Genomic DNA, 46,585 nt, shown 5'->3' with positions numbered 1-46,585 from the left:
GCTTTGGAAGGTATTGCTCGATCTCAAGCACCGCGAGAGTCGTAAATCGGAATCATGACGCGGATACACTTAGTTTGACGCCATATCTTTATGATGAGGGTTATGCAGGGACATCATTGGCCGACATCCCATTTATATCCTGCAATATATCTGATGATGTGTGGATTGGGCACGGGGCTATTATCCTTCCTGGCGCCCAATCAATAGGTCGGGGCGCGATTGTTGGCGCTGGCGCCATCGTTACGAAGGACGTCGAGCCCTATACGATTGTGGCGGGTAATCCAGCGCGAGTCATACGACGCCGATTCAGTGAGGCCGTCGTTGAAAGGGTTGAAAGTCTCCGGTGGTGGGAGTGGGAGGCGGCAAGATTAGTGAAGTTTGCGACCGATCATCCAGAGCAGGTTTTTCATCTGAAGGATGATGTCTAGCGTTGCCTGCGGTCGTACTTTTGATTGCTCGATAGCATGCTAGTTTTGTAAACGGCCGTTTGTAGAAGAATTGAAATAGGGCCATACTAATGTTGCATTCTCGAAATTTTACAGATTCCCTGAGATCTATTAAGAGGGCGGTGTTGGACGGCCCTGCAATTCTGCGATTTTTCATATACGATCTAGTTGATTATGCATCGAATTCATCTGTTCTGAAAGGGGTGACGGATAGAGAGTCGCTCATCTCTGTTATTACGATTATGACTCATAATATCGAGAAGGGCCTATCGCTCCCATCTCCAAGGTTAGGCTTTGGTGCTCGTAATATCGGTCCGCTGCTAAGGAGATGTAACGAATATATTGCACTATACGGCGTTGATGACACAATCGCGCGTGCGCAAGGGGTGCTGGTTGCCTATTCGAAATTCCACAAGGCGGCCGATTATATAAACTACCCATACTCAGCGGAGATTAATCAGTTACTCAGCGTCAAATCGTCGGATGTCCGAGGTGGCCTCAAGTTGCTAATCCGGGAGGACGTTGTAAATATTGGCCGCGCCGTCCCCGCAGCGTTCTTCGAAAGCCGCTCTAGTGTCCGTGTGTTTGATCAAGCAATGGTCGCAGACGAACAGATCATTTCGGCCATCCGAGTCGCACAGAAGGCGCCAAGTGTCTGCAATCGACAATCTGGGTTCGTCTACGTAATCAAAGAGCGGGCAGATATAGATGCCGCGTTAGCGATTCAGGCCGGCGCCAACGGGTTTGCGGAAAACGTGCCAACGCTGCTCGTTATAACTACAAAGACGAAGAACTTTTTTGGCCCGGAAAGAAATCAACGATGGGTTGATGGGGGTTTGTTTGCGATGTCGTTAATCCTCGGGCTCCACCGGGAAGGATTGGCGACCTGCTGCTTGAACTGGTCAAAGCCGGGCGCGGTAGACCGAAAGTTGAAAGAGCGACTCCGCATTCCGCGCGATCGGTCCATTATTTTCCTGCTGGCAGTTGGACGTTATCCGGCACGTGTGTCCGTTGCTCAATCTGCAAAGCGGCCGCTTTCCGACATGTACGAGCTAAGGTGAGTTCGACGGAGGAGTGGGGGGCTGGAGGGGTGGAACCGTGGTTCGCTTTCTAACGGTGTTCGTGCCTTGAGTTGCAACGGTCCCGATCGCAGCTAAGGCGTACCCCTCCGGTGAAGGCCGCCTTGTTCAGGTAGGGGGATCGGCGATGCTCAGGTCATAAGACTGCTCATACGAGCGGTCATATGACTGGTCGTATGAGTGGATGAGCCAGATCACCCTTTTGACTGGCGAGCGCCGGCGCATCTTCAGCGAAGAGCAGAAGCTGGCGATCCTTGAGGAGTACGCGTCCGATCATGACCGCCTTCTGAGGGAGGTGTGGTCGGTTTAACTGGACGATGATGGACACGATGATGGTGTCCACGATCGGACGATGATGGATGAGGCGCCCCCCTCCGTTCCCTCGATCATTGTGAGAGCCCAGGGGATTGATAGCCGATCTTCTGCGCCGGCGGGGGGGTTCAGGCGCACCGCCTCCGGGGTCAGTCCCCCGTGCGCCGAGTGCGGCCTGACGTGGTTGTAGTCGATGCGCCAGCGCTCGATGACGGCGCGGGCTTCGGCCAGGGTGGCGAAGACCTCCTCGTTCAGGCACTCGTCGCGGAGCCGGCCGTTGAAGCTCTCGACGAAGCCGTTCTGCTGCGGCTTGCCCGGCGCGATGTAAGGCCAGCCGACGCCGGTACGGTTGGTCCATTCGAGGATCGCACGACTGGTCATCTCCGTCCCGTTGTCGCTCACGATCATGGCCGGACGTCCCCGCCGTGCGATCAGCCGATCCAGCTCCCGCGCCATGCGCTGGCCCCCGATCGAGGTGTCGACCACCAGAGCCAGGGCCTCACGCGTAAAGTCATCGACGATGCACAGGATGCGGAAGCGTCGCCCCCACGATAGACCGTCGGCTACGAAGTCCAGCGACCAGCGCTGGTTTGGGCCGTCCGGCAGGGCCATGGGCGCACGTGTTCCGGTAGCCCGCTTGCGGCCTCGTCGTCGTCGCACCGCCAGGCCTTCCTCCCGATAGAGCCGGAACAGCCGCTTCTTGTTCATGCTGACGCCCTCCCGCTCCAACAGGATGCCCAGGCGCCGATAGCCGAACCGGCGACGCTCGGCCGCCAGACTGCGCAGGCGCTCGCGCACCTCCGCGTCGCAACCGTCTTCGGATCGATCTGAACCAGCCCGCAGGCGCGCTTCTGGGAGAAGCCGCGCTCCGCCATCAGGCGAAGCACGGTCGCTCTGCGCGCTGCAGGGCTGTGCAGGGAGTTCGTCATGACCGCCGCTTGCGAAAAGCAGCCGTCCCAGTAGAACCCGTAACAGGTTAACCCAAATCGGGTTTTTTACAGGGGCGTTCGTGAAAGTAGCTTATGCATGTGCGGTTGGCGTCGTGACGCTCGCATTGCGCGCGGCAGCGAGAAATGATCGAGCGAGCAAAGGAGTCGGTCTCATCTGAGATGATTGATCCGACCTCGGTGGTCTTCACAGACGTGACCGCCGATATGTCGTCAGTTTGCGGGTGGGTGAACGGAAGGAACCGCTTCGGAGGCTATGCTGGCAAGCAGCGATTTGTCTGGGTTGATGGCGGAAGCATCCAGTTTGAGTCGGACGCTGATCCTGCAAAGTTCCCGGATCTCAAACCGGAGGCTGCCAATGCCGGCCTTTGCACGTTCAATGAGAGTTTTGATCAATGCAAAAGTAATGGACCGGCACTCGGTTCGACATCTGTATACTGCCACTCACCTCATCGTCAGTGAAATAACCTGCTACACAAGAAAAGGCCACAATTTACTGCAATATATGTTGTTATAGTCGCTCCATGACACACGTGGAGCGACTATGACGATCTTCAATCTAATCACGATGTTGGGTGAGCAAGTCTTCGGCATCGAGCCGATTATATGCGGTGACCAGCAGGACGCCGTCGCCTACTCGTGCGGTGTCCTGACCGAGCGGACCAAGGCTCACGCAGAGATGTATGCGAACCTCAACGTTCATTGGTCGCTGGAAGAAGGTGAGCGCTCTCTTGGCGATGCAACGGTCCCAGCCGGTCGAAAAGTTGGCACGTGGCAACTAGTATTTTCCGGTGGTCAGCCGAAGCTCGTTTGGGCCGATTACGTGGGCCGGAAACGGCTGAAGTCGAGTCAGGGGTGAGGACTTCTAAGCCTTGTGTCGCACCCCTTAAGCAAACATTTTTGCGACACGTAAGTGCGACACAAACTGCGACACATTCCCCAGGCCGGTGGCGGAGAGGGTGGGATTCGAACCCACGGTACCCTTCCAGGCACGCCGCATTTCGAGTGCGGTACATTCGACCACTCTGCCACCTCTCCGCGGCGCCGATGTCGCTTGGTCGAGCGAGGGGCTTCTCTAGTCGGAGCCGGCGCCGTTCGCAAGCGGTCTGTGAAAGAAATCCGACGCTATCGTTGGGCGGGCAGGGACAGGCCGGGCGCGGCCCCTGTCTGGGCGTCCACGCCCTTGAATCGAAACAGTTCGGCGGGTCGGCCGCCGGTCGTGGAGGACATCCGGCCGGTGGGTTCCACCAACCCCGTGCGCTCGACCCCGCGCCTGAAGTTCTGCTTGTGCAGGCTTAGGCCGGAGACAGCCTCGGCGCCAGCCTGGAGCTGCGACAGGGTGAAGACGCCGGGCGTCAGGTCGAACAGAACAGGGCGGTACTTCAGCTTGCTGCGCAGCCGGCCCAGCGCGGTGGCCAGGATGCGGCGGTGGTCCGAGGCCATCGGGCGGCCGGGCAGGGCCGGGGGCGCCGGTTGGCCGGCGTCGCGCCAGGCCTCGGGCGCCAGTCGGGCCTCGTAGAGCAGTTCATAGCGTTCCAGCACCCGCTCCTCGTCCCAGCGGTTTTCCGCCGTCAGGGCGAAGAGGCTTCGGACGCGGGTAAGGCGGGCCTCGTCCCGTCCGGCCCAGGCCTTCAGATGTTCGGCCAGGGCGGGGTCGGCGGGCTGGCGACGGTCTTCCCAGGGAAAATAGTCGAACACCGCGTCCCAGCGCGCGTCATGCACCTCGCCCTCGGCGGCGTCGGGCGTCAGGGCGAGATAGCCGACCGAAACCTCGCGCCTGCGTTCCGGCCCGGGCGTGGCGCGCGGCGAGGCGCGGCCCGCGTCGCCGAAGGTGTAGAGCTGTTCGACGAAGCCCAGTCGAAACCCGGTCTGGGCGGTCACGAAATCGCGCAAGGCGCGTTCGAACGTGCGGTCCCGCAACGGGTCGAAGGGGCCGAAGGGCAGGGCGCGCGCCCCATCCTCGGCCGGCGTGGTCAGGACGACCGCCTGGCGGGCCTTCAGCGTCATGACGACCGCCGACAGACCGATGCGAACGCCGTCCTCCGCCCCCGAGTTCATGGCGCTATTCCGTATGCCAGGCGTCGTCGGCTGGAATCAGGCCGACCGCGCCGGCCAGGACGCGGTAGCGTTCCAGATAGCGGGCTTGGGCGACCGGGGCGGGCTGGGGCTCGATCACCAGGCTGTAGCCGGCGGGCGGGCGGCCGAAAAAGCCCAGCGATTCCTTCTCTGTGAAGCCGGCCAACTGCGTCGCCTCGAAAAAGGCGCAGGCCTTGTCGGCCTTCTTGATCAGGGTCTTGATCGTCTGCGGCGTCTTGGGCGGCAGGCCGTAGCGCAGGTGGATGGCCGCCTCCAGCTTGGCTTCGAAATCCTTGTAGCCCGAGCCCAGGGCGGCCTTGAACGGCGAGATCATGTCGCCGATCACATATTCCGAGGCGTCGTGCAGCAGGGCGGCCAGGCGCCATTTCGGATCCAGGCCCGGCCTGATGTGGGCGGCGATCTCTTCGACCACGACGCTGTGCTGCGCGACCGAAAAGGCGTGTTCGCCGATCGTCTGGCCGTTCCAGCGCGCGACGCGGGCCAGGCCGTGGGCGATGTCCTCGATCTCGATGTCGAAGGGCGAAGGGTCCAGCAGGTCCAGGCGACGGCCCGACAACATACGCTGCCAGGCGCGAGGGGCGTTCTTCTTGGGGGGGCGCTCGGCCAAGGGCGTGTCCTGATCGCTTACGGGACGGTCAGGTGGCGCAAAGACGCGCCGGGATCAAGCGCCGCCGGCCGATCCGGCCGAACTATCCCCGCGCGGGCCGATTCAGCGGCCGACGTTCAGCGTGACCAGTTCGCGGGCGTCCTCGAACACCGCGCCGTCGCCGCGATCCTTGGAACGAACCACGGCGACGACGATGGGGCCGCCGGCGGGGCCGCGCGCCTCGAACCCGACCCGGCGCCATCCGGCGTCGGCGGGCTGGTCGTCGGACAGGATGTAGGTCATGCGCGTGGCCGCGCCGGGCGCGCGGGTGCGGACGCGCGTGGACTTGTCGTTGGAGTCCACGCTGACGGTCGAGGTTTCGGTGCGGGTGTTCTGGCCGTCCTTGGACTGGATGTTGATGCCGCCGATGCGGACGCTGGCGTTGTCGCCCTGGGTCTCGATCCGCAGGCCGGGCAGGCGGACCGAGGCGTCGTCGCCGCGGGTCTGGATGTTGACGCCCGGCGCCTGGACCGAGGCGGTCTCCTCGCCGTTGACGGCGGCGGCCGCGGCGGCCTGGGCCGTCGGCGTGGGGGCCAGACGAGCGGATGTCTGGGGCAGGTCGGCGCTGACGCGGGCCTCGAAATCGCGCAGCACGTCGTCCGGGGACCGGCCTTCCAGCCGGACCAGGTGCAGGACTACGTCCGACCCCTTCGGCCCGCCATAGACGCAGTTGGCGCCGCCCGCCGCCGCCAGACCCTTGCGGGTCAGGACGCCCAGGACCTCCGGGCATTGGAGGGTGTCGACCACCTTCAGCACGCCCGCCTCCGCGCCGTCGCTGGACTGGGTCGTGGTGATCCGCACCGAGTTCTCCCCGTCGCAGCCCGACAGGCCGGCCGCCAGAGCAAGGCAAATCAGGACATGACGCATGGTCGAACCTTTCTTGGCGCCTATTCTGCGCGCCGTGCGCGGCCGTTCCAGTGAAATCGCGGTAAGGCGGCTCAACCGCCGGGACGCGCGCCTTCGCGGCGGTTCAGGAAGGCCAGACGCTCGAACAGATGCACATCCTGTTCGTTCTTCAGCAGGGCGCCGTGCAGGGGCGGGATCAGGCGATTGGGCGTCTTCTCGCGCAGGGTCTCGGCGTCGATGTCCTCGACCAGCAGCAGCTTCAGCCAATCCAGCAGTTCGGATGTCGACGGCTTTTTCTTCAGGCCCGCCGTTTCGCGGATCTCATAGAAGGTCTTCAGCGCCTCGGAGACCAGGCGCGGCTTGATGCCGGGGAAGTGGACATCGACGATGGCCGAAAGGGTCTCGGCGTCCGGGAAGCGAATGAAGTGGAAGAAGCAGCGACGCAGGAAGGCGTCGGGCAGCTCCTTTTCGTTGTTGGAGGTGATGATGACGATGGGGCGCACCTCGGCGCGGATCGTCTCGTCGGTTTCCTGGACGTAGAATTCCATCCGATCCAGTTCCTGAAGAAGATCGTTCGGGAATTCGATGTCGGCCTTGTCGATCTCGTCGATCAGCAGGACAGGGCGGACCGGGGAGGTGAAGGCTTCCCACAGCTTGCCCTTCTTTAGATAGTTGCGGACGTCGTGGACTCTTTCCTCGCCCAGCTGGCTGTCGCGCAGGCGGCTGACGGCGTCGTATTCATAGAGGCCGTTGTGCGCCTTGGTCGTGGACTTGACGTGCCAGGTGATCAGCGGAGCGCCGAAAGCCTTGGCGATCTCATAGGCCAGCACCGTCTTGCCCGTGCCCGGTTCGCCCTTGATCAGCAGGGGACGCTCCAGGGCGACGGCGGCGTTGACGGCCACCTTCAGATCGTCGGTGGCGATATAACGGTCGGTGCCTTCGAAACGGCTCATGAAAAACCCACTCCGTGTTTCCACGGAGTGGGTAGCGTATCGCCATCGACGTGAACAGCGATCAGGTGATGCGCTTGGCCGAGACCGGGTCGCTGGCAGGGAAGGTTTCCTCCAGCCCTTCGTCGACCAGGGCTTCCTGGCGGCTTTCCGCCTTGTCGATCTTCTCAAGTTGATCGGGCTTGGCATCGTCGGTTTCGACGCGCTTGGCGTGCGGGGCGTCCGAAAGGGCGTCGCTGCGGGCTTTCTCGTGGTCCATTATCTTGTCCTCGGTGTTATCGGGCGGGGCTGTCCTGATCGCCGTCGGGGCCGTAGCCCAGGTCGGAGATGTCGTCGTCAGACAGGCGTTTGGCTTCCCAATGGGCGGCGCTGGCCTGGGCGCCGCGTTCGTTCTCCATCAGGCCGGAATAGACCAGTTCCACCTCGTCGGGGGCGGGGGCCGGTTCGCCGTCGGCGTCCAGCTGGCTGCGGGTCTCGCCATCCACGCCCAGCAGGGCGTCGGCCTCGCGCTCGATCCCATCCAGCGCCAACTGGTCGTCCAGGTCGATCTCGGCGTCGGGATCGAAATCCTCGTCGTCGGCGTCGCCTTCGGCCTGGGTGACGTCCAGAACCTGATCGGCTTCGTCCAGAAGGATGTCGCCTTCGCCCTCGTCGTCCAGATGGGTCTCGTCGAAGGTCTCCGACTGTTCCTGATCGTCCTGATAATCGTTGTCCGGCATGGTCGCCTCCTCTGTGAGGGGCAAACGCAGCGGCGCCGATAGGCGTTCCAGCCCCGGCGGCGGACAAGGGATGGTTAACCGATGGCGGGTAGGGTCGGGCCTCATCAAGCGTGTCCGCGGGACGCCGTCTGGAGTTCGGTCCTCAATGGCCCTGAAGCTGTCGCTGAAACCCGGCGAGAAATTCGTCCTGAATGGCGCGGTGGTCCAGAACGGCGACCGGCGCGGCGTGCTGATCCTGCAGAACCGCGCCAGCGTCCTGCGGGAAAAGGACATCATGCAGGCCGAGGACGTCACCACGCCGGCGCGCCGCATCTATTTCCCGATCATGATGATGTATCTGGACGAGAGCGGGGCGGCGAAATTCTACGACGAACTGGCGCTGAGGATCACCGAATTCATGGGCGCGACCCAGAACCCGGAGATCCTGGCCGAATGTGTCGCGGCGTCGCGTCACGTGCTGGCGCGCGAATACTACAAGGCCCTGATGTCGGCGCGTAAGATTGTCGAATACGAAGAGAGAGTGCTGAATGTCGCTTCAGGCCTACACAGCGGCGACGGCCAGGGCTGAGAGCCCGCGCGACCTGGAGTACCGGTTGTTCGGTCAGGTCACGCGCGCTCTGGTTCACGCCTCCACGCTCGATCCGTCCGAACTCGGCGCCCGTATCGACGCCCTGGATTGGAACCGCCGGCTGTGGTCGACCCTGGCGGGCGACTGCAGCGACCCGGCCAATGCGCTGTCCAATCCCGTGCGGGCCCAGATCATTTCGCTGAGTCTGTTCGTCAATCGCCACTCCTCGGCGGTGATGCGCGGAGAGGAGACGTTCCAGGACCTGATCGACATCAACCGCATGATGATGCAGGGCCTGTCGGGCGGCGCGCAGGCGGCCTGAAGCCGCCGACTTCACGAATGCGCGAAGCCTATTGGCGCAAAGCCTTGAGGCGTCTTAGATTCGACCTCCCTGTTCAACAGTCGAAAGGAGGTGATCCAGTGTCTCATTGTCATCCATCGCGAGCGACGGCCGCGACCCTGGGCCTCGGGAAGGTCCTGGTCTGATCCTTTCAGACTGAGTTGCGTCCGGGCCGTTTCGCGGTCAGGCAATGAAGGGTCGCCGCGGAAGCGCGGCGGCCCTTTTGCATAGGCGCCGGGGCGATCAGTGGATGATGCGAGCCAGCCAGTTGGCCGCGTGATGCGCGACCTCCATCACCGTGCGCCAGATCAGAAACAGATAAAGACCGCAGGCGCCGGTGAACATCGCGCCCAGCAGGATTGCGACCCCGTCGCGCTGCATCATGCCCAAGGCGAAGAACACCAGGGCGATGCCGGGCAAGGCGTCGCCGAACGGGATGGGCAGGGCCATCACCATGGCCAGCAGGACGCAGATCAGGCCGGTGACGACATCGGCCGCTTCCCCCGTCAGAAACGGAATGCGGGGCCGCGTCAGGTTTTCGACATAGCGCACCACCTTCATGATCTTCGACACGCCGGCGCGATAGGCCGGGCGGCTGATCGAGGCGTTCAGGGCCCAGCGCGGCAACCAGATGGAGTCGCGCTGGAAGGCCAGCTCCAGCGACATCAGGATGATCGGTACGGCGAACACCGCCTTGCCGCCCGGCGGCCAGGGCAGCAGCGCCAGCATGGACAGGATCAGGATCATGGCCCCGAACCCGCGCTCGCCGAAAGCGTCGACAAGTTCTTCCAGCCTCAGCTTGGGATCGGAGCTTTCGCCGATTTCCTCGATGACGTCGGAGAAGCGTCTCAGGTCTCTCTGATTGTCGTGCGGGGGCATCAGGAACGGCGCTCGGCTGGGGGTTCGAGCCATCTAGGCGAGCAACGGCTTAACCGCCACTTACAGATCGGCAACGCCGCCCAATAATCGCGAAATACGACTATTTTTCCGCGGGGCGCTCCAGGCCCGGCTCGGCCCCAACCTCAGCTTCCCAGCAGTTCCCGGCCGATCAGGAAGCGGCGGATCTCGTTGGTGCCGGCGCCGATGTCATACAGCTTGGCGTCGCGCACCAGCCGTTCGACCGGCCATTCCCTGGTGTAGCCGGCGCCGCCCAGGGCCTGGACGGCCTCCAGCGTCACCTTCACCGCGTTCTCCGAGGCCAGCAGGATGGCGCCCGCGGCGTCGTAGCGGGTGGTCAGGCCGGCGTCGCAGGCGCGGGCGACCGAATAGACATAGGCGCGGGCGCTGTTCAGGGCGACATACATATCGGCCACCTTGCCCTGCATCAGCTGGAACGAGCCGATCGGCTTGCCGAACTGCTTCCGGTCGCGGACGTAGGGCAGAACCACGTCCAGCGCGGCCTGCATGATGCCCAGGGGACCGGCCGAAAGCACGGCGCGTTCATAGTCCAGCCCGCTCATCAGCACGCCCGCGCCGCCGCCCAGCGGACCCATGACGTTCTCTTCCGGCACTTCGCAGTCCTCGAACACCAGTTCGGCGGTGTCCGAGCCGCGCATTCCCATCTTGTCCAGCTTCTTGGAGACGCTGAACCCCTTCATGCCCTTCTCGACCAGGAAGGCGGTGCAGCCGCGCGATCCGGCCTCGGGGTCGGTCTTGGCGTAGACGACCAGGGTGTCCGCGTGGGGGGCGTTGGTGATCCAGAACTTGGTCCCGTTCAGGACGTAGCGGTCGCCCTTCTTGTCGGCGCGGGTGCGCATCGACATCACGTCCGATCCCGATCCGGCCTCGGACATGGCCAGGGAGCCGACATGCTCGCCCGAGATCAGCTTGGGCAGATATTTCCGCTTCTGGTCTTCGGAGCCCCAGCGACGGATCTGGTTGACGCAGAGGTTGGAGTGGGCCCCGTAGCTGAGGCCGATGGAGGCGGAGGCGCGGCTGACCTCTTCCATCGCCACGACGTGCTCAAGATAGCCCAGGCCCAGGCCGCCGTACTCTTCCTCGACGGTGACGCCGTGCAGGCCCAGGTCGCCCATCTCGGGCCAGAGGTCGCGGCGGAATTCGTTCTTCTCGTCGATCTCCGCGGCCAAGGGGGCCAGGCGATCGGCGGCCCAGCGGGCCGTCGTGTCGCGAATGGCGTCGGCGTTTTCGCCAAGGCCGAATTCCATGGATTGGGGCGCGAAGGGGATGCTCATGCGCGAGGGGTTAGCATCGCGCACAGGTCCTCGCCAAGCGTCGTCAGTCGTGGCCGGGACGGCCCCAGCGACGGTAGAGGTTGTAGACCGACACCGCGATGCAGGCGACCGCGATCAGGGCCAGGACCCAGGCGACCGTCGCCGTATCGCCGCTGCGCGTCGTCGCGGCGCGCTGAAAGGCGGCGGCGGCGACGCCCAGCGACACCATGCCCAGCGCGCCCATGGCGAGGAATGTCACCAGTTCGCCCAGGCCCGCGCGCCGCGACGCCTTGGCCCGCGCCACGACCTCGCGCACGCCCAGGGCCTGGTCCGGCGGGGTGAAATCGGGATCGAGCGCCGTCAGAACGGGATCGGCGGAAGGCGAGGCCGCCGGCTTCGCAGCGAGGTCCGGCGCGGTCAGGACGACGCTGGACGTCTCCGCGAACGCGGCCTTGGAGGCTTCGGTCGGCGCTGCGGCCAGGGGATCGTGGACGTCGTTCGCCGCGACGATAGGCGCGTCGGCGCCGACGGCTTCGGCCGACTGGGCGGGGAAGGGGGCCACCGCCTCCTCCAATGCGCCGCCGACCGCCGGCAGGACGGCTTCGTCTGTCTCGAATGGAGACGGCAAGGGCGCGGCCAGCAGGGCGGCCAGGGTTACGGGCGCGCCGGGCGCGGCGTTGAACAGGGCGTGTTCGGCGCACCGGCGGCGGGTCGGCTTCTCCGCGGCGCCGTCGTCGGCCCAGGCGCTGAGGGCGGCGGCGGCCTGGCGGGGCGCTCCTGCGTTCAACCGGGCCACCACGTCGGAGACGGCGAACCGCTCGGCCCCGATAGAGAAGGCGAAACTGGCCAGGGCGTCGAACTGGTGCTGGTTCAGCGGAACCTTGACGTGTTCGCCGACGGCCTTGACCACCGGCAGCAGGTCGTACTGCATCAACAGTTCGGCCTCGGCTTCCGACACCGCCGCGCCCTCGCGCGCGGAGCGGGTGTGGCCATAGCCGATGACCCAGCGGCCGTCGCCACGCTGCGTCGCGCGGGGGCGGAACCCTTCGAAGCTCTTGATCAGAAGGACGCCCTCGCGGGAGACCCTGGTCGGTTTGGCTAGGACGTCGGACACGGTTGACCCAATTAAAGACAGACGCGGGGCGCTTGCGTCGTGCCCAGCAAGGGCCGCGCCGGGCACCTGGCGCGCGGGTCTAAAGCAGAACCAGTGTGGCCAGACCAAGGAAGATCAGAAAGCCGAAGAAGTCGGTGGTCGCCGTGACGAATACGGCGGACGAGACGGCCGGGTCGAACTTCAGCTTGGACAGGGTCAGGGGCGTCAGAACGCCGATGCAGGCCGCGACCAGAAGGTTCAGGATCATGGCGGCGCCGATAACCAGGCCGATCTTCCAGTTCTCGTCGCGAAACCAGAAACCGGCGGCCACGCCGATCAGGGGCGCCAGGATCAGCCCGTTGGCCATGCCGACCAGCAGTTCGCGCAAGAAGGTGCGGGTGGCGTTGGCCGAGTTCAGCTCGCGCGTGGCCAACGCCCGCACCGTGACCGTCAGGGCCTGGGTGCCGGCGTTGCCGCCGATGGCGGAGACGATGGGCATGAGCACCGCCAGGGCGACGATCTGCTGGATGGTGCCTTCGAACAGGCCGATGACGCTGGCCCCCAGGGCCGCCGTCGCCAGATTGATCGCCAGCCAAGGCACGCGGCCGCGCACGATCTCCGCGACCGAAGACCCCCGGTCCTCGTCGGCGACGCCGGCCAGGCGCAGGATGTCCTCGCGGTTTTCCTCCTGGATGATGTTGACGATGTCGTCGACGGTGATCTGGCCGACAAGGCGACCGCCCGCATCCACCACGGGCGCCGAGATCAGGTGGTATTTCTCGAAGATGTAGGCGACCTCTTCCTGGTCCTGGTCGACGGCGATCTCGTTCACCGGCTCCATCAGGTCTGTCAGCCTGGCGCTGCGCGCCGCGCGCAGAAGGGCGCTGATGGCCACGCCGCCGACCGGGCGGTTGACCGGATCGACCACATAGATGTCGAAGAACAGTTCGGGCAGGTCGTCGCCCTGTTTGCGGATGTGGTCGATGGTGTCGCCCACGCTCCAGAACTGGGGCGCGGCCATCACCTCGCGCTGCATCAAACGGCCGGCGGACTCCTCGGCGTAGCCCAGGCTGCTTTCGATGGCGGCCCGCTCGACCTCGGGCATGGCGGCCAGGACGCGCTCGCGCTGATCGTCCTCCAGGTCTTCCACGACGGCGGCGGCGTCGTCGGAATCCAGTTCCTGAAGCGCTTCGGCCAGGGTCCCGTGCGGCACTCGCTCCAGAACCTCCTCGCGGATGCCGTCGTCCAATTCGGGCAGGGTCTCGGCCAGCAGTTCCGGCGGCAGCCACAGCACGACGACGGCCCGGTGTTCGGCCGTCAGAAAGCCCATCAGGTCGGCCACGTCGGCCGGGTGCAGATCCTCCAGCAGCGAACGCAGCCGCATTCCGTCGCCATCGTCGGCGGCGTCCACGACCTTCTCGACGAAGGCGGGGGTGAGGACATAGTCTTCGTCCAGGGCTGCGTGGTCTTCGTTGTCAGGCGCTTCGGCTGGCGCGAAGGCGTGGTCCGTGGAGAAGACTCGAACTTCCACGGGTTGCCCCACAGCGACCTCAACGCTGCGCGTCTACCAATTCCGCCACGACCGCTCGCATCGGAGCGGCGGCGAATAGACGAAGCCGTCGGAAAAGGAAAGGGGCGAAGTGAGCGGCGTGTGGCGTGTAGTCAGTGGCGAGCGGGTCGGGCGATTTCAGCGACGGTGATCTGACGCCCGGCGTGGAAAGGCGGGGCGCATTCGCTCGCCACTCGCCGCTAATCACTCTTCACTGGCTAATCAGGCGGCCCCGGCCATGAAGTCATAGACGTCTGCCTGGCGGGTCACGGTGATGGCGATGCGATCCTCGCGGATCTCGATCTCTCCGCGCGCCACCGGATAGTTGTTGGCCAGGATCCACACCTCGTCGCCCTCGGCCACGTCCAGCGGAATCACCGCGCCGCGACCCATGCGCAGCAGTTGGGACATCGGCAGCACCGAACGCCCCAGCACGACTGAGATTTCGACATCGACGGCGTTGATCTGGGACACGGAGACTCTCGTTCGCGACGAGGCGTCCCTTGCGAAAACGCCTTGGCGCCCACATTGAAGCGTCATGCTTGCCGAGCCGTTAAGCCCGTCCATTCAGAAACTGCGTCTCGACGACGGCCGCCCCGTCGAATGGGCGGTGTCGCAGAGTTATGTCGACTACGCCGCCGCCGAGGCCTTCATGGAGGCGCGGGTCGCCGAGATCGCGGCGGGAGAAGCGGCCGAGATGGTCTGGCTGCTGGAACATCCGCCCCTTTACACCGCAGGCGTCTCGGCCAAGGACGAGGACCTGCTGGACGCCGACCGCTTCCCCGTTCATCGCACGGGGAGGGGCGGGCAGTTCACCTATCACGGGCCGGGCCAGAGGGTGGCCTATGTGATGCTGGACATGAACCGGCGAGGCAGGGACGTGCGCTGTTTCGTGCGGGGCCTGGAGCTGTGGCTGATCGGCGCCCTGGGCGATTTCGGCGTGGCGGCCGACGTTCGTCCCGGCCGCGTCGGCGTGTGGGTGGAGCGCAAGGGTCCGGGCTGGTCGCGCGAGGACAAGATCGCGGCCATCGGCGTCAAGGTGCGCAAGTGGGTCAGCTTCCACGGGATCAGCCTGAACGTCGAACCGAACCTGGAGCATTTCGGCGGCATCGTGCCGTGCGGCATCCAGGAACATGGCGTGACCAGCCTGGTCGATCTGGGCGTCCTGGCGACGCTGGACGAGGCCGATGCGGCGCTGCGGCGCAGTTTCGTGGGATTGTTCGGCCCCGTCGCGCCGGCCGAGGCGCCGCTCTGAACTCGCGCGCATCGTCGCATGTCGGGGGACAATGGGGCGAAATCCGGTCCACCGGGCTTGGCAAGCGCGGGACGCATGAGGTTTAACGCTGGCCGAGCGTTTACCTTCGAGAAGACTGCGAGGACTCCATGAACCGCATGATCGCCGCCGCATCGGCCGCCGTTCTGTCGCTGACCGTCGCCGCCGGCGCGGCCGTGGCCCAGGATTTCCGCGCGCTGGCCCAGCAGGATCTTCAGGCCGCCCACGACGCCCTGGCCGCGAACCATCCCGCCGCCGTGATTCCAGGCGCGCCCAGCCAGGCTTTCCGCAACTGGATCGACGCCGGTCTGGCCGAGGCGAAGGGCAAGGTCGGACAGGTCAACAGCGGCGACAGCCACGCCTATCTGATGCGCTACTACGCCAACGGCTTTCGCGATTCGAACATCGCCATCCGCCCGACATATGAAGGTCTTGGGCCGTTCTACGCCACCAGCTGGCCGGGCGTGACCACGGCCTGGCGCAACGGCGAATATGTCGTCTCCTACGCCAAGCCGGGCGTGCGAAACCTGCCTCCTGTCGGTTCGACCCTGGTCAAGTGCGGCGACAGGACCGCCGCCCAGTTGGCCGAAGAACGGCTGGATCGCTGGGAAGGCGACTTGACCACCGAGGCCGGCCGCGTCCGCACAGCCCCCTATCTGCTGTGGAACCGCAACAACCCCTTCACCGGCGGCGTGCCCTCGCTGTGCACCTTCAAGGTCGGCCGCCGCGACCGCGATTTCCAGATGCAGCCCCAGCCGGCCGACGCCGCCAGCCTGGAGGCCGCCTATCGCGCCACCGTCTACATGCCCGGCCCCAATCCGCTGTCGGTCGAGACGGTGGACGGCCGCCCGTGGATCAATGTCCACACCCTGGGCGACGATGCGGACTGGGACGCCTTCTTCGCCGCTGTCGAGGGTCAGTTGCCGGCTATTCGCGGAACGCAGGGTCTGGTCATCGACCTGCGCGGGGCGAACGGGGCGTCGCTGAACGCCACCGGGCGCGGCTATGGCTTGGCCAACCGCATCTGGACGCCCGAGTTCACCGTCAGCCGCCAGCCCGAGGCCGGCTCCATCACCTACCGCGCCACCCCCGCCAATCGTCAGTGGTTCGTCGACACCCTGGCCCGCATGCAGGCCGATCCGCGCTTCGTCGCGGAATCGGGTCCGGTGATCGAACAAACCCAGGCCATCGTCGCCGCCTTCGATTCCGCCCTGGCCGCAAATCAGGCCACCTTCACCCTGCCGGGGCGCCCGTCCGTGCCGGATACAGGCGCGCCCAATCCGGTCGCGGGGCCGGTGGTCGTCCTGGTGGACGGCGGTTGCACCAGCGGCTGCCTGGACACGCTGGACCTGTTGACGCGCCTGCCGAACGTGCGCCTGGCCGGTTCGGTCACGGCCGAGGATTCGATCTTCATCGAGCCGACCGTGCTGCGCCTGCCGTCGAACTACGCCGAACTGAGCTATGGCCATAAGGCCTGGACCACGCGCCAGCGCGGCAACGACGCGCCATTCGCCCCGGCGCAGGGCCTGGCCTATACCGGCGACGCGACCGACGAAGCCGCTGTTCGCGCCTGGGTCGGCGGGCTGTTCCAGTAGGCCGTCGCGGCGCGACGGCAGCCGAAGGGGGCGGGCAGGGGGTGGAACCTCGGCCCGCCCCTTCCCATTTGCAGGCCATGACCGATCTCGCCCCCCACGCCGACAGCCTGCGCTCGCCCTCCGGCTATGATCTGACGCCGCCCGACGCCCAGGAGCGGGCGCGTCTGGAGGCGGACCTGAACCCCGAAGAAAGGCGCGTCCTGCTGTCGCACGGCACCGAGGCGCCCTTTTGCGGAACCCTGTTGGGGGAGAAGCGCGCGGGCGTTTTCTGTTGCCGCGAATGCGGCTTGCCCCTGTTCCGCAGCCGCGCCAAGTTCGAAAGCGGCACGGGCTGGCCAAGTTTCACCGAGCCGGTGGACGCCGCCCACATCCATCAGGTCCGCGACACCAGCTATGGCATGGTCCGCATCGAGACCCGGTGCGCCCGGTGCGGCAGCCACCAGGGCCACGTCTTCCCCGACGGCCCGCCGCCGACGGGCGATCGCTACTGCATCAACTCCGTGGCGCTGTCTTTCATCGTGGAAGGGGACCCGTTGCCGGACCCGCTGGGGCGCGGCGATGGAAACGCCTGACCATCGCCTTATTCGCCGTGCTAGGATGATGTCGAAGGGAGAGGCGAAATGCTGATCGCAGGGTTCTTGGCCGGCATGGCCCTGATGGCGCCGGGAACGGACCCGGACGGCGTGGTGGCGACCGCGCCGGCCAACGCCCCGACCCTGGCCCAGGCCCTGACCGCCGCGCCGCAGGCCGCCGTCGCCGCCCCGACCGCCCAGGACGCCCAACCGCATGGGATGACCACCGAACAGCAGATTCAGAACTGGCTTTCCAACCGCACGCCGGGCGCCAGCTTCGAGGAAGCTCCCGCGCCCGACCCTCAGGACGATCGCCAGATGCACGGCATGGTCGAGGCGGGAATCGGCACCGGCGGCTACCGCTCCTACGGCGCGGCGGTCTCCATGCCGGTCGGGGAGAACGGGCGGCTGGACCTGGCCTATCGCGAAGGTCGCAACGAACCCTGGGGCTATGGCTACGGCTACCCCGGCCGATACGGGCTGGTCGGAGCCGACGTCTATGCGCCCTATGGCGTGCGCGGTCGCGGTCACGGCGGCGATACGACCAGCAAGTCGCTGTCGATGGGTTTCAGCTGGAGCAAGGATCGCGAGTCCGACCAGCGCGATCCATTCAGGAACCGGATGTCGGCCTTCGACTGAAACATCGGACGGTCCGAGCGATCAGCCCGGCGTGAATGCGAAAGGCCCGGCGAAAGCCGGGCCTTTTCAAGTCTCAGATGGTGCCGCCGGGGGGAATCGAACCCACGACCTCAGCCTTACCAAGGATGCGCTCTACCACTGAGCTACGGCGGCCCCGACTGAGGAAGCGGCCGTATAGCCAAACCCTACCGGGGAGGGAAGCGGCTTTTTGACGATCCGAAAGAAAGTTTGGACATGGCCGGCGATCGCGGCATTCTGCGGCTCATGACTCGCTCTCCGCACGACGCCGCTACGCCGCCAGACGCCGCCGCCGCGCCGCCGCGGGTCGAACCGCCGGCCAGGGCGGATGCGGCGCCCCCGACCGCCCCCGCCGAAACCGCCCCGTCGGAAGCGGCGCGGGCCAAGGCTGAGAAGGCTATTCGCCTGGCGGCCGCCCTTCGCGCCAATCTGCGACGTCGCAAGGCCCCGGCGCGCACCGCGGTCGCGCCCAAGGGCGGCAACTGAAAGTCATCGGCCCGCCGCCGGCCAGCCTTTGGCAAGCGTCCATCGGCTTGCTACAGAACCCTCTCCCCGAAGCGTTTCCTTCGGGCGCGCTTCAAGGACCACATGGACAGCATCGCCATTCACGGCGGCGCCCAGCTTTTCGGGGACATTCCCGTCAGCGGCGCCAAGAATTCCGCCATCAAGCTGATGGCCGCCTCGATCCTGACGGATCAGCCCCTGTTGCTGACCAATATGCCGCGTTTGGCGGACACGCGGTTCCTGGGCCAACTTCTGCGTCAGTTCGGAATCGAAGTGACCGAGCGGGACGGGGCGGACGGGCAGGAGAGCCTGTTTCACGCCAAGGCGCTGACCTCGACCTTCGCCCCCTATGATCTGGTTCGCCAGATGCGAGCGTCGTTCAATGTGCTGGGGCCGCTGCTGGCGCGCACCGGCGAGGCCAAGGTCTCGCTCCCCGGCGGCTGCACCATCGGCGCGCGTCCGGTCGATCTGCACCTGCTTGCGCTGACCGCGCTGGGCGCCGAGATCGAACTGGACGAAGGCTATGTCACCGCCCGCGCGCCCAAGGGACTGAAGGGCGCCGAGATCGAGTTTCCCTTCGTCTCGGTCGGCGCCACCGAACACGCCCTGCTGGCCGCCGTGCTGGCCGAGGGAACGACCGTGCTGCGCCACGCCGCGCGCGAGCCGGAGATCGGCGACCTGGCGCACTGTCTGACGGCGATGGGGGCCAGGATCGAGGGGATCGACACCGATGTCCTGACCATCACAGGCGTCTCTTCGCTGAACGGGGCGACCTGGTCGGTGATTCCCGACCGGATCGAGATGGGCTCCTACGCCGTCGCCGCCGCCATGGCCGGGGGCGAGGTGCGCCTGACCAAGGCCCGGGCCGAACTGATCGGCGCCCTGACCGACACGATGGTCGAAGCCGGTGTGGAGGTGTCGCCGACCGTCGACGGCGTCGTCATCAAGCGCGATCCGAAACAGCGGCTGAAGGCCGTGGATGTCGAGACGGCCATCTATCCGGGCTTCGCCACCGATCTGCAGGCCCAGTTCATGGCGCTGATGACCACGGCCGAGGGCGTCAGCACGGTGCGCGAGACCATTTTCGAGAACCGCTTCATGCATGTGCCGGAGTTGGCGCGGCTGGGCGCCGACATCTCGGTCCATGCAGGCGAGGCCCATGTCACGGGCGTGGAGGTTCTGCACGGCGCCCAGGTGATGGCCACGGACCTGCGGGCCTCGATGTGCCTGATCATCGCCGGCCTGATCGCAGAGGGCGAGACGACGGTCGGCCGCGTCTACCATCTGGATCGCGGTTTCGAGCGGTTGGAGGAAAAACTCGGCGCCTGTGGAGCCGACATCCGACGCATAAAGGGGACGGGTGATGAGCACTGAGATCGACGGCGTCGTTCCCGAAGTCAAGGCGTCGGTCGAACCGTTGCGCCTGCTGGCGGAGGACGCCGACGATCTGCAGATCATTTCCGCCGCGCTTCAGGACGCCATCCTGCGGCCGGTCGATATCGTGTGGGAGAAAAAGGCGCGCACCCTGACGATCGCCTTCAGCCGGTTCTGCTGGGAATGCGGCGGGGCGCGGGTGATGTGCGCCATGCAGTTTGGCGACGTCCTGACGGTCAAGAGCCGACGCCTGCCGCGCAGCCCCGACGCCTCGCTGGAGCTGCTGGCGCTGGACTTCCTGCCGACCGAGGCGCCTGGCGGCCGGGTGATCCTGATGTTCGCCGGGGGCGGCGACCTGCGGATCGACGTGGAATGCTTGGATGCGGTGGTCACGGACATCTCCGAGCGCTGGCCCGCGCGCACGGAGCCGACCCATCTGGACGAGCCCGAACTGGACGAAGGAAATGCGGCATGAGCGGTCCGCACAGGCTGGCCTCCGTCGAACTGGACGCCGCGACCCTGCCTGCGGCGACGGCCGAAATCGAGCACGAGCGGCGCGTCGCCATCTTCGATCTGGTGGAGAAAAACAGTTTCGAGCCTCTGGGCGCGCCGGGCGGGCCCTACAGACTGAAGCTGTCGCTTCAGGACAATCGGCTGGTGTTCGACATCGACGGCCAGGGCTTCACCCGCACCTACGCCATCAGCCTGACGCCGCTGAAGGGCGTGCTGAAAGACTATCTGCTGATCTGCGACAGCTATTACGAGGCGCTTCGCGGCTCTTCGCCCAGCCAGATCGAATCGGTCGACATGGGCCGGCGCGGCCTGCACAACGAAGGGGCCGAGCAGCTGGAATCGCGGCTGGAAGGCAAGATCGCGGTCGATCACGAAACCGCGCGGCGGCTGTTTACGCTGCTGTGCGCCCTCTACCGGCGCGGCTGACCTCGACTATCTCTGCGTTTTCGGGCATTAGGCCCGTCCATTCCGCCCCTCGCGCCCGCCCGGCGTGGGGTCGAACGCATATTCAACGGGCGTGAGAGGCCGCATGGCTAAGGAAGAACTGCTCGAGTTTCCCGGCACCGTCAGCGAACTGCTGCCGAACGCCACCTTCCGCGTGACGCTTGAGAACGACCACGAGATCATCGCCCACACCGCCGGCAAGATGCGCAAGAACCGCATCCGCGTGCTGGCCGGCGACAAGGTGCTGGTCGAAATGACCCCCTACGACCTGACCAAGGGTCGCATCACCTACCGCTTCAAGTAAGTGACGACAGGCAGGCCCGAACTGGTGCTGGCCTCGGCCAGCCCGCGCCGCATCGAACTGCTGGCGCAGGTCGGGATCGCGCCTGACCACATCGACCCCGCCGACATCGACGAGACCCCGCTGAAGGGCGAGACCCCGCCGCGCCTCGCCGAACGTCTGGCGACGTCCAAAGCCCGCGTGGTCGCCGACCGGCGGCCCGAGGCCGTGGTCATCGCCGCCGACACCGTCGTCTCCGTCGGAAGGCGCTTTCTGGAGAAGGCGGCCGACGAGGCGGAGGCGATCCGCTTCCTGAAACTGTTGTCCGGCCGCAATCACCGGGTCTTCACCGGCGTCGCCGTGGTGCGCGACGGCAGGCTGTCGTCGCGGGTGAACGAAACCCGCGTCACCTTCAAGCCGCTGTCGGACCATGAGATCGCGACCTATGTCTCTACCGGCGACTGGCGCGGCAAGGCCGGGGGATATGGCATCCAGGGACCGGCCGGCGCCTTCGTCCAGCGCATCGTCGGCAGTCATCCCTCGGTGATGGGCCTGCCGCTCTATGAAACCGTCCAACTGCTGCACGGCGTCGGTTGGCGGCCGTGAGCGGCGCGGTCGAGGTCTTCCTCGACGAAACGCCGGGCGAGACGCGCGGCGCGATCCTGCGCGACGGGCGATACACGCATCTTTTGATTCAGCGCGACGACGACCCGGCCCAGGCGCGGTTGGGCGCGCGCTCGATCGGCCGGATCGCCGAGGTCAATCCGGGCCTGCGCGGCGCCTTCGTCGATCTGGGCGACGCGCCGGCCTTCCTGCCCTTCAATCGAAACGATCGACTGAGCCAGGGTCAGAGGCTCGAGGTCGTCGTGACGGCGGAGCCGCGCGCCGCAAAGTGCGCCGTCGTCCGCCGTCTGGGACCAGGGGAGGGGGCGCCGCGTCTGCTGGAAGCCGCGTCGACCGTCGCGGCGCAGTTGCGCATGCTCGCGCCCGATACGGAATTGATCACGGGCTTGGCCGCCGTCGATGCGGTGATGGAGGCCGAGGAAGAGGCGCTGGCCAGAACCCACGTCTTTTCCGCGCACGGCGTCGATCTGTCGCTGGAGCGCACGCGCGCCTTGGTCGCCGTCGACATCGACCATGCACCCAGGCCGGGGCGGGATGCGAAACAGGGGCGGGCGGCGGCGAATCGCGAGGGGCTGAAACAGGCCGCGCGGCTGATCGGCCTTCGTCGGTGGGGCGGGCTTGTCGTGGTCGATCTGGCGGGGGACGGTCAGGACGCCGAAGCGCAGGCCAAGACCGCCCGGGCCGCCTTTGCACACGAACGCCAGGCCGTCTTCGGCTCCGTCAGCCGGTTCGGACTGCTGGAACTGTCCCTGCCCTGGCGCCGGACGCCGCTGGAGGAGGTGTTGCTGGACGCCGATGGCCGGCCTACGCTTCAGACGCGCACCCTGTCCTTGGTCCGCCGGTTGAGACGGCATATGATGTCGGACACCACGACGCCGCGGATCGTTGTACGTTGCGCGCCGGATGAGGCGGCCCTTGTCGCCCCCCTGGCGTCCCGCCTGGGACCGCGCGCCCTGGTTCTGGCCGATGTCGCCGCGCCCGCCGGACGCGGTCGCATCGAAGAGAGTTGAGCTATGGCGACCTGCCCCATCTGCCACAAGGCCGAGGCCGATCCGAAATACCGACCCTTCTGCTCGCGCCGGTGTTCGGAGGTGGATCTCCAGCGTTGGTTCAGCGGCGCCTACGCCATTCCCGCCGCCCTGGACGACAGCGCGGACGAGGATGTCGAAAACGGATTGGGCGCTGGACAGGCGCAAAAGCCTCCCCTATAGACCCGCCTCTCGCGACGCCGCGTCGGCGCCTGGATAGCTCAGTTGGTAGAGCAGCGGATTGAAAATCCGCGTGTCGGTGGTTCGAATCCGCCTCCAGGCACCATCTTTTATTTTCGACATTTATGACCGTTTCACTTGCACGGTTGCGGCCTTCGCAACCGCCTGCACGCGTCCATTGGTGCATGCCGAGGGACGATCTGTCACGATATGGGCGTTTCTCGAAAGAAACCGGCGTCAAATCGTGTTTTCGAACAAGTTTCTCCATCCGACGCGCAATCTTCATCAAAATGTCGCGCGGCGACGCTTCAATCGCGGCGTCGCGCGAAACTTTTCTCCCCGGCGCTAGTCGGGTGAAAAGCCGTCCTTGTCCCTTGACGCTCCGGTAAGGGTTCGTCAAAGGGGTTGAGACGCCTTCGCACGAAGGCGTTAATGCGGATCGTGAAAGAGGCTCTCTTTCTCAGTCAGTTTATCGGAGGCGGCGCGGGCGACCGCATCGGCCTCCACCGAAGATTTCAGCGGACTTCGATCCCGATGGGACGGGGTGCGCTGAAGGAAACATTTTCAGGTTGGGGAGCGGTCGCTGACTATGGCCGCACCTTTGGTTCCACGAGTCAGACCAAGCAGGAACTGGCGAACTATGCTGAACAGCAAAAAGACGAACATCCTTCTCGCTATGGCCGGCGCAGCCGCGCTGATGGCGAGCTCGCCGGTTCTGGCCCAGGCTCCGGCCGAGCCGACCCCGGCCGCCGCTTCGGCCGCCGCCCCGGCGACCCCCGAAACCGACCCGGCTTCCGTCAATGAAGCCGTCGGCGGCGGACACGGCGGCGGCATCACCCCCATCTCCATGTTCATGGAAGCCACGGTCGTCGTTAAGGTCGTCATGGCCGGCCTGCTGCTGGCTTCGATCTTCTCGTGGACCCTGCTGCTCATCAAGCTGTTCGAGTTCGGTTCGCTGAACCGCAAGACGGACAACTTCCTCGAAACCTTCCGCGGCGCCCGCACCGTCGCCGACATGCGCGCCGTCGCCACCTCGGAAGAGTTCGACGGCAACCCGCTGGCCGACATGGCCGCCGCCGCCACCGAGGAAATCGAACTGTCGCGTCAAGCCGGCCTGTCCGTCACGGGCGATCACCGCGACTCGGCCCTGGGCCGCGCCCAGGCCGCCGTTTCGGCTGTCCAAGCCGGTCTGGCCAAGCGCCTGTCGGGCGGCCAGCAGTTCCTGGCCTCGGTCGGTTCCACCGGCCCGTTCGTCGGTCTGTTCGGCACCGTCTACGGGATCATGAACTCCTTCATCGGCATCGCGGAATCCAACACGACCAACCTGGCCGTCGTCGCTCCGGGCATCGCCGAAGCCCTGCTGGCCACCGGCATCGGTCTGTTCGCGGCCATCCCGGCGGTTATCTTCTACAACTACTTCAACACCCGCATCTCGGCCTACGGCACCCGCGCGGACGGCTTCAACGCTGAACTGATCAACGGCATCTCGCGTCAACTCGACAAGGGGGCGTAAGACGGATGGCCGCCAAGCTTTCATCAGGCGGCGGTGGAAAGTACCACATCGAGGCCAACAGCGATATCAACGTTACGCCTTTCGTTGATATCATGCTGGTCCTGCTGATCATCTTCATGGTGGCCGCGCCTCTGGCCTCCGTGTCGGTGCCGGTGGAACTTCCTACTGCAGTCGCCAAGCCGGCGCCCAATCCGCCCAAGCCGGTTTATATTTCGATCCAGAACGACGGCGACGTCTTCGTCGGGGACTTCCGCTCCAGCACCGCTACGCTGGGCGAAGACCTGAAGGAGCAGATCGGAAGCCGCAATCCGGCCGACGAGCGCATCTTCATTCGTGGCGACCAAAACACCCGCTATGGCGATTTCATGCAGGTCATGAACGCCTTGCAGGATAACGGTTTCTACAGCGTCGCCCTGGTCGGCGAAGACCAGTCGCAGTAGGGCGAGGTGCAATGACAGACGTCACTTATCACCGCAGTCGGTATGACGCGCCGAAGAAGAAAGGCTTCATGGGGGTTCCGACCCCTGTGCTGCTGGTCTGCCTTCTGGTCGTCACCATCCTGTTCGCCCTGCTGATCTTTTTCCTGCAGCAGTCCAAGTTCAAGCTGAAGGAATTCAACTACGTCGACGAGTCCGTCGAGGTCGAGTTGGTCGAGCCGGTTCCGCCGCCTCCGCCGCCGCCGCCTCCGCCGCCTCCGCCGACGGATCAGCCGCCGCCGCCGAAGCTTCAGGTGCGCGTGCCGGCGCCGGTTCCCAACGTCGTCCCGCCTCCGCCGGTGAACATCACGCCGACGAAGAAAGAAGACCGGGTGGAATACACGGGCCCGCCCGTGAACATTCCCGGACCGCCGCCGCCGCCCGCGCCGCCGGCTCCGCCGCGTCCGTCGACGATCACGAACGTCCAGTGGGCGCGTCAGCCGCGCCCGACCGCAGACGATTTCCCGGCCCGCGCGCTGGAACGCGAGATCAGCGGATCGGCGACTGTGGAGTGCACTGCGCGCTCCAACGGTTCTCCGGCGAACTGCCGCGTGGTTTCGGAAGAACCCGCCGGCATGGGCTTCGGCCGCGCCGCCATTCGGGTGGTTCAGCGTGGACAACTGTCCCCGCGGACCGTCGATGGCGCGGCTCAGGATGCGACCTTCCGCGTCCGGGTGCCCTTCAACCTCGGTTGACCGCCGTCAAAGGCGAAGAATCGGAACGTCCCGGAGAGCCATCTCCGGGACGTTTTGTTTTCCGCCATGGGCGTCCGAAATCTCCCGTTGAAATCGTACGAAGTCGCTTGATCGCATCGGTCAGGCCCGGTAGAGAACGCGCCTCGCGATGCGCGGGCCGCCTTAGCTCAGTTGGTTAGAGCGCCGGTTTGTGGAACCGGAGGTCCTCAGTTCAAGCCTGAGAGGCGGTACCATCGCAAAGCGCGGCCAGGCTTGAAGCCGGCCGCCGCCGCGACCATCTCCTGATCGTCGGCGCCTTCGCCGATCCCCCACATCGACAGGAGAGCGCAGATGAAGATGCGCAAGCTGGGTCCGAACGGGCCCGAGGTCTCGGCCATCGGCCTGGGCTGCATGGGCATGAGCGCCTTCTACGGCGGCGCCGACGAGGCCCAGTCCATATCGGTCATTCACCGCGCGCTGGATCTAGGCGTCACCCTGTTCGACACGGCCGAAATGTATGGCCCGCACACCAACGAGGCGCTGGTCGGAAAGGCCCTGAAGGATCGCAGGGATCAGGCCTTCATCGCCACCAAGTTCGGCATCAACTACAACGCCGACCGCTCCCGTCTGTCGACCGACGGCAGCCCCGCAAATGTGCGCCGCGCCATCATGGGCAGCCTGAAGCGCCTGGGGGTGGATCACGTCGACCTCTACTATCTCCATCGCGTCGATCCCGACACGCCGATCGAAGACACGGTCGGCGCCATGGCCGAACTGGTCAAGGAGGGCAAGGTGCGCTTCCTGGGCCTGTCCGAGGCCGCGCCGCAGACGCTGCGCAAGGCCCATGCGACCCATCCGATCACCGCGCTGCAGACCGAGTATTCGCTGTGGAGCCGCGAGCCGGAGGATGAATTGTTCGCCGTGACCCGCGAACTGGGCGTGGGTTTCGTGCCCTACAGCCCGCTGGGGCGCGGCTTCCTGTCGGGCGAAATCAAGTCCGTGGACGACCTGGACGCCGACGACTTCCGGCGCAGCAATCCCCGCTTCGTGGGCGAGAACTTCCAGAAGAACCTGGACCTGGTCGAGGCGGTGAAGGCGATCGCCGCCGACAAGGGCGTCACCGCCGCCCAACTGGCCCTGGCGTGGGTGCTGGCCCAGGGCGACGACCTGATCCCCATTCCCGGCACCCGCCGGATCGCGACTCTGGAGCAGAATGTCGCCGCGACCGATCTGGTCCTGTCATCGGAAGATCTGGCCCGCATCGACGCCGTCTTCCCCAAGGGGGCGGCCAGCGGTCATCGCTATGCCGAGGCGGCGCGCGCGGCCCTCAATCGCTGAGGCGCAGCGTCCAAAATGAAACAGGCCCGGTCGGATCGCTCCGGCCGGGCCCTTCCTGTGTCTGGGAAACGAGAACTACTGGATGCGGGTCCAGGTCTGGGTCTTGCACAGCGGGGCGACGATGCAGCCGCGCAGGCGAAGCGTGTTGTCGTTCGTCATGGTGATGGTCCCACGATAAGTGCCGCCGTCGGCCGGATTATAGACCGAGCCGTTGCGCCATTCCGTCGGGCCGCCCGTGAAGCCGGTCAGCATGGGCAGGTTGCGCAGGGTGCGGTTCCGTTGCGCGGCGTCGCGGTTGTGCTGATCCCGGACGTTGGGGTCCGCGCGGATGTGATCCGACGTCACCAGTGTTCCGCACAGGGCTTGGCCGCAGCGCGCGATGCGCACCTGGCCGCCGTTGGTGGGGGTCTGCCACAGGCCGGTCGGGTCGCCGGCCAAGGCGGGCGTGGCGAGCGCTCCGGCCAGAGCGGCGGCGGACAGCAAAATCTTGATCTTCATGGTCGTTTCCTTCTTTCGGCCCTGTCTCGGTCGGTCGATGCCGATCCGTTGAGCAACAGGGTGATCCCGCTTTCGGTTGAAAACAAGGCTGAATGAGCAGGGATCGCCAATGAAAACCAGACCTTAGGTCAAGTTCGATCCGCCAGACCGGTCATTACGGAAATCTAATCCGCCGCGACGCATCCGCCGCCGCCGTCGTCCGCCTCTTGGTCATCGACGTGGTCGTCACGTCCGACAGGGGAAATCGACGTGCATCTGAAAACACTGACCGACGGCGGTCGCGCCGTCGTCCTGGCGCTGGCCGCCTTGACCGCCGGCGGGGGCGTCGCCGTGGCTCAGGATACGGGCCGGATGGAGCAGGTGATCCGCGCCTCGGTGGACGAGGGGGCGTTCACCGGCGCTGTCCTGGTCGCCCGTGGGGACGAGGTTCTGCTGGATCGCGGCTATGGTCTGGCCAACCGCGAATGGAATGCGGCGAACGACGGCGACACCAAGTTTCGTCTGGCGTCGGTCAGCAAACAGTTCACCGCCGTCGCCCTGATGTTGTTGAACGAGCGGGGCCTGGTCGATCTGGATGCGCCGGTGAAGGCCTATCTGGCCGATGCGCCAGCAACGTGGGATCAGGTCACGGTGCGACGCCTTCTGACGCACACGGCGGGCCTGCCGGACTTCACCCGCGCCCCCGAATACGAGACCCTGAAGCGACAGCCCACGACGGCCGCCGCCCTGATGAAGGGGTTCCGCGACCGGCCGCTGGATTTCCAGCCCGGCCAGGGCTGGGCCTATTCCAACGCCAACTATGTGGTGGCGACGGCGGTGATCGAGGCGGTCAGCGGCGCGTCCTACGCCGCCTTCGTCGTCGACAACCTGTTCGCGCCTCTGGGCATGGCCGATAGCGGCTATGACAGTCACGACGCCATCCTGCCGCGCCGGGCCTCGGGGTATTCGCCCGCCGACGAGGGGGTGCGCAACGCCGACTATGTGGACATGAGCGCGCCGCAGGGGGCGGGCGGCCTGTATTCGACAGCGCGCGATCTGCTGAAGTGGGAGCAGGGGCTGTTCGAAGGCCGCCTGTTGAACCCGGCGTCGCTGCGCGTCCTGACGACGCCCGAGCGGAACGGCTACGCCATGGGGCTGGCGGTCAAGACCGAAGGCGGCGACGTGATCGTCAGCCATTCGGGCGGGATCGAGGGCTTCAACACCTACATGGCGCGCGATTTGGACGACCGGCTGACGGTGATCGTGCTGGGGAACCTGAACGGGGCCGCGCCGGAGAAGATCGGGGTCTCGCTGATGACGCTGGCGCGCGGCGGATCGGTCGTGCTGCCTGGAGAGCATGTGGCGATTTCCGTCGCGCCTGATGTGCTGGCGGCCTATGCCGGCGCCTATCAACTGGCGCCCGGCGCGACACTGACGGTCAGCGTCGTCGATGGGCGGTTGATGGGGCAGGCGACGGGTCAGCAGGCGTTCGAACTGTTCGCCGAGGCGCCCGACGCCTTCTTCCTGAAGGCGTTCGACGCCCAGATCACCTTCACGCGCAGCCTTGGCGGCGCCGTCGAGGGACTGGTGCTGCATCAGGGAGGGCGCGAAACGCCCGCCAAGCGGCTGTAGAATTCAGCCGATCAGGGCCAGCCATTCGTCTTCCGTCAGCACCTGGACTCCGTGTTTTTCGGCGTCTTTCAGCTTCGACCCCGCGCCGGGGCCGGCGACCAGATAGTCGGTCTTTCTGGACACCGAACCCGAGACCTTGGCCCCCAGGCTCTCGGCGCGGGCCTTGGCCTCGTCGCGGGTGAAGCGTTCCAGGGCGCCGGTGAAGACCACCGTCTTGCCGGCGACGGGGGTGTCGGTCTTGGGTCGCTCGGCGTCGACGATTTCGGTCAACTCGGCCTCGAGCGCGGCGACGACGTCCAGATTGTGCGGCTCGTGGAAGAAGTGGGCCAGGGCCTCGGCGGCGACGGGGCCGACGCCGGTGACGCCGGCGATCTGGTTCAGCATCTCGGACGGGCCTTCCTGGCGCGCCACGCGGGCCAGTTCGACCAGGCCGGACCAGTCGTCGGCCATCGTCGCCAACGACCGCCGGGCCGGCGCGGCCAGGCCGGGGAAGGCCTGGGCGATCTTCATGTCCAGCGTGGCGTCGGGCCAGGGATCGGCGGCCGGCGGCGACGCCTCGGCCATCAGCGCCAGCACGCGCGGCGAAACGGCGTGGGCTCCGGCCAGGGCGCGCCAGGCCGCGGACGGAACGCCCGCTGCGGCCTGAACGCAGGCGGCCTTCAGCGCCGCCCAGCTTTGGAAAGCGCGAGCCAGGACGATGGAGGTCTGTTCGCCGATGTCGCGCACGCCCAGGCCGAACAGGAACCGATCCAGCGAAATGACGCGTCGGGCGTCGATGCCGGCGACCAGATTGCGGATGCTGGTCTCGCCATAGCCGTCCTCGGTCGCCAACTCGGCCAACTTGGCCTGATCGCGCGCCAGGCGGAAGATGTCGGCCGGCTCCTTGATCCAGCCGCGCGCATGAAATGCGACCAGTTGTTTCTCGCCCAGGCCTTCGATGTCGAAGGCGCGGCGGCCGACGAAATGTTTCAGCCGTTCCACGATCTGGGCGTCGCAGATCAGGCCGCCGGTGCAGCGACGCTTGACCTCGTCGCCCTCGCGCACGGCTTCCGAGCCGCAGACCGGGCAATGGTCGGGAAAGACGTAGGGCACGGCGTCGGCCGGTCGCAGATCGGCCACCACGCCCAGGATTTGCGGGATCACGTCGCCGGCGCGTTGCAGCCGCACGGTGTCGCCGATGCGGACATCGAGGCGCTGGATTTCGTCCTCGTTGTGCAGGGTGGCGTTGCGAACCACGACCCCGCCCACCGTCACCGGATGGAGCCGGGCCACGGGGGTCAGGGAGCCGGTGCGACCGACCTGGATGTCGATGCCTTCCAGCACCGTTGTCGCCTGCTGGGCGGGGAATTTGTGGGCGATGGCCCAGCGCGGACTGCGGGCGACGAAGCCTAGACGGCGCTGCCAGTCGATACGGTCGACCTTGTACACCACGCCGTCGATGTCATAGCCCAGGGTCGCGCGGTCGCGTTCCAATTCGCGATAGACTTCGATCAGCCCCTCGGCGCCCTGGACCCGGCGCGAGCGGTCGTTGACGGGAAAACCCCAGGCCTTGAGTTTTTGCAGGGCTTCCCACTGGGTTTCGGCGAAGTCGCTGGAGTGCTCGCCCCAGGCATAGGCGAAGAAGTTCAGGGGGCGTTTGGCCGTGATCCTGGCGTCCTTCTGGCGCAGGGAGCCGGCGGCGAAGTTTCGGGGATTGGCGTAGGTGCGGCGACCCTCGACTTGCGCCGCCGAATTGAAGGCGTCGAACGCGGCGTTCGGCGCATAGACTTCGCCGCGCACCTCGATTCTTCTCGGCCAGTCGTCGCCGGCCAGGGTCTGGCGCACGGCCTCTATGGTCTTGAGATTGGCGGTGACATCCTCGCCCGTGCGGCCGTCGCCGCGCGTGGCGCCGATGGTCAGCCTGCCGTCAATATAGAGCAGATTGGCCGACAGGCCGTCGATCTTGGGTTCCGCGACGAAGACGATGGGTTCGTCGGCCGGCAATTTCAGGAAGCGGGCGATCCGGGCCACGAAGTCCCGCACCTCGCCCTCGTCGAAGGCGTTGTCCAGCGACAACATGGGCACGCCGTGCCGCACCTCCGCGAACTGGCTGGAGGCGGCGGCGCCCACCTTTTTCGACGGCGAATCCGCGCGGACGAGGTCGGGAAAGGCGGCTTCCATGGCGGCGTTGCGCGCGCGCAGGGCGTCATAGTCCGCGTCCGAAATCTCAGGCGCGGCCTCGGCGTAGAGGGCGTCGTGACGGGCTATTTCCCCGGCCAGCCAGGCCAGCTCCTGGGCCGCCGCCTCGGGCGTCAGATCTTCGGGGGGGAGGGGGAAGGGATTCGTCGGCGCCATCCCCCTGCCTTACCACCAGTTAGACCCGGCGCGCATCGGCAAGACCGCGAACGGACGGCTGACGCCGCGCCGCGCGAGCGCTAGGGTCCAGGCGCTAATCTGGAGTTCGCATGATCCGTCCGACCGTATGCTCAATCCCGCTGGCCGTCGCTCTGCTGATCGGCTGCACGCCGATTTCGCCTGCGCCGCCCGCCCTTGCGCCCGCCGCGCCGACGGTCGCCGCCAGTCCTCTGCTGGACGATGTGCGCATTCTGTCGGGCGACGACATGCAGGGCCGCGACACCGGGTCGGAAGGGGGAGAGCGCGCCCGGGCCTATATCGTGTCGCGACTGGAGGCGATGGGCGTTCAGCCCGCCCCCTTCGGCCGTCTGCAGCCGTTCCAGGCGCCCGGCCGCACGCGCGAGGGAGTGAAACGGTTCAACGGCGTCAATATCGTCGGCCTGATCCCCGGCGCGCGGGTCGCGGACCGCTATATCGTCGTGACGGCCCATTACGACCACGTCGGGGTGAACGACGGCCAGATCTATCACGGGGCGGACGACAACGCCTCCGGCGTGGCGACGATGCTGGAGCTGGCGCGGAGGCTGAAGGCGAACCCGCCCGAGCACAGCGTGCTGATCGTCGCCCTGGACGGTGAGGAGCGAGGGCTTCTCGGCGCGCGGGAGTTCGTCAAGGCGCCGCCCGTGCCGCTGTCGGCGGTCAGCCTGAACCTGAACTTCGACATGACGGCGCGCGCCGAGACCGACGGCCATCTGTGGGTCACGGGAACCTACCAGCATCCCGACCTTCGGCCCATTCTGCAGCCGGTGACGGCGCAGGGCGCCGTGTCCTTCGCCTTCGGAAAGGACACACCTCGGGACACCGGGGAGAACAACTGGGTCGACGCCTCCGATCACGCCGCCTTCCATGCGGCGGGCGTGCCGTTCCTCTATATGGGCGTGGACTATCACCCCGATTACCATCGCCCCAGCGACACCTTCGAGCGGATCGACCCGATCGTCTTCACTCAGGCGACGGAACTGGCCATCGCCGGCTTTCACGCCCTGGACCGGGCGCTGGACCGATGAGATTCCGTCTCGGCGCCGCGCTGGCGTTCGCCCTGCTGGCCTTCGGCGCCTGCAAGCGCGGGGACGACCGATCCCCGCCCCGGATCGGTGCGGAAGCCGAGGCCTTCGGACATGAACTCAGCGACGATGTCTCGGGCGAATATCGGCCGGTTGCGGACGGCGGCCCCGTGAAGTCTCTGTTCATCGGCCAGACCTCGGCGTTCGAGGCTTGGGAGGCGGGGAACCGCGCCGCATCGCCCCTGATCCTGACCCTGACAGGGCGAAACGGCGAAATGCGGGTCGCGCCGAGGACCTATCTCGTCACCGATGACGGCGTTCGGATGGCGGGCGCCACGCCGGACGAGGATGTGACGCTTCGTGCGCGCATCGACCAAGACGCGCTGGCGACCGCACGCCGGAATCTTGGCGACTACACCGTCGTCATCTCGGGAACGCTTCAGGTGGGCGACAAACGCGAGCCTATCGCGCTGGCCGCCTGGGACGGCGACTGACTAAAGCAGGATGCGAACCAGCAGATAGACGCCGCCTGCGATCGGCGTCCACAAAAGGATGCTGATCCCGGCAAGAACGCCGACCGTGAGAGAACCGGGCCACCGCTGTTCCTGCGACGGTTCGCTATCGGCGCGCTTCGTCACGTCCCTGACCGTAGCGGCGTCGTTCGATGGCGGCGTCATGAACAACCTATGGTTGCATGTCGCCGAGCGGTCAAGTGTCGGTGCGGGGAGTATTTGGAGTTGTTGCAAAATCAACTAAGGGAATATTCGCTGACGGGGGCAATTCATGTCGATCATCGAAGCGACAACGGCTAGGCTCAAGGACGAGCGCAGTCCCGCGCGGGTGCGCCTGTGGAAAGACGCCGCGCTGATCCGGCTGTTCGACATCGTCTTGGCGGGCCTCGGGTTGTTGTTCTTCCTGCCCCTCATGATGCTCGCGGCAGGCGCGGTCTGTATCGAGACCCGTGGACCCGTGCTGTTTCGCCAGCAGCGGATAGGCCGGGCCGGGCGGGCTTTCGACTGCCTGAAGCTTCGCACCATGACCGCCGACGCCGAGGCGCGCCTGACCGGGCTGGCGAATGCGGAATGGCGGATGTCGCGAAAGTTCCGGCAGGATTCGCGGGTGACGCGGCTGGGCGGCCTGTTGCGGCGATCCAGCGTGGACGAACTGCCCCAACTGCTGAATGTGCTGAAGGGCGAGATGTCGCTGGTCGGCCCGCGACCGATCGTCTTCGACGAGGCGGCTCTCTATGGCCGGCAATTGGTCCACTACTGCGCAGTGCGGCCGGGACTGACGGGCCTGTGGCAGGTGTCGGGTCGGAACGACGTGGCCTATCCGCGGCGGGTCGCGATGGATGTCTGGCTGGTCAGGAACCAGAGTCTTGGCGTCTATTTCGGCATCCTGGCGCGCACGATCCCGGCGGTTCTCAGCCGGCGCGGCGTCTATTAGGGCAGGCGTTCCTCGAAGCCCGCATCCGTGCCGATGATGGCCAGGTCGGCCAGGTCCAGAAACAGGCCGTGTTCGACGACGCCGGTGATCAGTTTCAGGTCGTCGGCCAGCCGCACAGGGTCGTCGATCGCCTTGCAGGCCGCGTCATAGATCAGATTTCCGCCGTCGGTGCGGACCAGGCCGCGATCTGCCTGGCGGACCCGAGCCGGCTGGTTGATGTCATGGTCGACCAGGACATCGGCGATGCGGTTGGCGGTGGTCTTGTGCCCGAAGGCGACCACTTCGATCGGCAAGGGGAAGGCGCCCAGGACCGGCACCACCTTGGCCGCGTCGGCGATGACGATGCAGCGGCTGGAGGCCTCCCACACCAGTTTCTCGCGCAACAGGGCCGCGCCGCCGCCCTTGATCAGGGCCAGGCCAGGCCCGACCTCGTCGGCGCCGTCGACGGTCAGGTCGATGCGCGGCGTGTCCTCGAGCGTCGACAGGGGCAGGCCAAGCTCGCGCGCCAGATCGGCGGTCTTTTCCGAAGTCGGGACGCAGCGCAGGCCGGGCAGGTTGCGCGCGGCCAGCGCCTTGACGAACCAGGCGGCGGTCGAGCCGGTGCCCAGGCCGACGATCATGCCGGCCTCGACGTGCCGGGCGGCGGCTTCGCCGGCGTTCTTTTTCTGCAGGTCGCTCATTTCCGTTTTGCAGCCTTCGCCGCCTCCTTCTTGGCCTTGGCCGTCTTGCGAAAGGCGGCGGCCGCTCCGGGCTTGTTCGTCTGGCGGGCGCGGCCGAAGGCCAGGGCGTCGGCGGGCACGTCCTCGGTGATGACCGAGCCCGAGGCGATCAGGGCGCCGTCGCCGACGATGACCGGGGCGACCAGGCTGGCGTTCGAGCCGACGAAGGCACCGGCCCCGACCTGAGTCCGAGCCTTGTTGAAGCCGTCGTAGTTGCAGAAGATCGTGCCGGCGCCGATGTTGGCGCCCGCGCCGACCGCGCCGTCGCCCAGATAGGACAGGTGATTGGCCTTGGCGCCCTTGGCCATGGCCACGTTCTTCACTTCGACGAAGTTGCCGATCTTGACCCCCTCGGCCAGGTCCGCCCCGGGGCGCAGACGGGCATAGGGGCCGACCTCGGCGCCGGAGGCGACGCGGGCGCCCTCGACATGGCTGAAACTACGGATGCGGGCCCCGCCCTCGATCACGGCGCCGGGGCCGAAGACGACGAAGGGTTCGATCACGGTCCCGCCCCCGACCTGAGTGTCCCAGGCGAAATGGACGGTGTCGGGCGCGCTCATGGTCACGCCGGCGGCCAGGAAGGTCTCGCGCTGGACCTTCTGGAACAGGGCCTCGGCCTGGGCCAGTTCGGCCTGGGAATTCACGCCCATCACCGCATCCTCGGCGGCGAAGACGGCGCGGGTCGGATGGCCGCCTTTGCGGGCCAGTTCGACGACGTCGGTGAGATAGTATTCGCCCTTGGCGTTATCGTTCTTAACATCCGCCAACAGCGAGAAGAGCAGGGCGGCCGGAGCGGACATGACGCCGGAGTTGCAGGCGGTGATGGCCAGAACCTCAGGCGAAGCCTCCTTGGCTTCGGTGATGGCGGTCAGGGCGTGGCCGTCCAGGATCAGCCGTCCATAGGCGCCGGGATCGCGGGCCTCGAAGCCGATCACCGTCACCCCGTCCGCGTTGAAGACAGGTTCGATGTCTGCGGCCTTCAGCAGGGGCACGTCGCCATAGGTGACGACCACCTCGCCGTCGAAGCCGCCCAGGGCCTGCTCCGCGGCGCGCACGGCGTGGCCGGTGCCCAGCGGCGGGTGCTGGACGGCGACGGCGGCCTCGCCCAGGCGGGCGACCACATGGGCGCGGACCTCGGGCGAATGGGTTCCCACCACCACGACGATCCGCTCGCAGCCCAGCCCCTCGGCGGCGTCGATGGCGTGGTCCAGCATGGCGCGGTGCGCGACCGGGTGCAGCACCTTGGGCAGGGGCGACTTCATCCGCGTGCCCTGGCCGGCGGCGAGAATGATGGCGGCGCGGGCGCGCGTCTGGCTGGTCATGAATCGTCCCGAAGGCTAGTCGTCTCGCGATCTAGCCCATTCGATGGGCTAGCGGGAGATGTGGATGACCGATCGCGACCTGGAAGGCTGGACCATCGCCTTCGACCTTGACGGCACGCTGGTCGATTCCGCGCCGGACCTGATCGGGACGCTGAACCGTCTGCTGGTCGAAGAGGGGCTGCCGCCCGTGCCGATGGCCTCGGCGTCGGCCCTGATCGGTTCGGGGGCGCGGGCGCTGCTGGTCCACGGTTTCGAGGCGGCGGGAGCGTCGGTCGAACGGGCGCAGTCGGAGGCGCTGTTCGAGCGTTTCCTGGTGGATTACGCCGGCCATATCGCCGACAGTTCGCAACCGTTCGAAGGCGTGGCCGAGACGCTGGAGCGGCTCAAGGATCGGGGCGCCGTCCTGGTGGTCGCGACCAACAAGCGGTCCGACCTGTCCGAACTGCTCCTGGAAAAGCTGGACCTCGCCCGGCATTTCGCGGCCATCGTCGGTCCCGACCGCGTCAGCGCGCGCAAGCCCTCGGGCGCGCATCTGAAGGAGGCCGTATCTCTGGCCGGCGGCGATCCGGCGCGGGCCGTCATGGTCGGCGATGCGGCGCCGGACGCCGAGGCGGCCAGGGATGCGGCCATGCCCTGCATCCTCGTCACCTTCGGCTTCACGCCGGTTCCGGTCGAAACCCTGGGCGCGGACGTGCTGCTCGACGCCTTCGAGGACGTGGAAGAGGCGATCGACGGGCTGCTGTCGGACTTCTACGTGTCCCGGGCGCTGAAATTCTAAGCACGGGCGACAGGAAATCTTTCGGCGCAATGATCGCCGATACGGTTGCGGATCGCTTCGGCGATGGACAGATTGGCGCACCCCGTCGAAAGTGCCCTCATGTTCGCCCGCCTCCTGAAAATCCCGCTCTGGCAGCGCACCGCCGCCGGCTTCGCCCTGGGCATCCTGGCCGGGCTGATCCTGCGCGAACGGGCCGAGACCTGGCTGCAGCCGATCGGCGACGTCTACCTGAACCTGATCCGCATGGTGGTGGCGCCGCTGGTGCTGTTCACCATCGCCAGCTCCATCGCCAAGCTGGGCGAGGGGGCGGGGGCCGTGCGGCTGGGCGTGCGGACCATCGTCTGGTTCGCCATCACCTCCCTGCTGGCCGTGCTGGTCGGTTTCGCCTTCGGCCATATCATCAATCCCGGCGTCGGCCTGGCCAATCTGCCCTTGGGCGAGGTCAAGGAACGCGTGATCCCGACGCCGCTGGAGGTCCTGATCGGCGTGGTGCCGACCAACCCCTTCGCCGCCCTGGCCGAAGGCAAGGTGCTGCAGATCATCTTCTTCTCGGCCTTGGTGGGCATGGCCCTGGTGGCGCTGGGCGACCGGGCCCAGGGGGTACGGCGGCTGGTGGACGAAGGCGCGGCCGTCGTCTTCCGCATCACCCGCTGGGTGATCCAGCTGACGCCCATCGGCGTGTTCGGCCTGATCGGTTCGGTGGTCGGGGGCTATGGCTGGGAGGCGCTGCTGCCGCTGCTGAAATTCATCGCCGCCATCTACGCCGCCTGCCTGTTCCACATCCTGATCGTCTATTCGGGACTGCTGAAACTGCATGGGCTGAAGGCGAGCAGCTTCTTCCGCGGCGCCTTCGCGGCCCAGCAGACGGCCTTCGCCACCTCGTCGTCGCTGGGCACACTGCCGATCACTCTGCGCCAGACGGTCGAGCGTCTGGGCGTGCCTCAGGCCTACGCCGCCTTCGCCGTGCCGCTGGGGGCCAATGTGAAGATGGACGGCTGCGGGGCCATCTATCCCGCCATCGCCTCGATCTTCATCGCCCAGTATTTCAAGATCGACCTGACCCTGACGCAATATGTGCTGATCGGCCTGACGGCGGTGCTGGGTTCGCTGGGCACGGCGGGGGTGCCCGGCACCTCCATCGTTATGCTGACCCTGACGCTGTCGACCGCCGGCCTGCCGCTGGAAGGGATCGGCTATATCGTCGCCATCGACCGGGTCATCGACATGATGCGTACGGCGACGAACGTGACCGGCCAGATGCTGGTCCCCGTGCTGGTAGCCAGGGAGGAAGGCATCCTGAACCAGGATATCTATGACGGTCATGTCGCCTGGCTGCCCGGCGATCCGGAGGCGGAGACGCCGGAAGCGGTTCGCGCCGCCGGAATCTGAAACGGACGCTTGCGCGGGCTCGGCGACCGGGCTATGTCGCCGCCTCCGCAAGAGACGGACGCGTAGCTCAGCGGGAGAGCACCTCGTTCACACCGAGGGGGTCACAGGTTCAATCCCTGTCGCGTCCACCATCCTTCCCGCCGTTATCCGAACAGCAGAGGCTCCGTCGTCGACGGCTGCGGGCTTGAACTTCGCGCTTCGCGATGCGTTCTACGCGCATGAACCTGATCATTCTGTTTGTCGGCGCGGTTGTTCTGGCCGGGGCTCTGTTCGCGCTGTCCGGCGTGTTCGAAGGTCGAAAGCCGGCGCACTTCGTCGACAAGGACGCCGATGGAGAGCCCGACGAACCGAATGGTCCCGCCAAGGATTTGTGATCGGCATGGCGCTCAATCGGTCGGGCGGCGCGACGGCTGCGACCAAGGTTCGCAACGGCGAACACCTTTCGCCGTCGTGCGTTGTCCAGGCATGACGTTTCTCGCTCGCCTTTTCATCGCACTGGATCGCGTGACAAAGTTCGTCACCCGCCAGGAACGCCTGCTTTGAGGGCGATCTGACGTGGAATGGATATGGCGCATTGCGTCCGACCCGCCCTGCCGCCACCTTGCGGCGACGAGTTTTGACGAGAGGACGCCCGATGGCCCGCAAACCCAACTATAGTTTCGAGCGTCAGGAGCGTGAGCGCGCGGCGGCGGCGAAGGCGGCCGAAAAGGCGGCGGCCAAGGCCGAGCGCAAGACCGAGGCTGCTACCCAGAAGGCGCAGTCGGACAAAGACTGAGCCGAGGCCCGGCAGCCGCCCGTCTTTTCATTGTTCGACAGGGCCGAAAGCCCTATTCTGGCGCAATGACACGCTGGACCCCCGAAAGCTGGAGAACCAAGACCGCCCTGCACATGCCGGCGGACTATCCCGATCCCAAGGCCCTGGCCGTAGTCGAGGACGAGCTGCGCGCCCTGCCGCCGCTCGTCTTCGCGGGCGAGGCGCGCCGTCTGACGTCGAAACTGGCGCAGGTGGAGCAGGGCGAGGCCTTCCTGCTCCAGGGCGGCGATTGCGCCGAAAGCTTCAAGGAGTTTTCGACCGACAATATCCGCGACACCTTCCGACTGATCCTGCAGATGGCGGTGGTCCTGACCTTCGCGGGCAGGAAGCCGGTGGTGAAGGTCGGTCGGATCGCCGGCCAGTTCGCCAAGCCGCGCTCGTCGCCGCTGGAGGAGATCGACGGGGTCGAACTGCCCAGCTATCGCGGCGACATCATCAACGGCATGGGGTTCACGCCCGAGGAGCGCGCGCCCGATCCGCAGCGCCTGATCCGCGCCTACAACCAATCGGCCTCGACGCTGAACCTGTTGCGGGCCTTCGCCGGGGGCGGATACGCCGACCTGTACAACATCCATCGGTGGACCCTGGGGTTCGCGGGCGACAATGCGGCGGGGGCCCAGTATCGTGAACTGGCCGACAAGATCACCGAGGCCCTGGCCTTCATGGAGGCGGTCGGCGTCACGCCCGAGACCCATCCCGACCTGAGCCGGGTCGAGGTCTTCACCAGCCACGAGGCGCTGCTGCTGAACGTGGAGAGCGCGCTGACGCGGCTGGACGGCGGTTCCGGCGAATGGTTCGACACCTCGGCCCACATGCTGTGGATCGGCGAACGCACGCGTCAGCTGGACGGCGCCCACGTCGAGTTCATGAAGGGGATCAAGAACCCCATCGGCGTGAAGTGCGGGCCGACGATGACGGCCGACGACCTGCTGCCGCTGATCGACGCGCTGAACCCGGACAATGTTTCGGGCCGTCTGACGCTGATCGGCCGCTTCGGCCACGACAAGGTCGGCGAGCGCCTGCCCAAGCTGATGCGCGAGGTGAAGGCCTCGGGCCGCAAGGTGATCTGGTCCATCGACCCGATGCACGGCAACACCCTGAAGGCCGGCAACGGCTACAAGACCCGGCCGTTCGACCGGATCCTGGGCGAGGTGCGGACCTTCATCGACGTGGCGGAGGCGGAAGGCGTCCACCCCGGCGGCGTCCATCTGGAGATGACCGGCCAGAACGTCACCGAATGTCTGGGCGGCGCCCAGGCGGTGACGGAGGACGACCTGTCCAACCGCTATCACACCCATTGCGATCCGCGCCTGAACGCCGACCAGGCGCTGGAACTGGCCTTTCTGGTCGCCGAACGGCTGAAGTCCGGTCGCGTCGGCCGGTCGAAAGCCGCCTGATCGCGCAAAAGGCGGGCTGGCCGTTCGGCGGCCGCCTTCGCCTTCGCCCGGTCCGCAGGCGCCGCCGCAGATACGACCGGATGCGGTCACGGCGCGGACAAGGACGCGCCGTCTGATCGGCCGCCAACGACGAAAAGGGCTTTCGGGGCGGTCCCTCGGAAGTGACGGACATGGATACGCCTGCGCAACAAGACGAAAAGCCCGGCCGGGTCGCCTATCAGGGCGCGCCAGGGGCCTTCAGCCACGAGGCCTGTCTAGCGCTGCGGCCGTGGGACGAGGCGGTGGCGTTCGAAACCTTTGAAGGCGCGTTGGAGGCGCTGAAGTCCGGCGACTGCGGCTGCGCCCTGATTCCGGTCGAGAACTCGACCATCGGCGTGGTCGAGCCCGCTGCGACCTTGGTGCAGGCGCTGGACCTCGAACCCGTCGCCGAGGTGTGGCGGCCGATCCGTCACGCGCTGATGGGGGTGCCCGGCGCGCGCCTGTCCGACATCCGAACCGTGGAAAGCCACCCCATCGCCCTGGCCCAGTGCGAACGGACGTTGAAGTCCCTGCATCTGAAGGTCGTCGAGCATTTCGACACCGCCGGGGCCGCGCGCGATGTAGCCCTGGCCGGCGATCCCACCCGCGCCGCCATCGCCGCGGCGGGGGCGGCCGAGGCCTACGGCCTGTCGATCCTGCGCAACGATTTGCAGGATTCGAGCGATAATCGCACGCGCTTCGTCCTGTTGAGCGCTTCTTTGGGTTGACGGCGCACGGTCTTTGCGTGTCTTAGATGGCGCACGGATCGTACGACGATCCGCATAACCGGATACGGACCATGTCCCGCCAGCGCGCCCTCTCTGTTTCCTTCGACCGTTCGCGCGCGGTGTCCGGCCTCTATTTCGGCTGCGGCTTTTACGGCTTTCGATACGCCGGCTGAGGCGTCGGGCGCACTTCGTCCCTGACTGCTTCGCCGGCGACCGCTCTGGTCCAGAGCGGCGGTTCGCCCACGCACCTATTGAAATTCAGAATGCCGAAAGCCCTATTCCATGTCCGTTTCCAATCTTCAGCGAGTCTGGCCTGACGTGGCCGACCTGACCCCAGAACAGCAGGCGCTGGCCGCTCTGCGCGCCGAGATCGACGGGATCGACGATCAGATCCTGGCCTTGTTCGAAAAGCGGCTGGCGGTCGCCGCCACTGTGGGCCGCGCCAAGGACGCGCCGACGGGGCCGCACACCAAGCTGCGTCCCGACCGCGAACAGGCGGTGCTGGCGCGTATGCTGTCCAAATGCCAGCCCGAGAACGCCGAGGCGGTCGAACATCTGTGGCGCGAGATCGTCGGTTGGGGCCTGGCGCGCCAGGGGCGGCTGCAGGTCCAGGTCTGGGCCCCCATCGAGCCGACGCGGGCCTTCGACGGGGCGCGCCTGCGGTTTGGCGCGGCGGCGGACATCAGGATGGTGCGCGATCCCCAGAAGGCCTTGGCTTTCGCGGCCGAGGGCCACGGGATCGCGGTTCTGGCCATAAACACCGAGGACGCCTGGTGGATGGGCCTGCGTCGCGAATGGTCGATGCTCAGCGTGTTCGACGGTTACGGCGGCGAGACGCCCACCTCGCTGGCGGTGGGCAAGATCGACCCGCCGGCCTTGCCCAAAGGCCGCCGGGTGGTCGTGACGGCCGGCGGCGACGCGGGGGACGGGGGCGGGGCGCGCCGCTGGGGCCTGAACACCCACCACGGCTGGACCATCGCCCTGACCGACGCCGACCTGGCGCCGGGCGAGGCCGAGGGCTGCGTCGGCGCGATCGGGTAGGCGTTATCCCGCCTCGCACCGGGCTGGCGGTGCTGTGGCGCGCGCGCCGCCAAATCTTACCGGGCTTTAACTTGCCACGAGGCCGCCAGCGGACCTACTTCGCCCAAGTCGTCCCAGGGAGGCGAAGCGGCCCATGTTCCTCGCGCTCGCGGCAGGCGCCGCCCTGGTCGCCGACCCATTTTTCGGCCTGGATAAGGCGTCGCAGACCGGGGTCTGGCGCAGCCAGGGCTACGGCTATGTGCTGGACGTCGGCGACGCCGGCGTGCGGATATACGATGTGACCTCCTCGAGTTGCGCCTTGAGCGGCGAAGCGGCCAAGCTGGAGGAGTTGGGCGTGATCGAGAAAGGGGCGAATGGAAGGTTCGTCCTGGCTGGAGATACCGCCCGGATCGGCTTCGAGCGGCGCGCGGCCCTGCCTGGGGCCTGTCTTTCGCCGGAATCGCCGACCGCCGATCCACTGAGGAACTTTGATGTCTTCTGGGAGACGTTCAACGAGAACTATCCCTTCTTCGCCCTTCGCGGCGTGGACTGGAAAGCGGTGCGCGAAGCCTACCGTCCGCGTGTCGCCGCCCTTCCGCGCGATGCGGACCTTTGGCCGGTGCTCACCGAAATCCTGGGCCGGTTCCAGGACGCCCATATCCGGCTGGTCGATGGCGAGCGACGATTTCAGGTCCGCAGGAACAGTTCGGGTTCCAGCATGCCGGAAATCCAGAAGGGATTGATCGAGTATCTCGCCCGGTCGGACGGCCCTCTGGGCGGCCAAGTCACCCTCGACGCTCACGACCGTCTGGCCTATGGGACCACCCGGGAAGGCGTAGCCTACCTCGCCGTCATGACCATGGGCGGCTTCTCGAACGGCCCGGTCGGTTGGCCGGGAAACACCACATCCGAAGAGGACGTCGCCGCAGCTCGCGCCGCGCTGGATGTCGCCTTCGCCAGGTTCGAGCACGCGCCGGGCCTGATCCTCGATCTGAGGTTCAATCCGGGCGGTTCGGAGTCGATCTCGGCCCTGATCGCCGGCTGCTTCGCGGACCGGAAACGCCTAGCCTACACCCGCGCTGGATGGGACGGCGACCACCTCGGCCCGGCGTTCGAGACCTATGTGGAGCCCGGCGGCTGTCGCAAGTTCGCCGGGCCGGTCGTCGTGCTGACGGGAGAGCGGACGACCAGCGCCGCCGAGGCCCTTGTGATGCGCCTCCGGGTCCTGCCCCAGGCGATCGTGATGGGGCAGCCGACGCAGGGCGCCCATTCCGACGTCCTAAGCCGAACGCTGCCGAACGGATGGCGACTGGGCCTGTCCAACGAGGTTTACACCCTCGCGGACGGTCATGTGTACGAAGGACTGGGAATCCCACCCACGATCACGACCCCCGCGCCGGAGCCCGGAGCACCGCCGGAGGCGATCTACGGCGCGGACATCCGCCGGGGCGCCGAACGCCTTGTGGCGGATTCGGTCGCGCACTAGCCAAGTGGAACTACCAAAGCTGTGGGGCCTACTTGCCACGCACCGCCATATTGTCGATCAACCGGGTCGTGCCGAGCCAGGCGGCGGCCAGGATGCGCGCCGGGGCGTCCACGAGGTCGTTGCGGAAGACGCCAAGATCCTCGGCGCGGCGGATGGCGACATAGTCCACTCGCTCGAACCCGGCCTTCAGCAGGGCGGCGTAGGCTTCGCGCTCTACGTCCGGCAGGAGGCGGCCCGACGCGGCCTCGGCGCCGCCCTGGGCCAGAATGCCGTTCAACCGGCGCGCGGACGCCAGTTCGGTCTCGGACAGATAGGCGTTGCGCGAGGACAGGGCCAGGCCGTGGGCGTCCCGCTCGGTCGGGGCGCCGACGATCTGGATCGGCAGGTCCAGATCCCGCACGAAACGGCGGATGACCATCAGCTGCTGGTAGTCCTTTTCGCCGAAGACGGCGATGTCGGGCTGGACCTGGTTGAACAGCTTGGTCACGACCAGCGCCACCCCGCCGAACATCTGAGGCCGGAAATCGCCTTCCAGGCCCAGGGCCGGGCCGGCCACGGCGATGCTTGTGGCGAAGCCTGCCGGGTACATCTCCTGCGCCGACGGGGCGAACATCAGGTGACAGCCCGCGCCGGCCAGAAGGCGGGCGTCCTGCTCTTGCTGGCGGGGATATTTGTCCAGATCCTCATGGGCGGCGAACTGGGTCGGATTGACGAAGTTGGAGGCCACGACGCGGTCGGCGCGGCGGGCCGCCTCGCGCACCAGGGTCAGGTGCCCCTCGTGCAGGGCGCCCATGGTCGGAACCATGCCTACGCTGAGGCCTTGTCGTTTCCAGTCCCGCACGGTCGCGCGCAGATCGGCGACGGTGCGGACGACGGCGAGAGGAGAAGGCGAGGGGACGACGTTCGTCATGATGAAGCGATTAACCTTTTCGCTTAAGCCTGTTGATGCACCAGACCTCAAAGTCTGGGCGCTAGGGTCGTGCTTATGACGCCCGCAGAAGCGACCCGTCCAGTTCCGATCGTCCCGGCCCTGCTCGGGGCCTTGGCCATCGCCGCCGCCCTGTCGGGGTGCGGGGGCGCGAATGGCGATCCGCATCGGTTCGAAGCCATGGCCGACCAGGTGGCGGCCATCGAGGTTCCGCTGACGCCCGAAGCGACGGATCGGGGCCATTCTTCCCCCGCTGAGGCGAGCGGCCTTCGTCCCGCCAGGTTCAGCGCCATGAAGGTCGCCGTGATGGATCCCCACGCCATGTGGGATGCGCGCGACGATCGGGCGGGCGTGCGCCGGGTCGCAGACGACGCCGGATTGCGCGACGCGGTGATCCGCACGGCCCAGCCGGCGGTCCGGGCCGCCGCGCCCGCCCTGGCCCGCGAAACGCTCGCGCCGGCGCCGCCCGATGTCGGTCTTCGTCGCCCGCAATCGGGTCGCACGATCCAGCTGGGCGCCTATTCCAGCGCGGAGGCGGCGCGCCAGGCCTGGGGCCGGCTGAAGGCGTCCGCCGACCTGGCCGCCCTGACGCCGGTTTACGAGTCGGTCCAGGTCCAGGGGCGGACCCTGACGCGGCTGAAGGCCGGGCCCGTCTCGCCCGACGCCGCCGCCGCCCTGTGCCGCGCGGCGTCCGTGGCCGAGGACTGGTGCGCCCGCAACGGCTGATCGCGCCCCCGCCGGCCGTCCACAGATCTGCGTTAAGGTTCCGTTGACGTTTGGCGCGGGGCGTCCGACTCTGGCCCTACTGGACCGCGCCTGAGTCGCGCCGGTCGGCACAGAGGATTCCCTCGAATGACGCAGCCGCATGTGATCGTTCTCGGCAACGAAAAGGGCGGGGCGGGCAAGTCCACCCTGGCCATCCACATCGTCACCGGCCTGCTGCACGCGGGCCGGTCGGTGGCGATCATCGACCTGGACCTGCGCCAGCGGTCGATGCAGCGCTTCTTCCAGAACCGCGCCGCCTGGCTGGCTGCGAACGGGCAAGTCCTGCCCCAGCCCTTCACGCCCGACATGGGCGACGGCAAGGCCCTGGCCAAGGCGGACGTCGCCGAACAGATCGCGACCTTCGAACGCGCCTTCGACGAGGCGGTCGCCGCCGGCGTCGACGCGATCCTGATCGACACGCCCGGCGGCGATACGGCGGTGTCCAGCGCCGCCCACGCCCGCGCCGACCAGATCGTCACGCCGATGAACGACAGCTTCGTCGATTTCGACCTGCTGGGCGAGGTCGATCCCGTGTCGCTGGAGCTGCTGAAGCCCTCCATCTATTCCGAAAGCGTGTGGGAGGCGCGCAAGCAGCGGGCCATCGCCCAGGGCCGTCACGCCACGATCGACTGGCTGGTCGTGACCAACCGCCTGGCCGTGGCCGAGGCGCGCAACCGCAAGCGCCTGGAGGAGCGGATGACCAAACTGGCCAAGCGCGTCGGCTTCCGCGTCGGGCCGGGGCTGCGCGACCGGGTCATCTATCGCGAACTGTTCCCGTTCGGCCTGACGGTGGCGGACCTGTCCAACGAGGTGCGGCCGGTGGCGGTGTCCCTGGCCCATGTCGCAGCGCGCCAGGAGATGCGCAATCTGATGATGGCCATGGGGCTGGAGCAGGTGCTGAGCCCTTTGGACGTGGCGGCCTGACGCCTTCATGAGCCTGATCTGGCTGGTCCTGGCGGCGATCGCCGTCTGGGCGCTGGTGCGGCTGGGGCGCCAGACCGAGCGGCGCGGGCGGGCCCATTGGCGGGTCAGCGCGACCCTGCTGGGGTCGGTGCTGCTGGCCGGCGGGGCGCTGGCGGCGTTTCGCGGGGCGTGGCTGGCGGCGGCGGGTCTGGCCGGCGCCGGCCTCTATCTGGCCTGGGCGTCGCGAAGCCGGGCCGTGATCCGGTCCGAACCGATCAGCGAGGCCGACGCGCGCGCCGTTCTGGGCGTCCGGCCGGGCGCCGACGAAGCCGAGGTCCGCGCAGCGTGGAAACGCGCGATGGCGCGCGCCCACCCCGACCAAGGCGGCACCGAAGGCCTGGCGCGTCGCGTAAACGCCGCGCGGGATCGGCTGTTGAGAAAGACCGGACACGGCTGATCGCCCTCGCGCTTTCGCTGCGAAGTGGGATGGAGGGCTGGGCGGAGCGCCGGGCCTTCGCCCGGAGTGTGAGTTTGTAAGTACCGTTTCGACGAAGGGT

Annotated in this window: 54 protein-coding genes, 6 tRNA genes and 1 pseudogene; 40 read left to right on the top strand and 21 right to left on the bottom strand. The window is 66.8% G+C overall.

Going from position 1 to position 46,585, the window contains the following annotated elements; genetic code table 11:
• The 3 genes from DI624_RS12845 to DI624_RS12835 all read left to right on the top strand — a co-directional run.
• Window positions 1-428 (top strand): CatB-related O-acetyltransferase (locus tag DI624_RS12845; RefSeq protein ID WP_291539195.1); only part of this gene is annotated, 428 nt, incomplete at its 5' end.
• A gap of 143 nt (window positions 429-571) precedes the next feature.
• Entirely contained in the window at window positions 572-1,507 is a 936-nt protein-coding gene (locus DI624_RS12840) for a nitroreductase family protein (RefSeq protein WP_291539193.1), read from the top strand.
• 202 nt (window positions 1,508-1,709) lie between these two features.
• Window positions 1,710-1,835: a hypothetical protein gene (locus DI624_RS12835; protein ID WP_291539192.1), complete on the top strand. Its 126-nt coding sequence runs from the start codon at window positions 1,710-1,712 to the stop codon at window positions 1,833-1,835.
• On the opposite strand, the pseudogene DI624_RS12830 reads toward DI624_RS12835, so the two are convergent.
• A pseudogene (locus tag DI624_RS12830) lies at window positions 1,832-2,721 on the bottom strand (IS3 family transposase); the annotation flags it as partial. The gene DI624_RS12835 and the pseudogene DI624_RS12830 overlap by 4 nt on opposite strands.
• A gap of 607 nt (window positions 2,722-3,328) precedes the next feature.
• Between DI624_RS12830 and DI624_RS12825 the strand changes: the two are divergent.
• The gene (locus DI624_RS12825; RefSeq protein ID WP_291539190.1) at window positions 3,329-3,643 is read left to right on the top strand and encodes a hypothetical protein; all 315 of its coding nucleotides are present in this window, start codon (window positions 3,329-3,331) and stop codon (window positions 3,641-3,643) included.
• A gap of 89 nt (window positions 3,644-3,732) precedes the next feature.
• Here the strand turns inward: DI624_RS12825 and DI624_RS12820 are convergent.
• The 7 genes from DI624_RS12820 to DI624_RS12790 form a co-directional block, all read right to left on the bottom strand.
• Window positions 3,733-3,822: transfer RNA gene (locus DI624_RS12820), tRNA-Ser, on the bottom strand.
• Window positions 3,823-3,909: 87 nt separating this feature from the next.
• The gene (locus DI624_RS12815) at window positions 3,910-4,842 is read right to left on the bottom strand and encodes an NAD regulator (protein WP_291539187.1); all 933 of its coding nucleotides are present in this window, start codon (window positions 4,840-4,842) and stop codon (window positions 3,910-3,912) included.
• Between the two features lie 4 nt (window positions 4,843-4,846).
• A complete protein-coding gene (locus tag DI624_RS12810) occupies window positions 4,847-5,440 on the bottom strand; it encodes an HD family hydrolase (protein ID WP_291539197.1) in 594 nt (197 codons plus the stop codon).
• Window positions 5,441-5,590: 150 nt separating this feature from the next.
• Window positions 5,591-6,394, bottom strand: a complete 804-nt coding sequence (locus DI624_RS12805) for a methyltransferase type 11 (RefSeq protein ID WP_291539184.1) — start codon at window positions 6,392-6,394, stop codon at window positions 5,591-5,593.
• A 71-nt stretch (window positions 6,395-6,465) separates the two neighbouring features.
• Entirely contained in the window at window positions 6,466-7,326 is an 861-nt protein-coding gene (locus DI624_RS12800) for a MoxR family ATPase (protein WP_291539181.1), read from the bottom strand.
• A gap of 61 nt (window positions 7,327-7,387) precedes the next feature.
• Window positions 7,388-7,582 carry a hypothetical protein gene (locus DI624_RS12795; RefSeq protein WP_291539179.1) on the bottom strand — a complete coding sequence of 65 codons (195 nt, stop codon included), beginning with the start codon at window positions 7,580-7,582 and terminating at the stop codon, window positions 7,388-7,390.
• Between the two features lie 16 nt (window positions 7,583-7,598).
• Entirely contained in the window at window positions 7,599-8,042 is a 444-nt protein-coding gene (locus DI624_RS12790) for a hypothetical protein (protein ID WP_291539176.1), read from the bottom strand.
• 145 nt (window positions 8,043-8,187) lie between these two features.
• Here DI624_RS12790 and flbT point away from each other — a divergent pair, with 145 nt between their 5' ends.
• Together flbT and flaF are read left to right on the top strand one after the other, a co-directional pair.
• On the top strand, window positions 8,188-8,610 hold the full coding sequence (gene flbT, locus DI624_RS12785; RefSeq protein ID WP_291539173.1) for a flagellar biosynthesis repressor FlbT: 423 nt from the start codon (window positions 8,188-8,190) through the stop codon (window positions 8,608-8,610).
• The gene (flaF, locus tag DI624_RS12780; protein ID WP_291539170.1) at window positions 8,570-8,932 is read left to right on the top strand and encodes a flagellar biosynthesis regulator FlaF; all 363 of its coding nucleotides are present in this window, start codon (window positions 8,570-8,572) and stop codon (window positions 8,930-8,932) included. The genes flbT and flaF overlap by 41 nt, the downstream gene beginning before the upstream one ends.
• 261 nt (window positions 8,933-9,193) lie before the next feature.
• Here flaF and DI624_RS12775 read toward each other — a convergent pair whose 3' ends face one another.
• From DI624_RS12775 to DI624_RS12750, 6 genes are all read right to left on the bottom strand, one after another.
• A complete protein-coding gene (locus DI624_RS12775; protein ID WP_291539168.1) occupies window positions 9,194-9,862 on the bottom strand; it encodes an exopolysaccharide biosynthesis protein in 669 nt (222 codons plus the stop codon).
• Window positions 9,863-9,972: 110 nt separating this feature from the next.
• Window positions 9,973-11,142 carry an isovaleryl-CoA dehydrogenase gene (locus DI624_RS12770; protein ID WP_291539163.1) on the bottom strand — a complete coding sequence of 390 codons (1,170 nt, stop codon included), beginning with the start codon at window positions 11,140-11,142 and terminating at the stop codon, window positions 9,973-9,975.
• A 43-nt stretch (window positions 11,143-11,185) separates the two neighbouring features.
• A complete protein-coding gene (locus tag DI624_RS12765) occupies window positions 11,186-12,235 on the bottom strand; it encodes a lysozyme (protein ID WP_291539160.1) in 1,050 nt (349 codons plus the stop codon).
• Between the two features lie 79 nt (window positions 12,236-12,314).
• Window positions 12,315-13,745 carry a magnesium transporter gene (gene mgtE / locus DI624_RS12760; RefSeq protein WP_291539158.1) on the bottom strand — a complete coding sequence of 477 codons (1,431 nt, stop codon included), beginning with the start codon at window positions 13,743-13,745 and terminating at the stop codon, window positions 12,315-12,317.
• Window positions 13,717-13,800: transfer RNA gene (locus tag DI624_RS12755), tRNA-Leu, on the bottom strand. The genes mgtE and DI624_RS12755 overlap by 29 nt, the downstream gene beginning before the upstream one ends.
• A gap of 185 nt (window positions 13,801-13,985) precedes the next feature.
• A complete protein-coding gene (locus DI624_RS12750) occupies window positions 13,986-14,237 on the bottom strand; it encodes a FliM/FliN family flagellar motor switch protein (RefSeq protein ID WP_291539155.1) in 252 nt (83 codons plus the stop codon).
• 64 nt (window positions 14,238-14,301) lie between these two features.
• Between DI624_RS12750 and lipB the strand changes: the two genes are divergently transcribed.
• The 4 genes from lipB to DI624_RS12730 all read left to right on the top strand — a co-directional run bounded on the left by lipB (window position 14,302) and on the right by DI624_RS12730 (window position 17,842).
• Window positions 14,302-15,018, top strand: a complete 717-nt coding sequence (lipB, locus tag DI624_RS12745; RefSeq protein WP_291539152.1) for a lipoyl(octanoyl) transferase LipB — start codon at window positions 14,302-14,304, stop codon at window positions 15,016-15,018.
• Between the two features lie 128 nt (window positions 15,019-15,146).
• Entirely contained in the window at window positions 15,147-16,631 is a 1,485-nt protein-coding gene (locus DI624_RS12740) for a hypothetical protein (protein WP_291539149.1), read from the top strand.
• 77 nt (window positions 16,632-16,708) lie between these two features.
• Entirely contained in the window at window positions 16,709-17,203 is a 495-nt protein-coding gene (msrB, locus tag DI624_RS12735; RefSeq protein ID WP_291539147.1) for a peptide-methionine (R)-S-oxide reductase MsrB, read from the top strand.
• A gap of 48 nt (window positions 17,204-17,251) precedes the next feature.
• Entirely contained in the window at window positions 17,252-17,842 is a 591-nt protein-coding gene (locus tag DI624_RS12730) for a hypothetical protein (RefSeq protein ID WP_291539145.1), read from the top strand.
• A 78-nt stretch (window positions 17,843-17,920) separates the two neighbouring features.
• On the opposite strand, the gene DI624_RS12725 is transcribed toward DI624_RS12730, so the two are convergent.
• Window positions 17,921-17,995, bottom strand: a tRNA-Thr gene (locus DI624_RS12725).
• Between the two features lie 81 nt (window positions 17,996-18,076).
• On the opposite strand from DI624_RS12725, the gene DI624_RS12720 reads away from it, so the two are divergent.
• The 14 genes from DI624_RS12720 (at window position 18,077) to DI624_RS12655 (ending at window position 26,808) form a co-directional block, all read left to right on the top strand.
• Window positions 18,077-18,346: a hypothetical protein gene (locus DI624_RS12720; RefSeq protein WP_291539143.1), complete on the top strand. Its 270-nt coding sequence runs from the start codon at window positions 18,077-18,079 to the stop codon at window positions 18,344-18,346.
• Between the two features lie 102 nt (window positions 18,347-18,448).
• Complete coding sequence (murA, locus tag DI624_RS12715; protein WP_291539141.1) at window positions 18,449-19,738, top strand: UDP-N-acetylglucosamine 1-carboxyvinyltransferase; 1,290 nt, start codon at window positions 18,449-18,451, stop codon at window positions 19,736-19,738.
• A complete protein-coding gene (locus DI624_RS12710; RefSeq protein WP_291539139.1) occupies window positions 19,728-20,213 on the top strand; it encodes a DUF2948 family protein in 486 nt (161 codons plus the stop codon). The genes murA and DI624_RS12710 overlap by 11 nt, the downstream gene beginning before the upstream one ends.
• Complete coding sequence (locus DI624_RS12705; RefSeq protein WP_291539137.1) at window positions 20,210-20,677, top strand: UPF0262 family protein; 468 nt, start codon at window positions 20,210-20,212, stop codon at window positions 20,675-20,677. The genes DI624_RS12710 and DI624_RS12705 overlap by 4 nt, the downstream gene beginning before the upstream one ends.
• Window positions 20,678-20,780: 103 nt before the next feature.
• On the top strand, window positions 20,781-20,999 hold the full coding sequence (gene infA, locus DI624_RS12700; protein WP_008261544.1) for a translation initiation factor IF-1: 219 nt from the start codon (window positions 20,781-20,783) through the stop codon (window positions 20,997-20,999).
• Complete coding sequence (locus DI624_RS12695) at window positions 21,000-21,581, top strand: nucleoside triphosphate pyrophosphatase (RefSeq protein ID WP_291539109.1); 582 nt, start codon at window positions 21,000-21,002, stop codon at window positions 21,579-21,581.
• Window positions 21,578-22,609, top strand: a complete 1,032-nt coding sequence (locus tag DI624_RS12690) for a ribonuclease E/G (protein ID WP_291539106.1) — start codon at window positions 21,578-21,580, stop codon at window positions 22,607-22,609. Before DI624_RS12695 ends, DI624_RS12690 begins: the two co-directional genes overlap by 4 nt.
• 3 nt (window positions 22,610-22,612) lie before the next feature.
• Window positions 22,613-22,810, top strand: coding sequence for a DNA gyrase inhibitor YacG (locus tag DI624_RS12685; protein WP_291539103.1), 198 nt, complete (start codon window positions 22,613-22,615; stop codon window positions 22,808-22,810).
• 27 nt (window positions 22,811-22,837) lie between these two features.
• Window positions 22,838-22,913: transfer RNA gene (locus DI624_RS12680), tRNA-Phe, on the top strand.
• 534 nt (window positions 22,914-23,447) lie between these two features.
• Entirely contained in the window at window positions 23,448-24,320 is an 873-nt protein-coding gene (locus DI624_RS12675) for a MotA/TolQ/ExbB proton channel family protein (RefSeq protein ID WP_291539100.1), read from the top strand.
• Between the two features lie 5 nt (window positions 24,321-24,325).
• Complete coding sequence (locus DI624_RS12670) at window positions 24,326-24,760, top strand: biopolymer transporter ExbD (protein WP_291539096.1); 435 nt, start codon at window positions 24,326-24,328, stop codon at window positions 24,758-24,760.
• Window positions 24,761-24,771: 11 nt separating this feature from the next.
• On the top strand, window positions 24,772-25,491 hold the full coding sequence (locus tag DI624_RS12665; protein WP_291539094.1) for an energy transducer TonB: 720 nt from the start codon (window positions 24,772-24,774) through the stop codon (window positions 25,489-25,491).
• A 156-nt stretch (window positions 25,492-25,647) separates the two neighbouring features.
• Window positions 25,648-25,724 (top strand) — tRNA-His (locus DI624_RS12660).
• Window positions 25,725-25,821: 97 nt separating this feature from the next.
• Entirely contained in the window at window positions 25,822-26,808 is a 987-nt protein-coding gene (locus DI624_RS12655; RefSeq protein ID WP_291539091.1) for an aldo/keto reductase, read from the top strand.
• Between the two features lie 75 nt (window positions 26,809-26,883).
• Here the strand turns inward: DI624_RS12655 and DI624_RS12650 are convergent, their stop codons facing one another.
• Window positions 26,884-27,306 (bottom strand): DUF2147 domain-containing protein, encoded by a 423-nt coding sequence (locus DI624_RS12650; RefSeq protein ID WP_291539088.1) that lies wholly within the window; start codon window positions 27,304-27,306, stop codon window positions 26,884-26,886.
• A gap of 249 nt (window positions 27,307-27,555) precedes the next feature.
• Here DI624_RS12650 and DI624_RS12645 point away from each other — a divergent pair, with 249 nt between their 5' ends.
• Window positions 27,556-28,917, top strand: a complete 1,362-nt coding sequence (locus tag DI624_RS12645) for a serine hydrolase (protein WP_291539085.1) — start codon at window positions 27,556-27,558, stop codon at window positions 28,915-28,917.
• Window positions 28,918-28,920: 3 nt separating this feature from the next.
• Here the strand turns inward: DI624_RS12645 and ligA are convergent, their stop codons facing one another.
• The gene (gene ligA / locus DI624_RS12640; RefSeq protein WP_291539083.1) at window positions 28,921-31,251 is read right to left on the bottom strand and encodes an NAD-dependent DNA ligase LigA; all 2,331 of its coding nucleotides are present in this window, start codon (window positions 31,249-31,251) and stop codon (window positions 28,921-28,923) included.
• A gap of 110 nt (window positions 31,252-31,361) precedes the next feature.
• Here ligA and DI624_RS12635 point away from each other — a divergent pair, with 110 nt between their 5' ends.
• Both DI624_RS12635 and DI624_RS12630 read left to right on the top strand, forming a co-directional pair.
• The gene (locus DI624_RS12635; RefSeq protein ID WP_291539080.1) at window positions 31,362-32,318 is read left to right on the top strand and encodes a M28 family peptidase; all 957 of its coding nucleotides are present in this window, start codon (window positions 31,362-31,364) and stop codon (window positions 32,316-32,318) included.
• On the top strand, window positions 32,315-32,809 hold the full coding sequence (locus DI624_RS12630; protein WP_291539077.1) for a hypothetical protein: 495 nt from the start codon (window positions 32,315-32,317) through the stop codon (window positions 32,807-32,809). The genes DI624_RS12635 and DI624_RS12630 overlap by 4 nt, the downstream gene beginning before the upstream one ends.
• Here DI624_RS12630 and DI624_RS12625 read toward each other — a convergent pair whose 3' ends face one another.
• Window positions 32,810-32,992, bottom strand: a complete 183-nt coding sequence (locus DI624_RS12625) for a hypothetical protein (RefSeq protein ID WP_291539076.1) — start codon at window positions 32,990-32,992, stop codon at window positions 32,810-32,812.
• A 106-nt stretch (window positions 32,993-33,098) separates the two neighbouring features.
• On the opposite strand from DI624_RS12625, the gene DI624_RS12620 reads away from it, so the two are divergent.
• On the top strand, window positions 33,099-33,761 hold the full coding sequence (locus DI624_RS12620) for a sugar transferase (protein WP_291539073.1): 663 nt from the start codon (window positions 33,099-33,101) through the stop codon (window positions 33,759-33,761).
• On the opposite strand, the gene rpiA is transcribed toward DI624_RS12620, so the two are convergent.
• Both rpiA and glmU read right to left on the bottom strand, forming a co-directional pair.
• Window positions 33,758-34,441, bottom strand: coding sequence for a ribose-5-phosphate isomerase RpiA (rpiA, locus tag DI624_RS12615; RefSeq protein WP_291539071.1), 684 nt, complete (start codon window positions 34,439-34,441; stop codon window positions 33,758-33,760). The two genes, DI624_RS12620 and rpiA, sit on opposite strands and share 4 nt — an antisense overlap.
• On the bottom strand, window positions 34,438-35,802 hold the full coding sequence (gene glmU, locus DI624_RS12610) for a bifunctional UDP-N-acetylglucosamine diphosphorylase/glucosamine-1-phosphate N-acetyltransferase GlmU (protein WP_291539069.1): 1,365 nt from the start codon (window positions 35,800-35,802) through the stop codon (window positions 34,438-34,440). Before glmU ends, rpiA begins: the two co-directional genes overlap by 4 nt.
• A gap of 58 nt (window positions 35,803-35,860) precedes the next feature.
• Between glmU and DI624_RS12605 the strand changes: the two genes are divergently transcribed.
• From DI624_RS12605 to DI624_RS12565, 9 genes are all read left to right on the top strand, one after another.
• Window positions 35,861-36,580: an HAD-IA family hydrolase gene (locus DI624_RS12605; RefSeq protein WP_291539066.1), complete on the top strand. Its 720-nt coding sequence runs from the start codon at window positions 35,861-35,863 to the stop codon at window positions 36,578-36,580.
• 99 nt (window positions 36,581-36,679) lie between these two features.
• Window positions 36,680-37,969, top strand: coding sequence for a dicarboxylate/amino acid:cation symporter (locus DI624_RS12600; RefSeq protein ID WP_291539063.1), 1,290 nt, complete (start codon window positions 36,680-36,682; stop codon window positions 37,967-37,969).
• Between the two features lie 56 nt (window positions 37,970-38,025).
• Window positions 38,026-38,100 (top strand) — tRNA-Val (locus DI624_RS12595).
• 87 nt (window positions 38,101-38,187) lie between these two features.
• Complete coding sequence (locus DI624_RS12590; protein WP_291539060.1) at window positions 38,188-38,343, top strand: hypothetical protein; 156 nt, start codon at window positions 38,188-38,190, stop codon at window positions 38,341-38,343.
• Between the two features lie 260 nt (window positions 38,344-38,603).
• Window positions 38,604-38,744 carry a hypothetical protein gene (locus DI624_RS12585; protein WP_291539057.1) on the top strand — a complete coding sequence of 47 codons (141 nt, stop codon included), beginning with the start codon at window positions 38,604-38,606 and terminating at the stop codon, window positions 38,742-38,744.
• 65 nt (window positions 38,745-38,809) lie between these two features.
• A complete protein-coding gene (locus DI624_RS12580) occupies window positions 38,810-40,180 on the top strand; it encodes a class II 3-deoxy-7-phosphoheptulonate synthase (RefSeq protein WP_291539054.1) in 1,371 nt (456 codons plus the stop codon).
• Between the two features lie 170 nt (window positions 40,181-40,350).
• Window positions 40,351-40,926 (top strand): prephenate dehydratase domain-containing protein, encoded by a 576-nt coding sequence (locus DI624_RS12575; protein ID WP_291539051.1) that lies wholly within the window; start codon window positions 40,351-40,353, stop codon window positions 40,924-40,926.
• A gap of 282 nt (window positions 40,927-41,208) precedes the next feature.
• A complete protein-coding gene (locus DI624_RS12570) occupies window positions 41,209-41,967 on the top strand; it encodes a chorismate mutase (RefSeq protein WP_291539049.1) in 759 nt (252 codons plus the stop codon).
• Window positions 41,968-42,100: 133 nt separating this feature from the next.
• Window positions 42,101-43,432, top strand: a complete 1,332-nt coding sequence (locus DI624_RS12565) for a S41 family peptidase (protein ID WP_291539046.1) — start codon at window positions 42,101-42,103, stop codon at window positions 43,430-43,432.
• Between the two features lie 28 nt (window positions 43,433-43,460).
• On the opposite strand, the gene panC is transcribed toward DI624_RS12565, so the two are convergent.
• Window positions 43,461-44,342, bottom strand: coding sequence for a pantoate--beta-alanine ligase (gene panC, locus DI624_RS12560; RefSeq protein WP_291539043.1), 882 nt, complete (start codon window positions 44,340-44,342; stop codon window positions 43,461-43,463).
• A gap of 75 nt (window positions 44,343-44,417) precedes the next feature.
• Between panC and DI624_RS12555 the strand changes: the two genes are divergently transcribed.
• From DI624_RS12555 to DI624_RS12545, 3 genes are all read left to right on the top strand, one after another.
• On the top strand, window positions 44,418-45,086 hold the full coding sequence (locus DI624_RS12555) for an SPOR domain-containing protein (protein WP_291539040.1): 669 nt from the start codon (window positions 44,418-44,420) through the stop codon (window positions 45,084-45,086).
• Between the two features lie 126 nt (window positions 45,087-45,212).
• Window positions 45,213-46,049: a division plane positioning ATPase MipZ gene (locus DI624_RS12550; RefSeq protein ID WP_291539037.1), complete on the top strand. Its 837-nt coding sequence runs from the start codon at window positions 45,213-45,215 to the stop codon at window positions 46,047-46,049.
• A 7-nt stretch (window positions 46,050-46,056) separates the two neighbouring features.
• Window positions 46,057-46,485, top strand: a complete 429-nt coding sequence (locus DI624_RS12545) for a molecular chaperone DnaJ (protein WP_291539034.1) — start codon at window positions 46,057-46,059, stop codon at window positions 46,483-46,485.
• Window positions 46,486-46,585 lie beyond the last annotated feature (100 nt).

The organism is Brevundimonas sp. (genome assembly GCF_003248455.1).
Lineage (GTDB): Bacteria > Pseudomonadota > Alphaproteobacteria > Caulobacterales > Caulobacteraceae > Brevundimonas.
The sequence above is the reverse complement of the archived record's forward strand: the minus strand, read 5'-3'. Positions and strand labels throughout refer to the sequence as shown.

Bases quoted from the DNA above. Each gene is read 5' to 3' on its own strand.
- DI624_RS12835 (WP_291539192.1), top strand. From the start codon at position 1,710: ATGAGCCAGATCACCCTTTTGACTGGCGAGCGCCGGCGCATCTTCAGC.
- DI624_RS12825 (WP_291539190.1), top strand. From the start codon at position 3,329: ATGACGATCTTCAATCTAATCACGATGTTGGGTGAGCAAGTCTTCGGC.
- DI624_RS12815 (WP_291539187.1), bottom strand. From the start codon at position 4,842: ATGAACTCGGGGGCGGAGGACGGCGTTCGCATCGGTCTGTCGGCGGTC.
- DI624_RS12810 (WP_291539197.1), bottom strand. From the start codon at position 5,440: ATGTTGTCGGGCCGTCGCCTGGACCTGCTGGACCCTTCGCCCTTCGAC.
- DI624_RS12805 (WP_291539184.1), bottom strand. From the start codon at position 6,394: ATGCGTCATGTCCTGATTTGCCTTGCTCTGGCGGCCGGCCTGTCGGGC.
- DI624_RS12800 (WP_291539181.1), bottom strand. From the start codon at position 7,326: ATGAGCCGTTTCGAAGGCACCGACCGTTATATCGCCACCGACGATCTG.
- DI624_RS12795 (WP_291539179.1), bottom strand. From the start codon at position 7,582: ATGGACCACGAGAAAGCCCGCAGCGACGCCCTTTCGGACGCCCCGCAC.
- DI624_RS12790 (WP_291539176.1), bottom strand. From the start codon at position 8,042: ATGCCGGACAACGATTATCAGGACGATCAGGAACAGTCGGAGACCTTC.
- flbT (WP_291539173.1), top strand. From the start codon at position 8,188: ATGGCCCTGAAGCTGTCGCTGAAACCCGGCGAGAAATTCGTCCTGAAT.
- flaF (WP_291539170.1), top strand. From the start codon at position 8,570: ATGTCGCTTCAGGCCTACACAGCGGCGACGGCCAGGGCTGAGAGCCCG.
- DI624_RS12775 (WP_291539168.1), bottom strand. From the start codon at position 9,862: ATGGCTCGAACCCCCAGCCGAGCGCCGTTCCTGATGCCCCCGCACGAC.
- DI624_RS12770 (WP_291539163.1), bottom strand. From the start codon at position 11,142: ATGAGCATCCCCTTCGCGCCCCAATCCATGGAATTCGGCCTTGGCGAA.
- lipB (WP_291539152.1), top strand. From the start codon at position 14,302: ATGCTTGCCGAGCCGTTAAGCCCGTCCATTCAGAAACTGCGTCTCGAC.
- DI624_RS12740 (WP_291539149.1), top strand. From the start codon at position 15,147: ATGAACCGCATGATCGCCGCCGCATCGGCCGCCGTTCTGTCGCTGACC.
- msrB (WP_291539147.1), top strand. From the start codon at position 16,709: ATGACCGATCTCGCCCCCCACGCCGACAGCCTGCGCTCGCCCTCCGGC.
- DI624_RS12730 (WP_291539145.1), top strand. From the start codon at position 17,252: ATGCTGATCGCAGGGTTCTTGGCCGGCATGGCCCTGATGGCGCCGGGA.
- DI624_RS12720 (WP_291539143.1), top strand. From the start codon at position 18,077: ATGGCCGGCGATCGCGGCATTCTGCGGCTCATGACTCGCTCTCCGCAC.
- murA (WP_291539141.1), top strand. From the start codon at position 18,449: ATGGACAGCATCGCCATTCACGGCGGCGCCCAGCTTTTCGGGGACATT.
- DI624_RS12710 (WP_291539139.1), top strand. From the start codon at position 19,728: ATGAGCACTGAGATCGACGGCGTCGTTCCCGAAGTCAAGGCGTCGGTC.
- DI624_RS12705 (WP_291539137.1), top strand. From the start codon at position 20,210: ATGAGCGGTCCGCACAGGCTGGCCTCCGTCGAACTGGACGCCGCGACC.
- infA (WP_008261544.1), top strand. From the start codon at position 20,781: ATGGCTAAGGAAGAACTGCTCGAGTTTCCCGGCACCGTCAGCGAACTG.
- DI624_RS12685 (WP_291539103.1), top strand. From the start codon at position 22,613: ATGGCGACCTGCCCCATCTGCCACAAGGCCGAGGCCGATCCGAAATAC.
- DI624_RS12675 (WP_291539100.1), top strand. From the start codon at position 23,448: ATGCTGAACAGCAAAAAGACGAACATCCTTCTCGCTATGGCCGGCGCA.
- DI624_RS12670 (WP_291539096.1), top strand. From the start codon at position 24,326: ATGGCCGCCAAGCTTTCATCAGGCGGCGGTGGAAAGTACCACATCGAG.
- DI624_RS12665 (WP_291539094.1), top strand. From the start codon at position 24,772: ATGACAGACGTCACTTATCACCGCAGTCGGTATGACGCGCCGAAGAAG.
- DI624_RS12655 (WP_291539091.1), top strand. From the start codon at position 25,822: ATGAAGATGCGCAAGCTGGGTCCGAACGGGCCCGAGGTCTCGGCCATC.
- DI624_RS12650 (WP_291539088.1), bottom strand. From the start codon at position 27,306: ATGAAGATCAAGATTTTGCTGTCCGCCGCCGCTCTGGCCGGAGCGCTC.
- ligA (WP_291539083.1), bottom strand. From the start codon at position 31,251: ATGGCGCCGACGAATCCCTTCCCCCTCCCCCCCGAAGATCTGACGCCC.
- DI624_RS12635 (WP_291539080.1), top strand. From the start codon at position 31,362: ATGATCCGTCCGACCGTATGCTCAATCCCGCTGGCCGTCGCTCTGCTG.
- DI624_RS12630 (WP_291539077.1), top strand. From the start codon at position 32,315: ATGAGATTCCGTCTCGGCGCCGCGCTGGCGTTCGCCCTGCTGGCCTTC.
- DI624_RS12625 (WP_291539076.1), bottom strand. From the start codon at position 32,992: ATGACGCCGCCATCGAACGACGCCGCTACGGTCAGGGACGTGACGAAG.
- DI624_RS12620 (WP_291539073.1), top strand. From the start codon at position 33,099: ATGTCGATCATCGAAGCGACAACGGCTAGGCTCAAGGACGAGCGCAGT.
- rpiA (WP_291539071.1), bottom strand. From the start codon at position 34,441: ATGAGCGACCTGCAGAAAAAGAACGCCGGCGAAGCCGCCGCCCGGCAC.
- glmU (WP_291539069.1), bottom strand. From the start codon at position 35,802: ATGACCAGCCAGACGCGCGCCCGCGCCGCCATCATTCTCGCCGCCGGC.
- DI624_RS12605 (WP_291539066.1), top strand. From the start codon at position 35,861: ATGTGGATGACCGATCGCGACCTGGAAGGCTGGACCATCGCCTTCGAC.
- DI624_RS12600 (WP_291539063.1), top strand. From the start codon at position 36,680: ATGTTCGCCCGCCTCCTGAAAATCCCGCTCTGGCAGCGCACCGCCGCC.
- DI624_RS12590 (WP_291539060.1), top strand. From the start codon at position 38,188: ATGAACCTGATCATTCTGTTTGTCGGCGCGGTTGTTCTGGCCGGGGCT.
- DI624_RS12585 (WP_291539057.1), top strand. From the start codon at position 38,604: ATGGCCCGCAAACCCAACTATAGTTTCGAGCGTCAGGAGCGTGAGCGC.
- DI624_RS12580 (WP_291539054.1), top strand. From the start codon at position 38,810: ATGACACGCTGGACCCCCGAAAGCTGGAGAACCAAGACCGCCCTGCAC.
- DI624_RS12575 (WP_291539051.1), top strand. From the start codon at position 40,351: ATGGATACGCCTGCGCAACAAGACGAAAAGCCCGGCCGGGTCGCCTAT.
- DI624_RS12570 (WP_291539049.1), top strand. From the start codon at position 41,209: ATGTCCGTTTCCAATCTTCAGCGAGTCTGGCCTGACGTGGCCGACCTG.
- DI624_RS12565 (WP_291539046.1), top strand. From the start codon at position 42,101: ATGTTCCTCGCGCTCGCGGCAGGCGCCGCCCTGGTCGCCGACCCATTT.
- panC (WP_291539043.1), bottom strand. From the start codon at position 44,342: ATGACGAACGTCGTCCCCTCGCCTTCTCCTCTCGCCGTCGTCCGCACC.
- DI624_RS12555 (WP_291539040.1), top strand. From the start codon at position 44,418: ATGACGCCCGCAGAAGCGACCCGTCCAGTTCCGATCGTCCCGGCCCTG.
- DI624_RS12550 (WP_291539037.1), top strand. From the start codon at position 45,213: ATGACGCAGCCGCATGTGATCGTTCTCGGCAACGAAAAGGGCGGGGCG.
- DI624_RS12545 (WP_291539034.1), top strand. From the start codon at position 46,057: ATGAGCCTGATCTGGCTGGTCCTGGCGGCGATCGCCGTCTGGGCGCTG.